Source organism: Streptomyces sp. NPDC002785 (genome assembly GCF_040295565.1).
Taxonomy (GTDB): Bacteria; Actinomycetota; Actinomycetes; order Streptomycetales; family Streptomycetaceae; genus Streptomyces.
Map to the genome: position 1 here is coordinate 1 of NZ_JBEOVN010000027.1, position 53,767 is coordinate 53,767.

Genomic DNA, 53,767 nt, shown 5'->3' on the forward strand with positions numbered 1-53,767 from the left:
TCCCGCTCCGCGGGATATGCCCCGGCAAGCCGGGGCATAGAGCGCCGAATTGCGCAAGCGCAATTCGCATTCCCGCGTAAACGCGGAAATGGATTCCGCAAGACGGAATCCTGAAAGGGAATCAATTCACGCAAGCGCGAATTGATGAGCAATCACGCAAGCGTGATTGCCGGGCTGGCAGCAAGGGGAGTGCATCACGCGCGGGCCTGTGTAGGGCCTGGGAATCCCAGCCACCACCGCCGCAAACGGGAGTGACGGACCGTCGGCCCGATCGAGTGCCGGCCTCACCGCAGTGACGGGTTCCGCTGCGCTCCACCCTGACCACTCCCCCACCCTCGAAATCGCTCCGTCGCTGCTCAACAACACCCCACCAACATACACGATGAATCGCCGCTACAGACAGGAATCGGCCAAGTATCAGCCGCGGGTGCGAACCTGCCGCGCGGGTGATGCATCACAGGCTCTGGCTGTGTAGCATCTGTTACAGACATCAGCACCCCCGGCCCCTCGCGTCGCGCCGGATTTCCTTTCTGATTGCGCGCCGAGTTCCGCGAAAAGGAGAACACGGGAATGGCCGTGAAACTGCGTGAACACCAGATTGAAGCCGTGGCCGCCATTGTGCGTGGTCTCGATATCCCGCCGGGCGGCATTCCCGTGAATGGCCTGCGCGGGCAGGTGCACGCCGCGTGCGGGACGGGAAAGACCGTCATTGCTGCGGCGTCGGCAAAGCGTATTGTGCCCAAGGGCCGCATTCTCGTTCTGGTGCCGACGCTGGACCTTCTGACGCAGACCGTGCAGGCGTGGCGCGCGGCCGGGCACACGGGGCCGGCGGTTGCCGTGTGCTCGCTCCAGGACGACCCGGAGCTGTGGAACCTGAAGGTGCGCTCCACCACGAACCCCGTGCAGCTAGCTCTGTGGCACGGCGAGGGGCCCGTCACCATCTTCGGGACGTACGCCAGCCTCGGTGTCCTGGCGGAGGCGTTCGAGGGCGTCTACGGGCAGCAGCTCGCCCCGCTGGACCTCGCCGTAGTGGATGAGGCCCACAGGACTTCCGGCTCGATGGGCAAGGCGTGGGCCGACATCCACAACCAGCACGTCATCCCGGCGCGCCGCCGGCTGTACCTGACCGCGACGCCGCGGATCTGGCAGGAGCGCCCGAACTGGGAGGTCGCGGAGGGGGTGCGGGAGGCGCTGCCGAAGGAGATGGCGGCCTCGATGGATGACGAGGCCGTGTTCGGGCCGGTGCTCTACAAGCTGTCGCTGGCGTCGGCGGTGTCCCGTGGCTTGCTCGCGCGCTATCAGATCATCGTCCTGGAGCTCCAGGACCCGGTGGTCACGCCGGAGCGGCTGATGGGCGAGGAGCGGCGCAGTGAGGAGGTGCGCGGGCAGCGGCTCGGGGCGCTCCAGGCGGCGCTCCTGCACACGATGGAGCAGCATCAGCTCCAGACATGCATCACCTTCCACCACCGGACGATAGAGGCCGCGGCGTACGCGGAGGGCCTGGAGCGGGTGGCGAAGCGGCTGCACGCGGACCAGCCCGAGAAGTACCCGGCCACGGTGTGGGCGGACTGGCTGTGTGGGGAGCACGTGCCCGAGCGCCGGCGCGACGTGCTGGGGCAGTTCGGGTCCACCGCCCGGCGCGCGGTGCTCTCGAACTGCCGTGTCCTGGGTGAGGGCGTCGACATCCGCGCGGTGGACTCGGTGGCTCTCTTGGATCCCAAGGGCGCCCCGCACGACATCGTCCAGGCCATCGGCCGGGCGCTGCGTCAAAAGCCGGGACAAGGGAAACTTGCCTCTCTGATCGTGCCAGTATTTCTCCAGCCCGATGAACAGCCGGAGGATATGTTCACCTCGGGATCGTACCGGCCTTTGGTGAAGGTTCTTGAGGGTCTTCGGGCGCACGACGAAGAGGCCGTGGAATTGCTCGCGATTCCGCAGGAGCCGCAGAAGGACGTCGCGCAGCCGTCCGAGTACATCGGTGCAGCGCCCGGTGATAACGAGGAAGAAACCCGGCTGCTGCTCCGTTTTGCCGCTCCGCGTGATCCGGTGATGGTCGCGGACTGGGTTTCCTTCAACGTGATCGACACCGAGCGCCAGGACTGGGCGCGCGGCTGGGAGAAGCTGAAGGCGTTCACCGAGCGTGAGCTTCACGCCCGAGTGCCGTACGAGCACCGGGAAGGCGCGTTCCCGCTCGGGACGTGGGTCGCGGAGCAGCGCCGCGCGTTCGGGGCCGGGCAGATGACCGGACGTCGGGCGCAGCGGCTGGAGAAGCTGGGCATGGTCTGGTCGGTCGCTGATGAGCGGTTCCAGGAGAACCTGGCGGCGGCCCGGGTGTACTACGAGGAGCACTGGACGCTGTGCGCGCCCCGGTCCGCGGCAGCGCTGGGCAAGCCGGTGGGGCAGTGGCTGTCCAACCTGCGCCGTCCTGGTGCACTGGCCGAACACCCGGAGTGGGAGGCCGCGTTGAAGGCCGTGGACGAGGACTGGAACCCGGCCTGGCCGGCGGAATGGCAGCGGCACTACGCGGTGGTGCGGGAGATGCTCGCCGAGGAAAGCATCCTCGCCTACGTCGAACCTGGAGTCACCGTGCACGGGATGGACATCGGGAAGTGGCTCGCCCGGCAGCGCAAGCCCGAGGTCTGGACGGCCCTGACCGACGGACAGCGCGAACGCCTGGAGGCCATCGGCATCGTGCCGCACGCCCCCGAGCCGGAAGCGCCCGCGAAGCCGTCCACAACGGGCGTGAGCGCCTTCGAGCGAGGCGTGGCGGCCCTGGCGCAGTACAAGGCGCGTACGGGCTCGGTGACGGTTCCCAGGGCCCATGTCGAGACCGTTGTGGTCGACGCCCAGGAGCACGCCGTGAAGCTGGGCGTGTTTCTGTCGAACAGCAAGTCCCGGCGCGGGAAGCTCACCGCCGACAAGCTCCAGGCGCTGGCCGGGCTCGGGTTGGAGTGGGCGGCAGCGTAGCCGCGTTGGAGGAGCTGGCCGAGCTGGGGGTGGACTGCGGTAGACGTGCGTTTTGGTCTGATGATCGCTCCCATGCCCTTTCGAGTCGCAGTGCAACTTTCAGTGTCACTTGCAGTGGCACTGAAAGTTGGTTACTGTGGTTCCCGTAACAATCGCCAGGGGGCACCCGGCGGACCCTGCCGAAAGGAAGCCCGAGCCACCATGCGGACGTACGTACAGGGAGCATTCGAGGTCATCGAGTCCGAGGACAAGCGCGCGCGGTTCACGCTGCACACGGTGCCGACTGAGGACGTCGATCCCAAGGTCGTTCAGGGGTACGCGCGCCTTAAGGCTGAGTTCGTGGCGGAGATCGAAAAGCGCGAGGCGCACGCTCCCAAGTGGCGCGCGGCCAAGACGTCCGCCTCCGCGCTGCGCCTGCCGAAGTCAGCGGACGCCCCCGGTTTCGTCGCCGACCTGTTCGCCGTCGGTGACTGGGTCGAATGGTTCGAGGGAGACACGCGCATCGTCGGTCAGGTGTGGTCGCACGCTCCGCGCGCGGGTTCGTTCTGGATCACGACCGACCGTTCCGGCGTATCCGGCCGCGCGCACGTCATGAACCGGAGCAAGGTCCCTGGAAGCGGTACCGGCAAGGCAGCGCGGTACACGTACCGTGTGGGCGGGTCGACTGTCCGCAGCATGGGAGCGGCGGGGACGGACGTCGACATGTCGGGACTGCCTGACTCTCTGGGCATTCGGTCGGAGGCGCCCGAGTCGTACGCGGACCACGCCCCGCGGAAGGGCTATCAGCCATATGCCCCGGTGCCGGTGCACGTGGGTGCGGTCGAGGTGCGGGGGGATCGGGTGTGGTTCCCCATGGTGATTGACGGTGTCCGGATGGACGCGGACGCGCGCGGCGGTGGCGAGTGGCTCGTGTCGGTGCCCGGTGCCGGCCGTGAGTCGCTCGCCGTCGCGTCCGCACCGGTCGTAAAGGGCATGGTGACGCTGCGCGCTATCGGGATGCTGCGGGAGCTGCGGGAACGTGCGAACGGCGTCCGCTACGGCGGTAACCGTAAGTATGTGGTCCGTGAGGTGGAAGCGTTCGCGCGCGACTGCCACAAGTGCCAGGAACCGCGGGAGCGCACGACCGGCAACGGGCGCATGTTCACGTACGAGAAGGGCCTTACCCGCACCATGTGCGCGACGCACATCGCGCGCGCTCTGTCGTACCGCACGCACGACGGACGCCATCACGAGGTGACCACGGCCGCGGTTGAGGCTATCGGCGACGCACAGAAGATCATGAGTATGCGCGACAGCCTCGCGGCGCGCGCCATGGTCGCGGTGATCACGGGCGAGATTGACGCCCCGGAAGTCGCAGAGTCGGCGGCGGAGGAAACGCGCGCGGACCAGTCGGCCGAGACGTGCGCCAAGGCTGCGGAGGCAGCGGCGGACCGCGCGGAGCGCGCGGCGGAGGCAGCGGCGGAGTCCAAGGGAACGACGGACGCCGACGGCGCATGGTCGGACGCCGAGGCGGCGGAGCGCGCGGCGCGAGACGTCGAAGTGCGCGCCGCGCAGATTCCGGCGGAACGTGAGGCGTACGCCGACCGGGCGCGGGACGCGGTCAACCGGGCGCAGGATGCGGCGGAGCGTGCACGGTGTGCGGCTGACGACCGGCAGGGCGCGGCGGACGATGAGCGGTGCGGCATGGCGGCGGCGGACGATGCCGAGGTGGCGGCGGAGGCAGCGCGCGACGCGGCGGCAGCGACGGAGCGCTGGGCCATGAGTTGCCCCCGGGTGAGGGACTTCCCCGCCCTGCTGGCCGGTTGGGTGCGGGACGCGCGCGCGGAGGCTGCGGAGGCCACGCAGGCGGCGGAGCGTGCGCGGGCCGCGGTGACGTCCCGTGAGGCGGAGCAGCGCCCGTGGGGCCGGATCGAGTGGTTCACGGTCGCGGGTTCGTGCGCGGACGATGCGCGGGACGCGGCGAAGCGCGCGCAGCAGTCGGCGAAGCTGGCCGCGCAGGCCCGGGGGCGCGCGGACCGGATGGCGGCGGAGGTTGCCCCGGATGTGCCGGCCGAGGAGTCGGCCCCGGTCGTAGCGGGGCCGGTACGGGCGGCGCAGCAACGGGCCGAGGAGGCGGAGCGCGCGGCCGAGGAGGCGCGGCTTCGCGCCGAGCGACTCCAGGAGGCGGCCTCGGGCCACTACGGGCGGTTTGCGGGTGGTCAGCCGATCCTGATGGGTCACCACTCCGCACGGGGTGCGCTGCGGGACCGGGCGAAGGGTGACGCGGCGACGCGGCGAGCGATCGAGGCGGCGGATGCGGCGAAGCGTGCGGAGGGTGTCGCCCGGGGCGCGCGGCAGGCGGCCGAGCTCGCCGCGACCGTGCACGGCCGTTCCCGCCCGTGGGAGCGGGGGGATTTCCAGCCGGGGGACGTGGTCGAGGTGCGCAAGCGCTACACAGCGACCTATTGGGTCGTGCGTGCGAACGCCAAAACCCTCACGCTCCGGAACGCGAACACCATCGACGACCTGAAGGCGCGCTATGACCAGGTGATTTCACGGACGCGCGACGGGCAGACCGTCACCGATCCGGAGCACGTCGACACCCTGCCTCCTGTGCCAGCCGCGGCGGCGGTCGAGGAGCCGCGCGAACCCGCGGCGCAGTGGGTACCGGTGCCGGATGGGGAGCGGTGGGACTTCGCGCGGGTGCGGCAGGTACTTGCCCGACGTGATCTTGCCGAAGGCGACCTCGGGGTGTGTAACGGATGGCAGGTTGGGCCGGACATGTGGGACGTCATGATCACCCGGGTACAGGCTGGGTCACCATTCCGACCGCGCGGAAAGGCCCGGGAAAAGTGGGACGCGGCTTTCCGCGCCTACGGCGAAGCGGTCGAGGCTGCAGGCATGGCAGTCGTCCGCCGTAACGCTCATTGCGTCGTAGTTCGAGTGCCCGTGCCTGCCGAGCTGCAGCCGATCGCGCGGGCACGACGGATTGGCTCACTGGATTCGTCCACTACCAGCGTTGCATTCGATGGGTTCGACACCATCGGGGAAACCGTACAACTCCGGTCCGCCGGAGCCGGCGCCGCTACGTACGAAGTGCGGGATCACACCGGGCGCGGCATCGACGCTGCGCAGAATGACCGTCAGTCGGCCACTGCATCACTCGCGCACTGGTACGGACTGCCCACCCCTGCCGAGTACATCGAAGACAGCCGAACACAGAATCCGGCGGAGGCGGCAGCCCCGGCGGAGGCGTACTGGGAGCGGGCACCGCCGGGGAGCAGGCCGGCGCCCGGCCCGGGGAGAGGGAGGGAAAGGAAAAGATGCTCTTCCCCCAAGGGGGAAGAGGTGTCGGCGGCTACGTCACGCTGACCCACCCCCCTGACCTGCAGAAAGGCGGTCCAGCAGATCCACCGTTGGCAACCCGTTGCGCAACCCGTTACGCAACCTGTTACGCAACCTGTTAGGCAACCTGCGGATCCGCAGGGACCTTTCGACTAGGTAGTAGCAATGACGGATCTGCCGCGCGGCGGAAGATCCAGCAGCATGGCGTGGAAGAGCGGCGCGTTCAGGAGGCGCGGGCGCAGGTCGCCCAGTGTCTGCATGATTCGTACAGTGCCCGGACCTTGGGGTGGTCCTGGAGGACCAGGAGTGTGGCGCGCTGCTCGGGCCGGGCCGCGAGCAGTTCGTTGTGGAGTCGGCGTGCGGAGCCGGTCTTGCGCCAGGGGGTGCGGACCATCAGTTCGCTGAGTGCGTAGGTGCGTGTGCCGGTCTCGGTGAGGGTGTCGGCTGGTACGCGGGTGAGCAGTCCGCCCCACCAGCGGGCGCCGGGGGGAAGCGGCGCTCCGTAGGCGTAGCCGACGGGCTTTTCGAGTCCGCTGATCTCTGCGGCGGTGAGGAAGTTGAGCCATCGCGGTGCGGGTTCGGAGGGGTTGATGCGGTCGTGTGCGGTCTGGGCGGCGAGCAGGGCGCGGGCGGCGGCCGGGTGGTCGCCGGCGCGGGCGTGGCCGATGGCCAGGCGGGATTGGAGCAGGGCCGCGTAGCGGGGGTCCTGGCGGGCTTCGCGGCTGTTCAGGGCGGTCTGGCTGATGCGCAGGGCTTCACGGTGGTGGCCGCCGCGGCGGGCGTGGACCGCGAGGTCGGACCAGGCACGGGCCTGGGCCCGGTGGTTGGCTCCGAGGATGGCTCTCTGCAGCGCGGTGGTGCGCCACAGGTGTGCCGCTTCCAGGTCCCCGGCGTCGTCGGCGGCCCATCCGGCGGAGCTGCACAGTGATGCGATGGCGGTGTGGAGTACCTGCTCGACGCGGGGCCCGTAGGTGCAGTGGTCGGCTGCGGTGGACAGGCGGTCGAGGTAGGCGGTTGCGACGGTCAGGAGGGGTTGGCCTCCGATGGCGCTGAAGTGGGCGTCGAGGCGGTCGATCCGCTCGCGGGCGCGTGCGACGTCGGTCATCGACAGTCGGCCGCTGACGGGGGTTTCGTCGATGTTGAGGGCAAGGGCGACCGCTGCGGCGGCGGGCGCGGTGATGAAGCGGCGGCGGCGCACGGGCGCCTCCTTCGTCGGTGCGGGAGACCGTGGCGGGGCGGGCAGATTCGCGCTGTGTTTCCCTCTCGGGATGAAGCCGAGCGCCTGCGCCGGACGGTGGAAGAGCTGTTCCAGGGCGTGAAGGTAGCGAGTCCAGGGCCATTGGACTTCGCCGCTGATCCAGCGCCTGACGTGGCGGTCGGTGCACTTGCGGGGGTGGGTCTCTCCGAAGATCTGTGCGGTGATCCGGTTGATCTCGTTGGCCAGGCTCTGGTGCGTGAAGCCGTACTTGGCCATCACGGCTTCGAGTTGAGTGTTTCGCTGTCTGTCCATCGGTTCCCCCGTAGGTGCCGGTCAAGGCACAGACGGTAGTCCTGCCGCTATTCTTCCGTTGGTAAAACTGTCCGGTCCCTGCTCGGTACTTGCCCGGAATCTGGCCTGAGCCCACCCGAACGTGTCGCGGTTGTCTGGGAGTACGCCGACAAACCGTCCCTGGGGAGGCCCCATGCCGAACTCGTCCGGCCACCGCCGCACTGCCCGGCCCTTACCGGCCAGGGTGCGCAGGAAGATCGCGGCTCTCCGGGCCCCGGCAGTGGCAGTGGGCGGGGCCCCCGTCGCGCCGGTGACCGCGGTGGCGCTGTATGCCGTGGTCCCGGTGCCGGCCATGGAGCACCTGGTGACGGCGCCCCTGGCTGCGCACGCGGAGGCGCAGGGCTGGGTCGTTCCGGCCGGCTGCGCGGTGACCGACAGCGGGCCGCTCGACCAGGACACGGAGCTGCGGCCGGGCTGAGCACGGGTCCGCGCAGCAGTGGACGGCGGCCGGGTCGCCGGGATCGTCGTCCCCGCATTCGCGCACATCGCCTACCGCTGGCACGACTGGAACGCACAGCGGTCCTGGCTGCTGGGCCGGGGGCTGTTCGTCATCGCCACCGATCCGACCGACTTGGTCACGGGCCTGGAACCGGAGGAGTCACAGTCATGAGCGCGGTGTTGCACGACCCCGAGGCGCTCCTGGACCAGGAGCTGCCGCTCGACCGCGCGCCCATTACAGCGCTGGTCGATGCGATGCTGGCACGGAAGGACGCGAGCGGTCTGCGGGCGGGCGACTGCGCGCAGATCGCTCTGCTCCTCACCGGGCACGCCCGAATCGTCGCCGCCGAAGTCCACCGGCACTTCGAGGCCCTGGCCAAGGACAGTGAGCTGCGGCCGGTGACCGACCAGGTCCTTCAGGAAGCGAAGCGCCGCCTGTCGGTGACCTCCCAGACCACCCTCGCGCACGCGCAGCAACGGGCCCGGCTGGTGAAGGCGCTGTACCGGGCGCTGGACCAACTCCTCAAGCCGCAGCCGGCTCCATCCCCCTGACGTCTGTAGCTCGCCCCTCATGAGCGCGAGCGGCCGTCAGTCCAGCCATCCGATGTCACGGACTTCCAGGCCGTCGGAGTGGGCCACGCAGGAGATCCAGCACCGGGTCCCGAACTCGTCGACGACTTCCTCGCCGCCGGGCGCTGGCCACCGGTCGGGATGCTTCGCGACTTCGACGAGCAGGTCCTGCACCGCAGCCCGCGCCGCGGCGGACGGCAGACCGGCCATGACGTCCGCAGCGAGCCACTCCAGCCGTACGTACCGCATCCTGCACCCCCGTTGATCGGCAGGGACAGCACGCTACGGCGGAGCGGTCTGGTCCTGCCGTGTCCTGTGGATAACCCGGTGGTACGCCTCGGTGTCATCGGACGGCGGCGATGACACCGAGGCATGCCACCAGGACCGCCGCGGCGCCCGTGGCGACCATCAACGGTGTGGCGAGGACCGGATGCCGGTGCACGACGTAGGCGAGGCCGCCCACGACCAGGAGCGCGACGAGGGCCAGGAGGAGCAGGACCAGCAGGCCGAGCGAGGACATGGAGACACCTTTCATCAGGCACACGGGTGCCGTGCGCAGAGTGGAGCGTGGAGTCCGCCCGCCCCTTGCGTCCCTGGGTGGACATCGGACAGCGCGTCACCGGGATCCGATGACGGCGAACAGCACGATGGAGGACTCGGGGGTTAGCGGCGCAAGTCCCGTCGGACGCTCTGCAGACTCCCCGACATAGGCGGCCCATTCAACAGATTCAGAGGCTGGCGCCAGCTCCCGCGAATCCTTGAATGAACCGCTCGTGACCGCTATAAGGTGCAGCCACTCTAGGGGCACATTCGGGTGACCACGATGCCCTTTGACCTGGGCTTTTATGGATTCCTCCGTTTCATCCACGGACAGGACCTGGAAACGGGCAGGTCGGTCCCCACCCGTCGGCCGAGCTCGTCCCCGAGCGAGCGCTGCCGACTGAAGCGTTCATTTCGGGCGCGGGGCGACGCTCGGCCTTGCCGCCCCGGAGAGCCCGGAGCGTTGGTGCCGGCTCTCAGCCCGGCCCTCGCCGCGGTTCAGCACGGCGTACAGCGTGGGTCGGCTTTTGGGCAACCTCCTGACCTGCGCATTCGGGGGTTTGGGTCAGCGATCGGGTCAGGGGCGCTGAGCAGAGTTCACGGCATCACCTGAACGGGGAGCTGTCGTGACTGGACCACGAATCTTTGAGTCGCTGGATGCCGAATGGGCGTTGGCCTGCGCCGAGTCCGGGCGCGCCGAAATGGTGCTCGGCTGGCTGCAGGAGGGCGGGGTCGTCCTCAGCAGCGAGCGCGCGGCAGGTCTTCAGGAAGCGCTGGCCGAACTGGAGCACCGGGACCGGGTGCAGGGGCGTGCGCACAGTGACCGGTGGATGCGAGTGCTCCTGGAGCGTGCGGCCGGCGAGGGCGCAGGGGCGCAGTTGGCGGCGCGGGTGGTGGTCCAGGCGATGCTGCCGGGTGCGGTGCGGATGACGCAGCGACTGCTGCGGGCCAGCCGGGATTTCGACGAGACAGGGCAGGTCGTCGTCGCGTGCCTGTATCAGGTGGTGCGGCGGTATCCGCTCGGCCGGAAGGGCGGGGTCGCGGCGAACCTTCTCCTGGAGACGCTGCATCTGGCGAGCCGTGAGCTGAAGGCGGACACGGAGACGGACGCGCTGCCGTGGCACCCTGTCCTCGAATCCGCGGCCGTACCCGGCGAGCCGGCGGCGGACGATCCGGCGGAGACCGCCTGGCAGACGGCCCTCGGCCAGCAGGCCGTCGAGGCCGGGCTCATCTCGGCCGGTGAGATTCCGGACGGCGCGCGGGGCGAGCTGGTCGAGCTGCTGGTGTGGGCCGTGGCCGCCGGACTGCTCGATGCAGTGCGGGCGCGGGTGATCGCGGACGAGTCCCGGGCCGGGGCGCGGGAGAGCGCGCAGCGGGCCGGTGTGTCCGCTATTGCGTGGCGGCAGCGTCGGAGCCGGACCGTGCGGCAGTTGCGGGCGGTCGCTGACCAGTGGGTGCAGGCCGCGTGATGACGATTTCTCAGATTTCTCGGCTGCGGCTGTCACGTCTGGGGCGTGGGGGCTCCTTGGTCCGGGTGTGTGGCGGAACGGCTGCCGCACCTGGGCTTGGAAGGGGTGAGCAGGACGTGGCGGATCCGGTGCTCGCGACAGGGGACGGTGCAGACTTCGCGCTGCTGATGCAGGCACGTCGGCGGTTGCGTGATCTGGTGGTGCAGCTGGAGATGGCGCCGTTCGCGGACCGGACTGCGGCGTCCATGCGCGCCTATCTCGATGAGGATGCGGGACCGGCGCAGGCGGCGTTCGCCCGCTGGGCGGCGTTGCCGAAGGCGGCGCGGGACACGTTGGCTGCCCGGATGCGGCAGGAGCAGCCATGAAGCGCCGCAAGGAGCGTACGGAGGATGCGCTGCCGGCCGAGGCGGGCGGTTGGTCGCTGGGTTCCCTGGGCGCTGCGGCGAACACGGTGACGGTGATCCGCCGTACGGCTTGGGTCCTGTTGGTGGCCGGGCCGGTGCTGGCGGGGTGGGCGCTGGCGTCCCGGCCCGCGGTCGCACCGGCTGCAGCCCCGGTCCGTCAGGAGCAGCCTGCGGCCGGGCAGTCGGCGGGGCCGGGCGGGTTCGCCGAGCTGTTCGTGAGCGCGTATCTCGCGGCCGGGGAGGGCACGGAGGAGTCCTTGGCGCCGTTCCTGCCGAATGCCCGTGATGTGAGTCTGACGGCGGATCCGGGTGTGCAGCGGGCGCAGGAGCTCGCGGCGGTGCGGGTGCGTCTCGTGTCCTCCGGCTACTGGTCGGTGACCGTGGCTGCCCGGGTGGCCCCGGTCGGTACCGCGGACGGGAAGAAGGAGCCGGGGCCGGGTGAGGTCAAGGCCGGGCCGGTGCTGCGGTATTTCCAGGTCCCGGTCAGGACCGGTGCGGGGGGTGCCCTGGCGGCTGCGGCTCTGCCGGCCGAAGTGGGCGCGCCGCTGTCCGGTGAGGCTCCGTCGCTGGCGTACGGGCAGTCGGTCCCGGTCCGCAGTACCGATCCGGCTGCGCAGACGCTCACGGGATTCTTCGCCGCCTATCTCGCCGGCAGCGGTGAGCTCGACCGCTATCTGTCCCCCGGTACGGCCCTGGCGGCGGTGTCGCCCGCGCCGTACACGCAGGTCGAGGTGGCCCGGCTCGCCGAGGTCGGCACGAACGACCCGGGCAGCGCCGGTCCGCAGTCGGACGGGGCGCGCAGGCAGCTCCTCGTCGACATCATCGCGTCCGATACCGGCGGTCAGAAGCGGCCGCTGGCGTACGCGATCACGATCACCGGGCGGGGCGGGCGCTGGGAGATCGCATCCGTGGAAGGCGCCCCCGTGTTGAGCAACGAGCCGGCCGGGGCCGAGAAGAAGGAGACCGCGCAGTGATGGACATGACGGTACTGGCCGGGGCAATCGACGACGTCGACCAGCTCACCCAGAAGATCACAACTCTGCTGGTCGGATCGGTGATGGGGCTCATGGTGGCCGCGTCAGTGGCAGCCGCCTGGGCCAAGACGAAGTCGGTGCTGGCCGGCGGTGTGGCGTTGATCGGTGCAGTGGCGCTGTGGTTCGCGGTGATGAATGCCACGGTGTTCCGCGACAGCGTGGGTGAGGACATCGCGCCGGGCGGCTCCGCCAAGAGCGCGGGCGCCAATCACGCAGTGGTCCAGGTCATCGAGCCGGCGGACGGTGAGCGGCGATGACCGGCATTCTCGCCGTTGTTCTGATGGCGGTTCTGGTGTTCTTCTCGGTGTCGTATGTATGGGCCAAGATCCGTTCGCTGTTTTCTTCGGTCGCAGTGGTCATCGGCGCAGCGCTGTTCCTGTACGTGATCTTGTCCGCCGTGTTCCACGACGGCGTCGGTATCGAGGTCGGCTTCGGTGGTTCCGCGAAGAGCGCGGGCACGGTTCACGTGGCGGTCCAGGGGATCGACCCGCCGGCAGGTGTGCGGTGGTGAGTGGTGCTGCGGCGTCGTCGCCGGAGGTGCTGGTCGGCCGGTGTTACACCCGGGCGCGCCGTCACCCTTTGATGATCGGGAAGTGGCCTGGTGGGCGGGGACGGATCTGGGGTGGTCCGTACACGGTGCCGCAGATCGTGGTCCTGGCCGTCTCGCTCGCGGGCCTGGTACTGACGCGGGAGGTGTGGGCGCATTTCGGGCTGTTCAACTACGTGATCGCGCTCGGTGGGCCCTACGGGCTGTCGCTGCTGGTGCGTCACGTTCAAGTCGACGGCCGTAATCCGCTGGCGGTGGCCGCGAGTTCCGTCTCGCTGGTGACGCGGCCGTCCGGAGGGCGGCTGGGCGGTCGTCCGCTCAAGGCGCTGGGCAGTCACCGGCCGCTGATCGGGGTGTGCAGCGTCACCTGGGCCGCACCGCAACCCCGAGCGGAAAGCGGGAGCGCGGGCCATCCCGTACTCCGTCCGGTCCGGTCACAGGCTGCGGTGTCCCGTGCGATGGCCTCCGGCCGCAGCACCACGGCAAGCGCTTCTGTGCCCGAGAGCCCTGTGCCCGTCGGCCAGGAGGACGTCGGCGCAATCCGTGGAGCGGGTGGCCGACGGCCGGCGCCGGTCGCGGCGGCGTTGCTCGCCGCCCGGCGCCGCGATATCCGGTCCAGCGCAAGTGATGCGCCGGTGGCGCAGCGAGGGGAGTAATCCGCAATGCGGATGCCGATCCGGCATGTGGCCGGGAACGTGATGTGGACCGTGCACGGTCAGGTCTGGGCCGTCTACCGGGTGGCGGGGGCGGATGCCGCTCATACCTCGCGGCGGGCGAAGGAGCAGCGGCTGGGGCAGATGGAGGCGCTGGTCAAGGCGCTCAGGGGTGAGTCGATGCTGCTGAGTCTGTGCCCGGCCGTCGACCCGGCAAGCGTGGTCGCGAAGATGACCGAGGGGATCGACCTGGTGGCTTCTCCCCGGTACCGGCAGGCCACCGGTGTGCTGCGGGGGCAGCTGGAGCAGCTGGAGCTGACGGGGCGTACGGACTGGCTCGCGGTTCCGCTGCCCATGACGCGCGGGGAGTCGGCACGGGAGGTCTTCGCGGCGGCGCGGGCGGACGTTGCCCTGCAGCTGGGGCTGCTGCCGCGGCCGGTGTCGGCGCGCGAGGAAAACGAGCGCCTGGCCCAGGCGCAGCGTTTGTCGTCGGTGTGGCCGTCGGCCATTGCCCTGCGTCCGGCGACGACGGCTGAGGTTCTGTGGATCTACGGGCACAGTGCCCGTCGCGGCGTCCTCGAACCGGTCCTGCCGGACGGGGCGGCCCCTCGGATGCGGGGCCGGGGGCGGGGTGCGGCGGCGCTCGGCCAGGTGGTGCTCGCCGAGGGCGGCAACCTGCTCGACGAAGAACAGGTCTTGGGCAGCGGTGAAGTGTCCGGTTCCGGCCGGGCGGGGAAGCGCGCGGGGCGGCGGAAGGAGGGCCGCGGCAATCCGTTCGCGCGGCGCTGGCTGGAGGTGACCACCGAGTGGGGGCCCTCATATCAGGTGATGCTCGCCCTTTCCGAGATGCCCGAGCGGTTCGCGTTCCCCGGGTCCGAGTACCTGTCATCCCTGGACGCGTTCTCCTTCCCGGTGGACTGGGTGGTGCGCCTGCACGTCTCCTCCGGCACCGAGGCGGAGGCCAAGACGAGGCGTCAGGCGCGCGAGCTCGCCAACCAGTACAACGAGTACGAAGGTGAGACCGCGGGTGTCCCGGCCAGCGTCGACAAGGCGGTGGGAAGCCTGGACGAGTACCGCGAGCGGCTGACCGCCTCGCAGACGGAGGTCGAGGTCCGTGCCATGACCGCCCTGTGCGTATGGGGCGGCACCCCCGAGGAGGCCGAGCGTCGGGCCGGGGAGCTCACCGGGCACTTCGCCGGCAACGAGTACACCTTCACCCGCCCGCGCGGCGAGCAGGAGAACCTCTGGCACGGGATGCTGCCCGGTACCCGCACCCCACAGGTCATGGCCCAGTACGCGCAGTACCTGGTGGCGCGGGACTTCGCGATGGCCGGCCCGTTCACGGGCAGCGGACTCGGCGATGCCACGGGGCCCTTGTTCGGTCTGCATCTGGCCGGCGGCGGAGTCCGGCCGGTGCTGACGGACTGGACGCGCGGCCCACGGGAGAACACCTCGGCGACCGCAGCGTTCATCGGGGAGCTCGGTGCAGGCAAGACAACCGCGATGAAGTCGGCCGTGTACTCCGTGCTTGCCGCAGGGCGACGGATGCGGGGCGGCACACGGCGCGGCCGGGCCGTGATCGTGGACCGGACACCGCGGCAGGAATGGCTCCGCTACGCGCAGGCGTGCCCGGGTGAGACCGAGTGCATCACCATCGACGACCAGGCCGCCGTCTCCCTCGATCCGCTGCGCACGTTCACCGGGCGGGAAGCGCAGCGATTCACCGAGAGCTTCTTGACGCTGCTGCTGGGGCTGGCTCCGATGAGTGATGAGGGCATCGCTCTGTCCGAGGCGGTCGAGGTGGTGCTGGCCGAGCCCCATCCCTCGATGCGGGTCCTGGTCGAGGAGCTCACCAACCGCGGTGCGTCCGGTGATACGCATTCGGCGATGGCTGCCCGCCGACTGTCGGCGGTGAGGCGCAAGGACCTGGCCCGCGCGGTGTTCGACGAATCGCTGCCCGTGGTCCGCGGCTCCTCGGCCGACACCCTGGTCTTCTCGGTGTCCTCGCTCGCGCTGCCCACCAAGAGCGAACTGCGCGGCGGCGGGGACCGGCTGGACAAGATGGAGTTCGAGAAGATCTTCGGGCGTGCGGTGATGTACCTGATCGCCGCCCTGTCCCGGAAGGTCGCGTACGCGGACCTGGACGAGTTCGCACTCGTGGTGTGGGACGAGTGCTGGTGGCTGACTTCCAGCCCGGAGGGCCTGGCGCTGGCGCTTGAGCTGGTCAAGGACGGGCGCAAGCACAACGCGGGAGCGCTCTTCGGCGCCCACGACGCAGACGACATCGGCCCCGACAACGACGAGAACGGGCAGATCCTGCGCGGCCTGATCCCCCGCAAGTTCGTGTTCCGGCACACGGATATCAACCTCGCCCGCCGGGCCCTGCGCTTCCTCGGCTGCAACCCCGACGACGAAGACCTCCTCACCCTGGTCACTACCGGGCTGTCCCCCAACAGCCCCGAGCTCAGCGACGAGGAACGCGCGGCGCGGGCCGGCGAGTGCCTGCACCGCGATCTGACCGGGCGGATCGGCGCCATGCAGGTCACGCTGCCCGCCGACGAACAGGCCGTCGCCCACATCCACTCCCAGCCCATGCAGAGCGCAGCAGCATGACCAAGCGGGCCGCCGTACCGGCGGGAACACCGATACCGCGCACCCGGGCCCGGGGCATGCGCGTGCTGCGGGGGGTGAAGCGGTGGCTGCGTCCCGGGCGGTCCATGGCCGTGGGCCTGGCGCTGCTGGCACTGTCGTGCCTGACATCGCTGGTGCTGGCGACCGTGACGGCCAGCGCGGCCCCGGCACCGTCGCCGACGCCTTCGGTGGGCCCGACACTGCCCGGCCCGGACAACCCCCTCGACCCGACCCCGATGGTACCCGATCCGGGAACCTCGGGCAGGCCGGACGACTCCCCGCTGATCCGCAACGGGATCAAGGAGGCCGAGAAGAAGGAGAAGGCCGCCCGCGCCGAGTTCGACAAGCTCGTGGCGAAGTACAAGAAGGACCGGGCCGCGCAGGGCGGAGTGCTGTCCGCGTTCGAGGTGACCGACCGGGACGGGAATCCCGTCAGCTCGTACCGCGTCTACTCCGACACCGGGGACTGGAACGACTGGGACCTGAGCGTGGAGGGGTTCCTCGTCGAGATGATGTTCATGGGGAACAAGTGGATCGTCAGCTTCGCCTGCTTCCTCCTGACCTGGAGCCTGGCCTTCTCCCTGGCCGGGCTGATGCTCAAACCGGCGCTGCAGGTGTCGACGTCGCTGTACGGCGGGGTCGTCGTGCAGATGGGGCTGCCGGCGCTGTTCCTCACCTTCACGATGGTCGTCGCGTCGTGGCATCTGCTGTTCGGGAACCGGGTCCGGGGCTGGGGCGAGATGGCGGCGGCCCTGGTCATTTCCGCGCTCGCGCTCGGCGCCCTCGCCTCGCCCCCGCAGCTCCTGCTCAGCACCGACACCGGGGTGGTGGGCACGGTGCGGGCCCTGGCCGTCGAGACCGCCGCCCTGGTCCTGGACAAAGAGGCCATCGACACGAACCGGCCGACCACCGACAACGAGTGGGAGAAGAAGCCCTCCGGGTCGACCGTGGGTACGCAGGTCCGTTCCTCGCCGAGCGCGCTGGCCCGGCCCATCACCGATGCCCTCGTGGACGCGTTCGTCGCCCGGCCGGCCATGCTCCTGTCCTACGGGCGGACCTTCGACGGCAGTTGCGGGAAGAAGTTCCGCGATTCACGGATCCAGCAGGCCGTGTTCGACCAGCTCGTCGACTCCAAGATGGAGAAAGGCAAGTCCTTCCTCAAGGACCTGCCGGGCTTCGGGATCGCGCTGCCCGACAACGTCAAGAACTGGATCGTCGACACCGCTGTCGATGGCACCGCCTCCCAGATGCTGGAACAGGTCCACGCGGCCGGCCCCATCAAAGCGTTCGAGAAGGCATGCGTGCCGAACGCCGGCACGCTGAAGAAGGCGTCGATGGACAAGGTCGGCGGCGCGCTCTTCATGCTCCTGGCCGCATTCCTCACCTGCGCGTTCGTCATCGCCCTGGACTGTGCGTTCCTCTTCGCCCAGCTGCAGATCGCCATCGAGGCGATGATCGCGAAGGTGGCCCTTGCCGCGGGGATCCTGCCCGGCCCCGGCCGGGCCTGGCTGTGGGACCGGGCCGCGGCCATCGCCCGCGGTCTCGCCCTGATGCTCGCCTCCATCGCCGCCCTGTCCGTCTTCATCGTCGTCGTCAACGCCGTACTGAACACGCCGGAAAGCGACCTGCCGGGCGGTGTCACCGTCCGGTTCGTCCTCCTGGACTGCGTCTGCGTCGCCGCGTTCATCTACCGCAAGAAACTCGCCCGCTCCACCCGCGGAGCGGTGGCACGCGCCCGTCACCGCCTCGGCAACTCACCCCTGGGCGGTGCTTCCTCCCCCGCCCCCGCCAGCCCGCCGCGCCGCGGCGGGCTCGGCAAGGGCCTGCTGCTCGGCGGCCTCATGCTCGGCGCGGCCGTCGCCACCGGAGGAACCAGTGCCGCACTCGGCGGCGCCGGACGCATCGGCACCACCCGGCTCGCCACGCGCCTCGGCGGCCGGCTCGCCCACAGCAGCGGCCGCGCCGTGGCCGGGCTGACGAAACTCACCGGCCGCACCATCGAAGCGGGCGCCAAAGGCACCGCGAAGGCCGGGATGTTCGGCCTCAAGGCCACCGTCGGACTGCCGGTGTACGGGCCGCGCGCGGCCCGCAGGGTCGGTGCCGCCGCAACCGCTCTGCCTGGCCAGTCAGCCGGCAGAGTCAGCAGCGCCGTCCAGAACCTTCAGCAGGGCGCCCAGAGTTTCAATCGGAGTTACGTCCAGCCCGCCCAGCAGTTCGCCGGGGAGTACCGGCACAACGTGCGCTCCCTCGGCCGGATCGTCCGGGGCCGGCCCGGCCTCGGCCCGTACACCCCGCCGCCCAGGGCCACAGCGCCCGGTCCTCGCCGGGCACCGGCACCCCGCCCGGCCGGTCCGGCCCCTGCCCCCGCACCCCAGCCTGCCCCTGCACCGACGGTTCGGCGGCGCCTTGCTCCGCCGCGCGTCGCCCAACCGCCCTCCAGCGCAGCGCAGGCCATGCTCCAACAGCGCCTGCACCGCATGCGCCAGCAAAGGAACACCGGTAGCAGTGCCCCGGCGGCACCGGCACCCGCCCCCCTCACCCCTGCACGCAGGCCGCGGACCACGCCCCGCCCTGGCGGTCGCCCGTGAGCGGCCTGCGGAAAACGGCGCTGATCGCCTCCCCCGTGCTGGCCGCGGCCGTGGCCGTCGTCGGTGTCCTGGTGCTGTTCATCGCCGCCGTCGCGAACGGGGCGGCCGGACACGAGAAAGAGACCACAGCCCCGCCAGCTGTCCCCGGGGCGGCCCCGGGGACCGCGGCCGGCATCAGTCCGGTAATGCTGTCCGCCTACACCCATGCCGCCGCGACCGTCCGCACCCTGCGCCCGAAGTGCACGGGCATGCGGTGGTCCGTCATCGCCGGAATCGGCAAGATCGAGTCCAACCACGCCGCCGGGCGCAGCATCACGGCCAGCGGAGACATCAGCCCGCGCATCCTCGGTGTCCGGCTCAACGGCTCCGGAGCCGGAGGAAACACCAGCACCTTCTCCGACACCGACCACGGCCGGCTCGACGGCGACACCGCGTACGACCGGGCAGTGGGCCCCATGCAGTTCCTGCCCTCCACCTGGAACGGCCCCAGCGGCCAGGACGGAAACGGCGACGGCGTGAAGGACCCGCACAACGCGTTCGACGCGGCACTCGGGACCGCCGTCTACCTGTGCGGCACCGGGACCACGGACCTGTCCCGAACCGACCAGCTCCGCAAGGCGATCTACCGCTACAACCACTCCAACACGTACGTGGACGACGTCACCAGTCACATCGCCGAGTACGACCGCCTCCCCGCCACCGGAGACAGCACAGGTGGCTCGGCGACCGGCCGGGCCGGCGCCGTCGTCAACGCGGCACTGGCGCAGCGGGGCACCCCCTATGTGTGGGGTGGCGGCAGCACCACGGGCCCGACTAAGGGCGGTTACGACTGCTCGGGCCTGATGCTCTACGCCTTCTACCAAGGCGCCCGGATCACGCTTCCCCGCACCTCCCAGCAGATGCGGCACTCCGGCACCCGGGTTCCCCGATCGGAGATCCGGCCCGGCGACCTCATCGTCATCAATAACGACGGAAACTGGGGGCACGTCGGCCTCTACGCTGGCAACAACGCCATGATCCACGCGCCCCGGCCAGGGAAGACCGTCGAGACCACCTCAACGTCCGGGTACTGGGAGCGGTACGACTGGGACGTACGCCGCGTGCTCTGATACCGCCCCAACATCGCGCGGAAATCGCAGCTCAGCGCCTTGGCGATCACGACGGATCCGCCATATGCCCCCAGCTCACAAGGAATGCGTGATCCGCATACCGGCTCGGGTCCTGGCCGCCGGAATCAGGTCGTCCCGGTCCCGTTCCCCAGGGGGCGCCGACTCTTTCGTACGGCCGCAGTCTGGTCCTCGTCCGCCGGGAGATCACTCGGGGTGATCCGTTCCGCAGGCAACAGCCTGGGAGCACCAACGGCACGCAGGGGTGTCGCGGCGGCGGGACCAGTGCCAAGAGTTCGGCGCATCGTGCTCATCCCGACAGTCTGCACCGGAAATCAGGGACCTGATTCTCTTCCCGTTTGCCTGTCACGTTTTCGGTCTGCGAGTTCCTTGCGTAGGTAGGGACGGCACCGGGCCGTCCCCTGCGGGAGGCGCGTTGCGTATGGCACGGCACACTGCTGAGTTCCGGAGTGCAGCAGGGCGCAGTCGGCTGGATGCGGATGTCGAGGCGCTGATCAGCCTGTGCGGGTGGCTGGTCGCGGTGGTGTTCGTGGTCGGGTTCGTGCGCGGGTGGTGGTGGGGCGGGGATCTGCGCAACCTTCCCTGGGGACTGGGAGACCCGGCTGCGGAAGCCGTCGAGGAGCGGCGGGGATGGCCGCTGGTTCCGGTCCTGGCGGCGGTACTGGGAGCAGTGTGCGCGCGCTGGGTGTGGCTGGCGCTGGCCGATCTGGTGTGCGGGATAGATCCCCGGATCCGGCGCCGGGGGTGGCGGCTGTGACGGAGTGGCCCCCGGCCGTCAGCCGGTTCGATGCGAGTTGGTTGATCGGCACGTTCTGGGATGCCCGGTGGTGGGTGATGGGCGCCGCCGTTGCTGCGATGTGCGTCTGGCTGTGGGCACGGCGGTGGTGGCTGCGGCGTGCTCGGACCGTGTTGCGGGACCGGGCGGTGGTGGCCCTGGTACCGGCTGCGGACTTTGCCCCTTCGCTGGAGGAGATCGAGCGGCACGCGGCGCGGCTCGCGCGGGTGCCGGCGGTCGTGGGGTGGGCGCCGGAGCGGGCGTTGGGGGTGCGGATCCGGCTGTCCAGTGATGAGGGCCGGCTGTCGTACCGGTTGGAGGGTCCGGCTCGGGCGGCGGCGCTGCTGCGGTTGCGGTCCTTTCCCGATGTGGACGTCGTGGATCCCGGGGCCGGCAATGACGAGGTGCCCCGGATCCGGTTCGACGGCGTGCCCCCGCTCGAAACGGACGACCACGATGGAGATGAGGACGCGTGACGGTTCAGCTGGAGAAGGCGCTGGGCGACGAGAACATCGGCATGGATGTCCGTACGGACGGGGGCCGGTCGTATGTGGCGCGGGCGGAGTTGGTACTGGCCCGGCCCGATCACCGTCAGCTGACGGCCGCCGGTCTGGATCCGGATCCGCTGCAGCTGATGGCCGCCGCGTGCGCTCACGCGGACAGCGAGCGCGGTGAGCGGGTGGAGCTCGTGGTGGACCTGGTGCCGGTGGCCGGGCGGCGGGTGGCTCGGTGGCGGCGCCGGCTGGTGCGGCGTGCGCACCAGCGGGGCCCGTCGGCGTTCGGTGAGCAGCTGGGCGGGGAAAGGCAGGCGGGGGTGGGCAGGTCGCTGTGGTCTCAGGTTCTCGCGGGCCTGGACGGCGGCAGTTCCCGCAGTCGTCAGGGTCAGAGGGCGGGGCGGGTTCCCCGGTCGTCGGATCTGGCCGAAGGGGTGGGCAAGTTCCTGCCGGGCGTGGATACGCAGGTATTCGCGGTGCAGGTGATGGTGCGGACGGTTGCTGGTCACCCGGTGAAGGCGCAGGCGCTGCTGCATCAGGTGATGGCGGTGATGGATGCCTGGTCGGGGGAAAACTGGTGGCGCCCGGTCGGGCCGCGGACGGGTATGTGGCGGCCGTACAGCAGCGTCTGGTGGCGCCGCCGGAGCTTCGAGCGGCGCTTCGGGTCAGGTGAGTTCGCGCCTTCGCGTCGGCAGTGGGTGACCTCGCGGGAGATCGCCGCACTGCTCAAGCCGCCGTCGGTGCACTGCACGCCGACGAACGTGGTGCGGACCGGGGGTGTGGTGCCTCCGGCGCCGTCGCGGCTGCCGAAGTGGACCGGGCAGCGGGGTGTGGTGCCGCTGGGCATGGTGACCGGTGCGGACGGGCGGGTGCGTCTGGCGGCTGTCCCGCAGAAGGACGTGCTGTTCGGTGCGTCCTTCGGGCGGTCGGGCTTCGGGAAATCGGAGCTCGCTCTGCTCCAGGCGCTGACGCTGGCGTATGCGGGGTTCGGGGTGTGGTTCCTGGATCCGCACGGTGCGGCGGTCCAGAGGGCGCTGCCGTACCTGACGCATCCGGCGGTCGTCGATCGGGTGCAGCTGATCGATCTGAGCGTGAAGGATCCGGCGGCGCGGATCGCGTCGTGGAACCCGTTGTCGATGGAGGGGCGGGACGGGGCGCAGATCCAGGACGTGGTGGGTGCCGTCGTCGGTGGTCTCGCCTCGGCTCAGGGGTGGGGTGACCGGGCGCCGCGGGCGCGGGCGATCCTGTCCCACGCGGTACAGGTCCTGGCCCACTTGGCGTTGCTGATGTGTGAGCGGGGCCGGCCCGACCTGCAGCCGACGCTGTTCTCGATCACGCGGCTGCTGACGGACGAGCTGTGGCGGATGCAGGTGCTGGAGCAGCTGCCGCGGCGGCTGTCCCGGTTCTGGCGGCACACGTTTCCGAAGTACGAGGGGAATGCGGTGCCGGTCGTGACGCAGATGCTGGAACAGCTGGAGACGTCCGATTCGTTGCGGGCGTTCCTCGGCCAGCCCCGCTCCAGCTACAACGTCAGGGAGGCGATGGACGAGAACAAGGTCGTGCTGCTGCGATGCTCGGGCACCGGGGGCGGTGACCAGATCATCACGAGTCTGCTGCTGTTCGACCTGTTCCTGGCGGGGCTGTCGCGCGAGGGTGAGCCTCCCGAGGACCTGGAGACGATGTTCGCGTTCGCGGACGAGCTGACCGCGATCGACGGCGCTTCGCGCGGGTACGTGGCGGCGATCCTGGAGCAGCTGCGGAAGTACGAGGTGCGGCTGATGGGGCTCACGCAGATGGTGATGCGGCTGTCGGAGGAAACCCGGCAGGCCCTGATGCAGAACCAGTCCCTGCTGTCCGCGGCGGGGGCGGACAGCGACGAGGCCGCGTTCGTCTCCAGACGTCTGGCCGGGGTCGCGTCCACGGTGCTGGAGCAGCTCGCGAAGTACCAGTACGTCATGTCGACGATGCTGCACGGGGAACGCGTCAGCCCGTTCCGGGTACGGGGTGTCGCGGTGCACCAGGTGCTGGCCGACTACCACCGCCCCGACCTCCTGCCCGGCCTGGTCGCCGCGATCGACCGCAACCTCGGGCGCCGGCCGGTCGGCGAGATCCTCAAGGCACTGGACGGGGACGACGAGCGGCTCCCGGGCCTGGACGACATGCTGCTCACCCATCTCACCAGCCACACCCCGGCCGCCGGGACCGTCGAGGCCGCCGGCCAAAGCGAGGTGGGCTGATGCCCCTCACCACTGCTGGGCCCCAGGCCGCCGGCCTGTCCCGCCTCGGGCAGCAACTGCTGCCGATCCTGTACCAGCACCGCCTCGTCGCCACCAGCCAGCTTCACCGGCTCCTGACCCCGCACACGAAGCGCCCGGTGTATCTGCTGCGCCAGCTCGGGCACCTGCGCACGATGGGCCTCGCGGAGTCCGCCGGCCGGCGCGCCGGCCGGATGGGACGCTGCGAGCAGCTCTGGTACATCACTGCGCTGGGCTGCGAGATCGTCGAGGCCGCCGGAGAGGTCACTGCCCGCTCGTACCGCATCAGCCCGAAGGCCGCCGCCTCCCAGCTCCAGGAACACACCCTCGCCGTCGTCGACACCGGTATCGCGTTCACGCAATGGGCCGGCCGACTCGGCGACGAGTGCGGGCCGCTCGACTGGGAGCCGGAACTCGCCCACCGTGTCCGCGAGGGCGACAGCCGCCTCGGCGACGACGCCTTCTTCATCCCGGACGCGGTGCTGCGCTACACCCGCACAACTGGGGAGCGGCGTCAGCTGTTGACGCTCTTCCTGGAGATCGACCGCTCCACGATGCAGGTGGCCCGGCTGGGCCGGAAGCTCGACACCTACGCCCGCTACGCCTCCTACATCCCGCAGCCGCCGGGCCGCCGCCAGCAGGTGATCACCCGGGAAGCCTGGCGCGAGCGGTATCCCGTGTTCCCGCGGCTCCTGATCATCCTTTCGGGGGCATCTGAACGCGTGCTGCAGCGCCGTACCGAGGATCTACGGGCGCTGGCCTCCGCCAACCCCCGTATCGCGGAGGGAAACCTGCTCCGTGTGGGCGTCACCACGGCTGAACTCCTGGGCAGACATGGCCCTTTCGCTCCGATCGTGATGCCGGTACTCGGTGACGCAGAACGCACCGACGTGCTGCTGACGGCGCATTCCGAGCCCGGAATGATCACGTGATCCGGAATGCCGCACCAATGCCGATGAGTCGACAAAACCGGTTCCCGCATTCACGCCGTCCTGCGGCCCTGCTGCCATTCCAGGCGGATGCGGAACGCACAATCCCGCACGTCGGGATCCCGCCATGCGGGATTGTGCCGATTTACGGCGGATGCCATAGATCCGAACTGCAAGAACAGGCTGGGCTGTTGGTGACTCTTTGCGTACTCTGCGTACCAGACCGGCAGGTCTCTTTTCTTCGCCGGGTGCACGGCAGAGCCGCCAATCTGGCGGACTTGCGCAGATGGGAACGGGTTGTGGCATATGCGGTAGGGGGCAGCGCGGCATCGACGCCGCGTGCGGCCTGTCCCTCTCTTCGCAGAAGAAACGACCGCTGTTCAACGACTGCATTCATGGTCGCGGCAGTGTCCTTCTCCGCCCGTCAGTCTCCATCACGAGCAATCCACGGCCAGAACCGAGCATCTCGCACGTTGTGCCATCGCAACAGCAGTCATTCACCGCCCGGGTGACTGCAGGCGCAGATATAGACGAACGGCAGGGGGAATCTTGCTCACTCACTACACACGGGGAGGCGTAATGGCGCCGTCATCGAGTCATTGGCGTGGTGCACGGACAGTCGGCTACCGCGTTACCTGCTCGGCTCTCACGGGGCTCTCGTTGCTGGCGCTCGCGGCGTGCAGCAGCAACGGCAAGACGGCAGAAGCCAAGGACCCTGGGCACACGCCCAGCAGCTCGCCCTCCGCGCCTCCTTCTACGGAGCCGGCCGATCCCTCGGCGGCTTCGAAGACCGCTGTCCTCTCGGTGTACGGGCATTACTGGCAGGAGCAGGTGAAGGCGTACGCGAAGGCCGACACCAAGGGCACCGACTTGAGGAAGTACGCGACCAAAGACGCCCTGGGGCGTTCGATCGGCGATGCCCTGAGCCTGAAGCAGGCGGGCAACATCATGCGGGGTGCACCGAGCAACGACGCCGATGTCACGTCCATCGACCTGGACAAGAAGATCCCCAGCGCAGTGATCAAGGACTGCCTGGACGTCTCCGGCTGGGAGACCGTTGAGCGCAAGTCGGGGAAGGTGCTCCCCTTCGCCGATGACGCACTGACCCGCTACGAGACCATCGCGACGGCAGAGAAGTGGGGTGCGCAATGGCTGATCACGAAGGTCGAGCCGCAAGAGCGCGGCTGCTGACGGCGTTTGTCCCGCTCACCATAGGGGCAGCCCTCGCTTTCGCTGTTCCCGTCGCCGCTCATGCCGACGACGGTCGCGGCGGCTCGGTTGGCGACTGCGCCGGGAGGGTCGGATTCGTATGCCTCTCCGTGCACGACCGCACAACCACAAAGCCATCAGCCGGCAAGAAGCCGAGGCCGAAAGACAGAACCGGCACGAAGCCGGTCGAAGTGTGTGTGGTCGAGCGACTGCAACCTCAGCCGCCGGCCAGCGACCCGGTGTGGAACGGCCACTCACCGAAGGACGGGGCAATCTATCTCCGCATGTGCAACTGGCAGGCCGTCGGTGCGGCAGCTGTGGGTGCCGCATCAGCTGCTCCACAGATCTTCTGGGCTGCCGCTCCGCCTGCAGTAACGGTCGATCCGCTCCAGCTCGCTCATGAGGCGGTGGACAAGATGAAGCTCACTGGCCCGGACATCGCTAGTCCGAGGGCCGATGGCGTGTATGCGGTCGGCGTACCGATGTGGTTGTGGGCGGATCGGGCCCCCACCACGTACGGACCGAATTCGGCATCGGCCACAGCCGGCGGCGTCACGGTGACGGCCACCGCCAGAGTGACGAAGATCGTGTGGTCCATGGGGGACGGCAAAACCGTTACGTGCACGAGTGCTGGCACTCCGTACAAAGCGTCGCTGGGCAAGCGGCCATCTCCGGACTGCGGTCACGTCTACCGGAAGTCATCGAAGGACGAGAAGAACAACGCCTACCACGTTGCAGCGACGTCAACGTGGTCGGTGGACTGGCAGGTGACCGGTGCGGGCGGGGAGAACGGTCAGTTCACGGAGACGCGGTCCTCGCAGCTCGATGTCGTGATCGGTCAAGTAAAGGTTCTGAACTGATGGAAAGGCCGAACGTCCTGTGAGCACCCGCATTCCGCAGGTCCCCTCTCCTTCCCCCGCAGCAGGAGCGGCGGCTGGACCGGGTGCGCCGCTGCGGCCCGAAACGCCGCTCGGCGGCGCTCCTGCACCCCGCAGGCGCAGGCGTTCTCTTCTCGTGGTGGGCGCGCTGTGCGTTTTGACGGGCAGTCTGGCGTTCAGCTGGATGCTGCGCAGCGCAGGCGACCGTGTCGAGGTCCTGGCGCTGGCCCGTGATGTTCCGGTGGGACAGGAGCTGGTGGCCGAGGACCTCGCCGTGGCGGCGCTGCCTGCGGATCCGGCGTTGGATCCGATCCCGGCCGGTGACAGGGAGAAGCTGATCGGGCGGCGGGCCGGCACCGATCTGAAGCAGGGCAGCCTGCTGACGTCTTCCCAGCTCGCCACCGGCAGTCTTCTGCGCGAGAGCGAGAACCTGGTCGCGCTGGCAGTGGAGCGGGGGCACGCACCGATCGAAGCGCTCGCGCCTGGCGACGTGGTGAAGGTTGTCTCGACTCCTGGGGCCGACGGCGAGGAGTCGAAGGCTCCGCCGGCCGAGATCGAGGCCCGTGTGGTGAAGGTCGGGCGTGCCAATGCCTCGGGTGCCGTCGTCGTGCAGGTCGCCGTACCCAGCGCCGACAGCTCTCTGCTCGCCGCGCGCTCGGCAACCGGCCGGGTGGCGGTCGTTTTGATCTCCAAGGGACGGGGCTGAGACATGTCGATGGTCGCGGTTGTTTCGGCGCACTCCTGCGGGGCGACAGTGACCTCGCTCGCGCTGGCCCTGGCCGGGGATCGCCCCACACTCCTGGCGGAGTGCGGGGCCACGGTGGGCTCGGTCCGGACGGGCTACCGGGTGGGCGAGTGGGGCGGGGAGGTGGGGCTGTGGCATCTGGCGCAGGCCGACCGGCAGGGCCAACTCCCCGAAGCTTTCGAGGCACACCTGCGCCGCTTGGACCGGGACGGCAACCGGTTGTGGCTGCCGGGTCTGACTGACCCACTGCAAGCCGCGGCGCTCGCGCAGACCTGGGAGCCGCTCGGCACGCTCCTGCAGACGATGGACCAGCACGCCGGCTACGACGTGATCGCCGACTGCGGGAGGGTTGTACTGAAACCGGGCGGGGTGCACACGTCGCTGTTCCCGGCCCCGTTGCTGTGGCGGGCTGACCTTGTACTCCTGGTGGTGCGCGACACGATCACGTCGGTAGCGCAGACCAGCCCTGTGGTGCGTGCGCTCAAGGAGGCGCTGGAGCAGCACGGCACCGGCGTGGACGCCCTGCGGCTGCTCCTGGTGAAGGACCAGGCGGGGAACCTGTCGTCCAACGAAATCGGGGCCCGGCTGCAGGTGCCGGTGGTGGCGGCACTTCCCTGGGACGAGAAGGCCGCTCGGCTGTTCACCCATGGATCGGCCCGAGCGCCAAAGCTGTCGGCGCTGTCCCTCGTCAAGCAGGCGCGGGAGGAGTCACGGCGAATCGAGATCGATGTCCGCACACGGCGTGTGCGGCTGGGGATGGCGCTGGCAGGGATGTCCTCCTCCGTGGTAACCGGACTCGTTCAGCGCCTCGCCTCGCATCGGGGGCGGGTGTCGGTCGATGGCTGACCAGCAGATCAACGGGCACAGCCGGGCCGCCTCCCCGCTGCAGGGTGTGCTGCGTCACGCGCTTCGGCCCAAGGACGAACAGGCTCCCGGTAGCCCGCCCTCAAGCCATGTGCCGGGCGGGCACCGTTCGCCGCCCGGCAAAGAGCCGGGGCCGGAGTCGACCGTGTACGTGGCGACTGCCCCTGGTGCCCTGCCGGTTGCCTGGTCGGTGATCAAGGCTCTGCAGGACGCAGTGGCCACCGACATCGTGGAAGCGGACGAGAAGCACCCGCTGCCGACGGAAGCCGACCGTGAGGAGCGGGCGGTGTCGATGGTGGCGCAGCGGGTTTCGGCATGGGCGGTGGCGCATGCCCGGTCTGCTGCCCCGCTCACCACTGGGCAGCTGAACCAGGTCCGTCAGGCGGTCCTGGACTCCATGCTCAAGGCCGGCCCGTTGCAGGCTTTCCTGGATGATCCGGATGTGGAGAACGTCGTGGTTCACGGCGACCGGACCACGGTGGACTACTACAACCGGCCGACCGAGGAGGTCGGTTCGGTCGCGGCGACGCATGAAGATCTCATTGACCTGGTCAACCGTCTCGCGCAGCGTTCCGGGCACGGCGAACGTCTGCTGTCGCCGGCCACGCCGATGGTTCACTTCCGGCTGCCCGACCGGTCGCGGGCCGTGGCGACCACGCTTTCGGGGCCGCCGTTCCTGGGTATCCGGCGTCACCGGGTCATGGATGCGCGCCTGCATGACCTCGTAGATCTCGGCATGATCAGCCCTGCGCTCGGCGCGTTCATCCATGCGGTGGTCCTGGCCAAGAAGTCGCTGCTGATCTCCGGGAACATGGGGGCGGGTAAGACCACGTTGCTGCGGTCGGCAGCGCGGGAGATCCCGGCCGGTGAGCGAGTGATCACGCTGGAGACGGACCGGGAGCTCTACCTCGATGAGGATCCGCCCACCGGCGCCCACTTCGTGGCCATGGAAGCGCGGGAGTCCAACGGTGAGGTCGGCCGGGACGGCCGGCTCTCCGGTCAGGTCACGATCGCGGACATGTATCCGACCACTTTGCGGATGCTGGCCAGCCGCGTGATCGTCGGTGAGGTCCGTGGTGTGGAGGCCGTCTCCATGCTGGACGCCATGAGCTCCGGTGGCCGCGGCTCGATGTGCACCTTGCATGCCGACTCGCCGCGGCTGGTGCTGCCGCGGCTCACCCAGCTGTGCCGTCCTGCCGGCATGGGCCGCGAGGAGATCCATGAGCTGATCGCGAACTCGGTGGACTTCATCGTCTATGTACAGCAGATCGACGAGACGGCCCGGGGTGGCCGGCGGCACCGGTTCGTCTCGCACTTGTGGCAGATCACCCCTGGCGAGGCCGGATCACCGTCGTTCACCGAGGTCTTCGCGCCCGATCCGGAATCCGGCGAACCGCGGGCTGTGCCGCAGCTACCGCCCAGCGGGGAGTGCATGGAGCAGCTGGTGGACATCGGGTTCGACCGGCGATGGCTGGAGCCGGTCCACGGCCGCTGGCACAAAGAACTGAAAGTGGTGAAGCAGCGATGAGTCTTGGCCAGCTGTCCCTGCTGGGGTTCGCGTGCGGGGTGTTGCTGCTGGGCGGGTTCGCCCTGATCTGGCGTGGCTGGCGTCCGGGCGAGGAGAACCCGGCCCGTCGCCCGTCGGCCTTGCGTGCTCGGATGGAGCAGGTCCGTGCGTCAATGCCTGATGCATGGGCACGGCGCTACCGGTGGATCGCACTTGGTGCGGGTATCGCGACCGTGGTGGTGTGGGTGGCGACCGGGCGGCCGGTCCATGGTCTGATCGCCGGCGCGGTCGTGCTCGGGTTCCCCTGGATCTGGCATCCGGCGTCAACGTCGGACCGGCAGATCGAGCGGCTTGAAGGGCTCGCGGAGTGGCTGCAGCAGCTCGTCAGCGTGCATGAGGCCGGGACGTCCCTGGAACAGGCGATCCGTGCCTCGGCGGCGCGGGCTCCGCTGGCGGTACGGGAACCGGTCCGGCTCCTGTCCGCACGGCTGCGGACGGGGGTCTCTCCTGCCCAGGCGTATACCGCGTTCGGTGAGGAACTCCGCGACGGGGACAGCGACAACGTGGTGCTTCTCTTCCTCAGCCACATCAAGGACCGAGGTGACGGACTCGGGTTCGCGCTGAGCGAGATGTCCGAGCTGACCGGTGCGCGTGCCAGGGCATTGCGCACAGTGGATGCCGACCGCGCCAAGGTCCGTACACAGACCCGCTGGGTGGGGATCATCTCTCTGATCCTGGCATCGGTGTTTGTGTTCAACCCCGACTACGGGGCGCCGTTCTGGACGGCTGGGGGACAGCTGTTCCTGATCGTGTGCGCAGGTGTGTTCGTCGCGGCGCTGGTGCTGCTGAGGGTGATCGCATCGGCTCCGCCCACCCCGCGGCTGCTGGTGTCCAGGAAGGCGGAATCATGATGATGCTGTCGACGCCAGCATTGCTGTGCGGCGCCATGGTGGGCGGCGGACTCGTCCTGGTCGCCCGTCAGCTGCTGCCCGGCCGCCCCGATCTGGGCGCGGTGCTGGACCGGATGGAGACGACCGAGATCTCCTCACCCCTCGCGGCCCCGGGCACTGACAGTTCGGTCCGCTCCCGGAGCGACACCCTGACGCTGCAGGTGGGCGCCGCAGTGCTGGCCCGCAACTCCGTTCCCATGGCAATCCCCCGCCGGGACCTGGACCTTCTGGGAATCCCGGTTGCCAAACACGTGGGTGACAAAGTCGTCGGGGCGGCCGGGGGGCTGGTACTGCCGCAGCTCGGCGGGGCGCTGCTCGCCCTGGCAGGGACAGGGGTGTCGCTGGCCGTCCCGCTGTTCGTGTCACTGGCGCTGGCAGCGTTCATGTGGTTCAGCGCCGACACGAACGTCAAGGCGAAGGCCCGCCGGGCACGCCGAGAGTTCAGGTACGGGGTGGCGTCCTTCATGGAGCGGGCGCGGCTGGAGCGTGGAGCGAAAGCGGGGGCTGAGGCTGCACTGCACCGGGCGGCGGCCGTGGGCGACACCTGGGTCCTGTCCAGGATCAGGTCCACGCTCGATCACGCGAAGCTGGCCGGTATCCCGCCGTGGGAAGCTCTCAAGACCCTGTCCGAGCAGCTGGACGTTCCCGAACTGGCTGCCCCTGCCGAGACGTTCTCCATGGCCGGCGGCGAAGGGTCGTCCATTCAGACCGCCCTGGGGAAGCAGGCCACCGCGCTGCGTGGCCGTCTGCTGACCGACGAGCAGGCCGAAGCGAACTCGGCATCCGAACGGTCCGTCATCCCAGGAACGATCATGTTCGCGGTGGTCATGGCGATCATCGCGTTTCCAGCCGGCTACATCCTGCTCAGCACCTGATCCACCAGCGGGTCCGCCCGCTCAGCACACATCAGATCAACGGAGGGGACAGATGAACCAGCACAACGAGGACACCAACGCGGGCGGCACCATCCGCCGGCGGATCCGCAAGGCCCTCACGGAGCGCCGCCAGGCGATGTTCGGTCCGCTGGGTGATCTCGGCATGGAAACACTGGAGAAGATGATCCTGGCAACTGTGGTCATCGGCTGCGCCGTGGCATTCGTCGCCGTGTTCGGCACGAAGTTCCAGGAACTCCTCGCCTCCTTCCAGGCGGCGTTCTAGCCGATGAGGCACCAGCCATCATCCGGGCGCCGCCGTCGGCGGGCCCGGACACGTGCAGCCGGGAGGGACGACGGGATGAGCACCCTGGAGCTCCTCATCGTCGCCCCTCCCCTGGTCCTGGTGCTCGCCGCCCTGCTGCAGGTGGGCCTGTACTACCTCGCCGAGAACAACGCCCACACCGCTGCCCGCAAGGGTGCGACCGCGGCCAGCGCGTACGAAGCGTCGCTCGCGGACGGGACCGACCGGGCCCGCCAGTGGATTACGCAGGTCGGCGTCGTCAAATCGGCGACGGTCTCCACGGCGGGCTCAACCGCGGACCGGGTCCGCATCACCGTGCGCGGCAACGTCTTCTCGATGGTGCCCGGTATGCAGCTGACGGTGGCACAGAGCGCCGAGCAGCCCGTCGAGCGGGCCGACGTGACGCCATGACCACATCCACACGGTGCGTGGCACCACGGGGGAAGAGGACAGGATCCGTGAGCAGAACCACGGGCGATCGGGGCAGTTACACCCTGGAGTCCTTGCTGTGCCTGATGGTGCTGCTCCCGGTCCTGGGCCTGATGGCGGCGTGGGGGCTCGCCGGGGTGTTCGACAGCTCGGTCGACAACGCCGCCGCCGCGGCGTCTCGCGCCGCCTCCCAGGCTCCGGACGCTGACACTGCGTCTCAGCGCGGCCGGGCCGCGGCCGAGGCAGCGCTCACCCAGGACAAGCGGAACTGCACCGCACGCCACATCAGCATCGACACCTCCGGGTTCTCCCGGCCTGTCGGCGAGCCCGCATCGGTGACCGCGACTGTCACCTGCACAATCCCGCTTGACCAGCTCGCGGTGCCGGGCCTGCCCGGCACCAAGACCCTCAAGGCCAGTTCCACCAGCGCCCTGGACCAGTACGCCGACCGGACGGAATAGAGACGATGCCGCCCGCACACCAACCACCAGGCCGGGGACGAGGACGTCGCGGCCGACAGCTGCGCGGACAGGACGACGGGTCGGTCACCATGTTCTGGCTCGTCTGCTCAGTCGCACTGATCGGCATGCTGGCCCTGCTCGTCGACGGCGGGGGCATCCTGCGGGCCAAGGCCCACGCCGATGACCTCGCCGCAGAAGCAGCCAGGTCCGCAGGCCAGCAGATCAACCTTTCCCAGGCGATTCCCGGCACCGCGATCGTCATCGATCCGGACGCAGCCCAGCAGGCCGCAGAGGCGTTCCTGTCCCAGGCAGGGGTCCACGGCACCGTCACCGTCAGCGCGGACGGTACCCACATCACGGTCGACGTCACCGGCACTTACACCACCGTGATGGTTTCGGCCGTCGGCTACACCGATGTACCGATCACCGGCCACAGCAGCGCCGAGCTCGTACGCCAGATGGAAGGCTGACCGCCCATGCCGCCCACACGTCTCCCCCTGCTCTGGGCCCGCGCCCTCGCCAGTCTGGCCGCCCTGACCCTGCTGGTCGTCGGCGCACCGTGGCTGCTGTTGCGCGCGGGAACCCTTCCTTCGGGCATCCCGAGCGCCGGCACCATCGGCGATGCCCTGACCGCACCGGACGACGGGCACGTGCTGTTCACCGTGCTCACCCTCGCCTGCTGGGCGCTGTGGGCATGGTTCGTGGTCTCCCTGGTCCTCGAAGCCGTATCCGTCCTCGGCCGGGCACGGCTGCCCCGGATCCGGGGGTTCGGGTCCGGGCAACGGCTGGCCGGCGTGCTGCTCGGCGGACTGCTCATGCTCCCGTCGGCGAACGCGTTCGCGGCAACCCCGGCCGCAGCCGCAACCGCCCCCGCACACATGCCTCTCCAAACAGGGCAGAGCCCGGCCTCCGCGGCCACGCCCGCTTCTCAGACCACCGGCCCCATTCACACCGTCGGCGCCACAGGTGAGACGGTCTGGGATCTCGCGGAGCAGTATCTCGGTGACGGCCGACGCCACACCGACATCCGGGCCCTCAACCCGGACCTTCAGCACGCGTTCCTCACCGAAGGAACCCGCGTCAGGCTGCCCGCCGACGCCCTCCTTCGCTCGGCCGCCACGCACGCTGAAGCCTCCGGTTCCGCCGCTTCCGGCAAGACCACCAACCGCGAACAGGACAAGGCAAAGGACTCCGCTTCATATACCGTCCGGCCTGGCGACTACCTGTCAAAGATCGCCGACGAACAGCTCGGTGACGGGGACCGGTGGCCCGAGCTGTATGAGGCGAACAAGGGCGAGGAGCAGCCGAACGGGCAGGTCTTCGACGATCCTGACCGGATCTATCCGGGCCAGGAGATCGCGCTGCCCGGCCGCGGCTCCGATTCTGTGGACAAGCCGCCCGCCCGGGAGGAACACGAATCATCGAAGCCGGCCGAGAAGGACCCTGCACCGCCGCCGCAGCCGGCCCCGGATGCCGAGCCGTCGGCGCCCGCCACCCCTTCCCCCGACCAGAGCCGGACGGCGGATCCGTCTGCCACGGTGACGCCCTCCCCCGCCGCGAAGACGCCGGCGCCCGGCAAACCGGCGCCGGAAGCCACCGCCGCCGAGGGCGAACAGACGACCACTGGGATGCGGGCCGGCATGGTCGGCCTGGGAGCCACCGGAGTCCTGGCCGCCGGACTGGTGGGCACCCTGGCCACCCGGCGGATCCTGCAGCAGCGCCGCCGCCGCCGCGGCCGCCGCATCCCGATGCCCTCCGGCCAGTCCGCCCTCACGGAAATCGCGCTGCGCAGCGCGGACGCTGGCGAGGAGCTGACCATGCTGGACCGGGCGCTGCGTACGGCGGCGGCGGCCCTTGCCGAGGAGAACCGGCGGCTTCCCGCCCTGGCCGCGGTGCAGCTCGGCATCGAGGGGGCCCGGCTGCACCTGGACGCGCCCGCCCCGGCGGTCGCCCCGTTCACCACCGATCCGTTGCAGAGCGCGGTGTGGTGGTGCCCGGCGGACTCCGGTGAACTGCTGCCCCCGCAGGAAAGCCGGGAGGTGGATCCGCCCTATCCGGGGCTGGTAGCGCTGGGCGAGGACGACCAGGGCGCGATCGTGCTCGTCGACCTGGAGCACACCGGCGCGCTCCATCTCACCGGCCGGCTGCGCGGCGAGGTCCTGCGGACCCTCGCGCTGACGCTGGCGCTCTCACCGCTCGCCGAGCAGCTCGACATCGCGGTGGCCGGAGAGGACACCGCTCCCGGACTGGCGATGCTGGACAGCGACCGGGTCACCCCGTATCCGGACCTGACCGACGCGGTACAGGCTCTGCAGGCCCATCGCGCGGAGCAGCAGCAGGCCCTGGACGGGCTCGGTGACGGGGGCGACGGTGCGGACATGCCCGTGGCGGAGATGGGCGGGCTGTGGCCGCTGGTCGTCGTCGCGGATCTGGATTCCTGCCCGGCACCCGAGGGAACCCGGGATGTGCTGTGGGAGGTGCTGGGTCAGCAGCCTCGGTCGGCGGTGGCCGTGGTCACGAGCAGCACCGCCGTGCCGGAGGCAGCGGGCGAGGCGTGGTCGGTGGATACGGATCTGCCGTACGTCACCGTTCCGGGCACCTCGGTCAGCGTCGCACTGTCGGTGTGCTCCGATACCGAGTACGCCGGCATCCTGGATGTCGCGCTGACCGCGGACGCACCCGGCGATGTACCCGCCCCGGCGCAGGGGCCGGCCGCAGCCGCGGAGTCCGTGGAAAGTCAGCAGCTCTCCCCCGTTGTCCCTTCGGAGACCAAGGCACCTTCCGCACGTGAGGCCGCCGAGCCGGCCGGCAGGCCGGGGCTGATGGCCGCGTTCGCCGACCTTGAGGACGACGGCACCGACGAGGACGAGGAAAACCCTGCCGCCCCGCCCGCCGGCCCGGAGAGCGTGCCCGGACCGGAGCCGCTGCCCACCGCATCACCGTCCCCCGGAACTCCCGTCCTGCCGTCGCTGTCCAGCCCCGCCCCCCGGGTCAGCTCGCGGATTCCCGACCCCGTCGGCCCGGAAGAGGCCACGCCCGCCCGCGACGCGGTTGTCCCTCTTCCTGAGCAGCCCGACGGATCCGGCGCCGCTGGCGGCCCGGACCGCCCGCTGGTGCAGGTCCTCGGGACAGTCGATCTCCTCGGCGCCAACGGCACCGTCAAGTCCAACCGGCGCACCCTCGCGCTGGAGATGACGGCCTGGCTGGTCCTTCACCCCGGGGCGAACCACCACCAGCTCGACGAGGTCCTCGCACCCGGCGGAATCGTCACCCGCGACACACGCAACACCCGCCTCGGAGACGTCCGCAGGTGGCTGGGCGCCGACGCACAGGGCAACAAGCACCTCCCCCACGTGAGCACCCAGCCCGACAAGCTCTACCGGCTGGCCGATGTGGACTGCGACTGGAACCACTTCCAGCAGCTGGCTCACTCCGGCCGAACCGCCGACGGCCCGGTCGGAGAGCAGCTGCTGCGCCAGGCGCTGGAACTCGTCCACGGCCGGCCGTTCTCCGGCATCCCGTCCCGCCGTTACGCGTGGGCGGAATCCCTGGCCCAGGAAATGATCTCCGGGATCGTGGACGCGGCCGACGACCTCGCGGAGCGGTACCTCGCCCGCGGGGACGCACGCGACGCCCTGTGGGCAGCCACCCGCGGCCTGACCGTCGCGCGGGAAATGGAATGTCTGTGGCGCCACAAGTTCCGGGCGCTGTCACTGCTCGGTGAAGAAGCCGCACTCGAATCGTCGGTCCGGCAGCTCGACGAACTTCTCCTGGAGCTGGGCTCGTCCATGGACGAGCAGACGGAGCAGGTGCTCCGCATGCTGTAGCAGGCCGGGCCGTCAGCTCCCTCTGCGCGAGGAACGACGGCCGAGGAGCGCCTCACCCGAGGCTGCGCGGGGTGCCGGTGAACGGCGCAGGCCCTGCACTTCCGAGCGAAGTGCAGGGCCTGCGCCGTATCGGCCAGTTACAGGAAAAGCGCACTGACCCAAATGCTGACCCAGCTGGAAAATTGCAGCTCAGCGCGTGCTGGCATACGGCTGTGCGCACCAGGGGTCGAGGTGTCCGGACGCGGCAGCGCACATGTCACGTCACGCCGATTCCTTCCGCTTGGACTTGGCGGCCTGACGCTCCTCGGACGCTTTGGCGAGCCATCCGGGGTCGGCTTTGTTGATGAGGTCACGAAGATGCTGGACGTTGATGCCTGACTCTCGGGCAACGGCGGAGACGTGGCCGTACTGCGTCGATTTCATGGCTTCGGTGACGGCAGCTTCGTACAGCTCGGTCCTGTAGCCGTCGGCAACCTTCTCTGCCTTCTCGACCCGTTTCCGCAGTGCTGCAAAGTCCGGTTTACTCATGGGAGCGAGAGTGACACACCAACCACCACACTTCAAGTTTCACTGAAAGTTTGGCCGCTGCTACGGCCTCCCTCGCTGATGTCCGAGTTCGCCGCTTCGACCACCACCCGGCAGGCCGGCGACTCCGCGCGCGACACGCGTGGGATGTGCAACTCCGTCATCGACGCGCGAATCAGTTCCATCACTGGCTGGTGAGAAAGCGTCATGGCCCCATGCTGCCCCCGGCAGCCCAGCCAGGAGCCCTGAACGGGAGAACGAGTGCGTGATTCGTGCCCGACCGCCGCACCGGCCTGTTCCGCCCCGGCCTGCGCGTCAAGGGCGTCCGACGCGCCCGGCGTCTTCGAACTCACCTGGGACGAAACGGCCGGGCCACCTGGCAGTACAGGCCGGAGATAGTCCGCGGCGCGCAGCACGTCGTCTGGCGCCGCATCAGCGGACACGACATCTTCACCGGCCCCTGACGGGCGGTGGCGGCGTTCCAATTGGAACGCGAGGGAGCGTTCGAGTCTCGGGTGGCGCGCGTGGTCAAGGAGATTCGAGTGCACTGCATCGTCGGTGCGCGGAGTGCGGCGTCTGCTTAAGGTCGGTGAGGGGCGGGACGGTTGTGGTGGCGCCGGTACGGGAGGCCTGGAGGGCTGCGTGGGCGGCGAGGACTGCGTGCAGGCCGTCGTGGAGGGTGGCGGTGCGGTGGCTGTGGCCGACGAGGATCAGGTCGCGGAAGGCTTCGTGTTCGGCGGCGAGGGGTTCTTGTTTGGGGATCGCATAACGGGTGACGTCGCCTTCGGTGACGCCGCGGAATGCGGCGAGCGCTTCCCATTGGGTGCGGGTGGAGCCGTTGGCCCAGTAGGAGAGGTCGGCGGTGAGGGTGTCGGCGACGAGGATGCCGTGGTCGCCGGTAACGACGGTGGTCCGTTCCTTGAGCGGGGAGACCCAGGTGACCTGATGGTGGGTGATGGTGCCGTCGGTCAGCTGCCCGAGGGCTGCGAGGAGATCTTCGTGGGGCCGCCCGCTGCGGTGGGCGGTGCGGGCGGCGATCGAGGTGTAGCGGGTGCCGGTGATCCACGCGGTCAGGTCGAGGTCGTGGGTGGCCAGGTCGTGGATGACACCGACGTCGGTGATCCGTACCGGGTAGGGGCCGGTGCGGCGGGTGGCGATGGAGAAGACGTCTCCGAGCTGGCCGGCTTCCAGCCGCTGGCGCAGCGCGATCAGTGCGGGGTTGAAGCGCTCGATGTATCCGACTGCGGCCGGGACTCCGGCGGTGTGGAATGCCTGGGCGAGCCGACGGGCTGAGTCGGGGTCACCGGCCAGCGGTTTCTCGATGAGGGTGGGGATGCCGGCGGCGGCGAGGGCGGTGCCCAGCGGTTCGTGCAGCAGCGTGGGGCAGGCCAGGACCGCGTAGTCGAGGCCGATCCGCAGCAGCGCATCCAGATCCCCCACCACGGGGATGCCGTCGGCGGCGCGGTAGCGGTCGCCGTGCGGATCGAGCGTGCCGACCAGCTCGACGCCGTCCAGGGTCTGCAGGACACGAGCGTGGTGGCGGCCCATCCGGCCCAGTCCGATCAGGCCAGACCGCAGCGCAGGGGCGCTCATGCGGCACGCTCCGTGGCATGGGCCAGTGCGATCACGGCGTGAGCGACGTCGTCGATCTGCGTGCCGGTCAGATCGGGGTGGACCGGAAGCGAGAGCACCTGCTGAGCGGCGGCTTCGGTGTGCGGGAGGTCGGCGGCAGTGGTGTAGGCGGGTGAGCGGTGGAGCGGGATGGGGTAGTGGATGCTGGTGCCGATCCCTGCCTGGTTCAGGTTCTGGGCGAACGTGTCGCGGTGGCCCAGGCCGGGGCCAATGCGGACGGTGTACTGGTGCCAGACGTGGCCGACTCCCTCTGCTGCGGTGGGCAGGGTCAGACCCGGCAGGCCGGTGAGGCGTTCGCCGAGCCGGGTCGCGTTCGCGCGGCGGCGTTCGGTCAGGGCCGGGAGTCGGCGGAGCTGGCTGCGGGCGATGGCGGCGTTCACGTCGTTCATCCGGGCGTTGGTGCCGACGATCTGGTGGTGGTAGCGCCGTTCCATGCCCTGGTTGCGCAGCAGCCGCAGCGTACGGGCCAGGGCCGGGTCGGCGGTGGTAATCAGGCCGCCCTCGATCGACTGCATGTTCTTGGTCGGGTAGAAGCTGAAGCATCCCGCGGTCCCGAAGGTGCTGGCCGGTCGGCCGGCGAGGGTCGCGCCGTGGGCCTGGGCGGCGTCCTCCACCAGAGCAAGATGGTGCCGCTGGGCAACGGCGGTGAGTTCGTCCATCGCGGCGGGGTGTCCGAAGAGGTGGACGGGGATCACCGCGGTGGTGCGTGGGGTGATCGCGGCCCGGACGGCGTCGGGGTCCAGGCAGAAGGTGTCCGGGGTGATGTCGGCGAAGACCGGGACGGCGCCAGCGAGGCGGACGGCGGCTGCTGTGGCGGCGAAGGTGAAGGAGGGCACGATCACCTCGTTGCCGGGGCCGATGCCCAGTGCGAGGAGGGTCAGCCACAGGGCGGAGGTCCCGGAGTTGACCGCGACGCACTGGCGGCCGTCGACCAGGTCCGCGAACTCGTTCTCGAAGGCAGCGACCTCGGGGCCCTGGACGAGGTGGCCGGATTCGAGGACGCGAACTGCGGCGGCGATGTCGGTCGCGTCCAGGCGCGGCGCGGCAGCCGGGATCGGTGGTGTGTGCACGACGGTGTTCCTTCCGGCAGACGCCTGTACGCCGACCGGAAGGGTGGCGGGGCGTCAAGTCTGGTGTGGGGTGGTGTCGAATCCGTGGTGCAGGTAGACGGTGGTGCCCTGGGTCAGGGCGCGGGAGCAGGCGTGCAGGCGGCGGGCCATGTGCGGGGCGAGGAGGGTGTCCCACTGTTCGGGGGTGGCCAGCCGCCATGCGGTGAGCTCGTCGGTGTCGAGGTGAATGCGTGTCTGGGCTTCGCGCTCGGTGATCGGGCCGCCGTCGAACAGGTAGTTGGCCAGCGGGGGGCGGCCGTCGCTCTGCTCGGGTACCCAGTCGACGGCCAGCAGACGGCCCGGCGTGAGGTCGATGCCGAGCTCTTCCTTGGCCTCGCGCTGAACTGTCTGCAGCGGGTCTTCTCCCGTGTCGAGTCCGCCGCCGGGGATCTCCCAGGTGTCGGTACGGTAGGACGGCTGGACCAGGAGAATGCGTCCGGCGGCGTCGTGGATGATGGCTCCGGCTCCGGAGATGTGCTTGGGCAGGGAGGCGTAGTACTCGGCGGGAGGAAGATGCGCGGTGCTCATGAGGCGGGACGCTAACCGCACCACCCGCACGGTCCGGGGCGCATCCCCGCTCTGGCACAGAATAGTGACAAACCGGTGTGATTCTCACTCCAGCGGCACGGCCTGGCTCTCAGCGGCCAGTTCGTCGCCGTCACGCCGGTAGGCACGCCAGCACGTGGTGCAGCGCAGCGATGGGTCCAGGGTGTGGCCACACCGGCACACCCAGCCCACCTGACGGGCCGGGTTCCCGATGACCAGGCCGTACGCGGGGACGTCCCGGAGCACGACTGCGCCCAGCGCGACCAGGGCGTGCGCGCCGACGGTGACTCCGGGGGCAATCACGGCCCCGGCGCCGATCGTCGCCCCGGTGTTGATGGTGACGGGGCGCCGGGTCCAGTCGTCGGGGCCCTTGCGCTGGCCGTCGGGGGTGGTGGCCCGCGGGGCCGGGTCCTCCAGGAGGAGAACGCCGGGGCAGATCATCGCCTCGTCGGCCACGCTCGCGCCGAACACGCCTGCGTAGTTGCCGATCTTCACGTGGTCGCCGATTGTGCTGCCGCTACCGACGAAAGAACCCTTGCCCAGGGTGCAGCTGGCGCCGACAACCGCGCCGTCAGCGATCTGAGCCTGATGCCACAGCCGTGTCCCCTCCCCGGCCCTCGCGCCGTCGTCGATCCACCCGAGTTCCGGTGAGGGTGAACGAGAGGGGAATTCCTGATCCATGGGGGTGCTCCGTTCGATGATGGCGGGCAAGCGGCGGGCCAGATCGGCAGGGGTGGCGGCGTCGGATAGGGCCCGGTCGGGGACGGGTATGCCGGTGGCCTGTTCGACGGCCACCACCAGGGCGAGGCGGTCCAGCGAGTCCAGCCCCAGGTCGCGGAAGTCAGTGTCCGGTCCCGGATCGGTGTGTTCGGGACGGATCTGCCGGACGGCGCGCAGAACCTTCTCCAGAAGGTCTGTGTCGAAGGCTGCGGTCATCGCAGAGCCTCAAGGCGGCGGGCGAGCGCGAACAGCGCGGGTACGGCCTCGATGACCGGGGCCCGCTCCCACAAGCGCCGCACCGCTGCCCCCGCCTTCGAGTCCTCGTCCAGCAGGGCGCGCAGCGCTAGGCCGGTGAAGGCGGCGAACTCGGCCTGCTGGGCGGGCGCAAGGTGCCCGCCCCCTTGCTGCAGGTGCTCCAGCAGTCCCTGGGCCGCGCCCTGGGCCAGGACGTCGTCGATGCGCGGGGCCACCATCGGCCGCAGCGCCCGGTATGGGTGGGCGTCCAGGCTGCCCGGTGCGGTGATCTCGTCGGCGACCAGTTCCGCCAGGCGCGGGGCCAGTAGCACCCCGCACCGGTAGGTGGCTGTCGCCACCAGGACCGACGATTCACCGGTGCGGCCGATCAGCGGCAGGTGGTCCAGGGTGTAGGGGCGAAGCCCCGTACGGGTGTCCAGAAGAGAGGCTGCTCCCAGACGCGGGTCCATGAGCGAGGCTGCGTCGGTGGCGAGCACGGCGACCTCGTCCAGGGCCGGGGGCTGTTCGGGGTCGGCGTCCAGAGTCAGCCGGTTCGTGCCGCCGAGATACAGGGCGCCGTCTGTGCGGGGGACCAGGTGGATGCCGCAGGCGAACGCGGCGTTCGGGGTCCGTACCACCTGCTCCGCCTCCACCGCAGGGGCGTTCAGACGTGCGCTCACCCCGCGGCCGGCCAGGATCGGTGGCACACCCAGCGGGCGGCCGCGCTCCGGCAGCAGCGCCGGGATGCCGCACCCCGCGGCCAGTACAACCTCCCGCGCCCGGACTGTTGCCCCGTCCGTACAGGCCACGGTGCCCACGCCGACCGCCGTGGCCGACTCGGAGATCCAGGTGGCACGGGGGTGCTGGTCGACGGCACGGGACAGGGCTTCCATCAGAGCCGCGCTGTCGACGCGGGCCTCGGTGGGCAGCCACAGAGCGCCCGCCGAGGAAGCGGGGGCGCACAGTGCGGGGATGCTCGACGCGTCGTGCTCCTCGACGTGGTGCCCGGCCGCCCGGGCGGCCGCCGCGATCGGGGCCAGGCTGAGGCGGCGGCCGGCCGGGGCGAGGACCCAGGTTCCGGCCGGGGCCTGGACGGTGCCGCCGCCCATGCCCTCGATCCGCTCCAGCCAGGCCGGGTAGGCATGGTGGGCGGCCAGCCGCTCGGCCGTCTCCAGCCCGGCCCGCTGCGCGTCCTGGTGCGGCTCCAGCTCGGAAAAGGTGGAGAGCATCGCACCGGCCGCGCGGGTGCCCTGCCCCCGGTGGGCGCCGGCACGCGGCCCCACCACGGTCACGTGCACGCCGCAGTGCAGCAGTTCGACGGCCACCGCGAGACCGACGACTCCGGTCCCCACCACGGCCACGTCCACCGGCTCACGCATTGCCCCGCCTCCCCACCGCGTTCAGGGTCTGGTGGGCGGGGGCGGCAGGGTCGAACGTCGCCTTGGCCTGCGTGATCCAGCGGCGGGTACCGTCCGCGAGGCCCTGCTGGTATCCGAGCGCGGTACGGCCGTGGGCGATACGCCGCTGGTCGACGACCAGCAGCTGCCCGCGCCCCAGAGTGACCGCGACGGTGGTTTCCGCCAGCGCCGCAGCAAAGCGCTCCAGCACCGCGGTGCGGCCGGCATTGCGCGGGTCGCGGAGCATCTTTCCCGCCCAGCGAACCCAGACCGGCTGTCCCTCCTCGTCCTCCAGCACGGGGAACGGCATTCGCCGCGCACCGACACCGCGCAGGTCCTCGGCCTGCCCCTCGAAGAACACCGGTTCCCTCAGCGCTTCGCGGTCGGCCTCATCCAGCCGGGCCATCGCGGCCCGGAGGTCCCCCAGCAGAGAGGCACCACCACCGGCCGGGTCGGCCCGGAGAACCAGCAGACTCGTGTACTCCGGAACGCACTCCACGTTCGGGGCGTCGATGTGCAGGGCCTGCGCGCCCGTGCCGCCGAACGACGCCGCGTCCTTTGCCGCGCTGGTCTCCTCCCCGATCCACAGCCAGCCATCGCCCTGCCGGATCGAGAAGAACGGGCAGCCGACCACGGCCAGCACACCGGCGGCAGCCACCTGCAGTTCCCCATCTTCCAGCGCGGCGGGCAGCGCCAGTAAGGCCCATCCCGGCGAGGACGGACGGCTACGGTCCAGCCGCTCGGCAAGCGCCCCCAGCAACACCTCCGCGCCACCACCGGTGAGTACCCTGCGGGCGGCCGCCACGTTCCCCGCACTCCACCGGTGCTCTTCCATCTGCGTCGTGCAGGCCGCGGCCAGCGCGACCGCGAGCGTCCTCGGCAACACCAGCCGGACCGGATCCTCAACCGGGACCGACTGCGCCTGCGCCACGGTCGCCGGGGCGACAGCGCTGGGCTCGGTGATCTGGGACATGAAAACCTCCCGTAAATGACGGATGCTGCTGCTTCCCCCGGCGGAGGGCCGCCGGGACATCCCTAGAACACACGCACGAAGCGGTGGCCGGAACCCGGTGAAGACCGGTACATAGCGGCGGCCACCGGCACTGTTCCCGGCGCGCTGCGGCAGGGCGACCGGCGGAAATCCGGTGCACGGCCCGTCGAATTCCGGTGAAGAACACGGGCCCATACCGTCGAATGCCCCGCGCACCTAATCTGAGAGGTTCGGAATCGAATGCGCGGAGGCACCTATGGGCCGGCCCCGGCTCGATCAGCGAGAACCCAATGAGCAACTGGTCCAGTGGCAGACCCGGGTGGGCATGACCAACGCAGCACTCGCCCGAGCCGTCACCAAACAGGCCAGGACTCAAGGGCACAGCGATATCAACCCCGACGAGTCAAGCGTGCGCAGATGGCGCAACGGCGAGGAACCCAGACACCCCGTACCCCAGCTCATCGCCGACGTGATCAGCGAACGAGCAGGCATATCCCTGTCCCCCGCCGACCTCGGCTTACCGGATCTCTCACCGGTGCCACAGGGGACCGGCCTTCCATGGCAGCCCGGCACCTCCATCCAGGCTCTACTCCACCTCACCCGGAGCGAAGTGATGCGTACGCACACACGCAACAGCGGCAGCGCCGCGCACGTACACAAGGGGAGCGCTCTCCTGGACCCGCTCCAGCAGTGGGCCACCGCCCCGGCATCCCCGATGACCGTGCCCGCCGGCCGCACGGGTGGACAGATCGGTGCAGCCGACGTCGAAGGCATCCGGGCCGTCACCGCGATGTACCGCGATGTCGACAACCGGCACGGCGGAGCCCTCTCCCGCAGGGCCGTCGTCGCACAGCTCAACGACGCCGTCTCCCTGCTCCACACCTGCACCTACACCGAAGCAACCGGCCGCGAACTGCTCTCAGCCGTCGCCGACCTCGGATCGGTGGCCGGCTGGATGAGCTTCGACGCAGACCACCACAGCAGCGCTCAAAAACTCTTCATCACCTCACTGCACGCCGCCGCCGAAGCCGGCGACAAGGCACTCGGCGCCCACATCCTGCAGTGCATGGCCCGCCAGATGTCACACCTCGAACGGTACGAAGACGCACTCGCCTTGGTCGACCTGGCCCAGTACGGAGCGCGCCGCCGCCTGTCACCGGCCACCTCTTCCATGCTGGCCAGCCTCGAAGCCCGCTTCCAGGCCATCCTGGGCAACCTCACCGACAGTGAAACAGCGGCTGGCCGGGCCGAGGACGCCTTCACCGGCATCGTCCCCGGCAACGAACCGACCCACATGACGTTCTTCGACACCGCTGAACTGTCCGCCACCATCGGCGTGGCCCATCAGATCGCCGCACGGCACAGCGAAGGCCCAGACCGTGCCCGCCGTGCGAAAGCCGGGGTTCACCTTATCCAGCATGCCCTCGAATCCCGCCCAAACCACCGCGTACGGAGCAAAGCATTCGATCACCTCGCTCTGGCCCGGACACATCTGACAGTCGGAGAACTCGAAGGCGCCCACCAGGAAACGATCCATGCCCTTGACCTGTTCGGAACGATCAACTCACACAGAGTCGGGGACCGGCTCACCGAACTGCACGACGAAGCACTGCCGTACGCCAAGAGCGCTCCGGCTATCGACCTCCGCGAACGGATCGCCCACGCCGTCAGGTGAGCACTGAACTCGTCTTGCTGGGGGTGGTGAGCCAGCCGCTGAGCGGATCGTCGTCGAGGATCCAGAAGCGATCCAGGAGACGGTCAGCCGGGTGTGCCAATTGGCACACCTTGCCCGAGAACTCGCCGGGTGGTGCGCTCCACCTCGGCACAGTCACGCGGAAGGGCCGGACTCCGAATTTTGGGAATCCGGCCCTTCCGATCACGCCGCAGCGTTTCCAGTGGAAACGTCAGGCCGCCAGGTCGACGAATCCAAGCTGCGTCATGATCTCGCTCGCGGTAGTCCACAGAGGGGGCGCAGTTCGGCAAGAGGATCGGCAGGGGGGCACTCGTCCTCGTACAGCTTCTTCGCGTCTGCCGAGTACCGGACGTACGGGAGCAACACAGAGCCATATTTGGCTTCGGCAAGCTCGGCAGCACGGCGGGCGGCTGCTTCCTTGTAGGTCGGGGCCGGCGTTCCGGTGAGGAGCATGTGGTTGAGGGGTGGGGCGTCCCGGCACGGAGCGATCGCGCCGACCGCGGATCCGGAGCAGTCGGCGACCATCGCCCGCGCCATCATCAGCTACATCGTCAGCATCAGCGACGCCCCCGGACGACGTCCTGCCGCTGCTCAACGCAGGGCATTGATCTCGGCGGATAACGGAAGGACCCGGCCACCCAGAAGGTGGTCGGGCCCGCACGCCGTTTCCATTGGAAACGCCGGTCAGGTCCGGTCGGGGAATCCGATGCTGGTCATCAGCTTCCGGTAGTCGACGGCCGGCACTGAGTTGGGCAGCAGGATGGGCAGAGGGCAGCAGTCGTCGTAAAGCTTCTTGGCGTCGGCGGAGTACCGGATGTAGGGCGCCAGGATTTCGCCGTACAGGGCTTCTGCGAGCGCCGTTGCCTTCCTGGCCGATGCTTCGGCGTAGCTGGCGGTCGGGGTTCCGGTGAGGATCAGGTGGTTGACCGTCGGGCGACCGGGCACCGACCGCCTGAGGCGGTTCTTCTCCCGGACGCGGTCCAGTTCCTCGAACAGCGGGACCAGTAGCTTGACGTCCTTCGGATCGGCCCGGACCGACGGGATGACCGAGTCGTCCTCGTCGAGCATGCGGATCACGGAGTAGACCATCTTCCCGTAGCTGGCGGGAAAGTCGAGCCAGAAGACGTCGTCTTCGTCGCCCTCGTAGCCGAGCAGGATCTCAGCGAACCAGTCCTGCCTGTCCGCGTCCTCGGCAATAGCCGTGTCCGCGGTGGACATCTCCTTGCAGCTGGGCACGACACGCAGGCCCGGGATGTAGGCGAAGGCGTCGTCGTCGTATCCGTCACCGATGCGGTAGCGGGCCGGCAGCGCCACCTCGTCCAGGGTCGCGGTTCCGTGAATGAGGTCGAGGACGGTCTTCCGCCCCTTCATCGCCTCTTCGTCGTAGCCGAGGATCGTCGTCGTAGACCGGTTGGCGTCGAAGTCGAAGATGGTGCCCTGGTATCCACGGAGCGCTGCTTCGGTCGACATGGACGTGGCGCTGGTGGTCTTGGTGGAACCGCCGCACTCAAGGATGAATGCGTAGATCTTGGGCCAGCGCCGCCCCCTGGGGCGAAAACGGGGTTCGACTGTGCGCGTCACTCGGTCTCTCCTGTGGTGTCCAAGCCAAGTTCCTTCTTCTCCCACGCGGTCTCCGGGGCGTACTGCGCGTGGTCCTGGAGGAGGCGGAGGTAGCCGGTCTCCCGGCTGCCCCACGAGTGCCGACGGGCTGCGGTGCGGAGCTCGGAGGCGGCGAGGGCACTCGCGAAGGCGGCGAGCCGCTGAAGTTCGCCGTTACCGGATTCCTGGACGGCGTTGAAGTACGAGCCGGCGTTCTGGTCGTCGATGCTGTGGCGTTCGGCTCGGCGGAGCCAGACCAGGGCGCGCTGCTGCGCGGCGGACTGCTGCGCCGGGGCCAGCAGGGCGCCGGTCATGGCCTTGAGGAGAAGATCGCTGTCGGCGGCGACGCCGGTGTCGACGGTCTCGACGAGGAGTTGACAGGCGGCGTCCCGGGCAGCGGCTGCGGTGCTGCGGTCTCGTTCGTACTGGTCAGCGGATGGTTTGGGCTGTTCCTTCTTCGGTGCTGTCCGGATCTTGGGGGCAGCATTTCCGGTGGAAACGGCCGTCGACGTGGGGGCCGGGCCGTTTCCATTGGAAACGGCGTCATCACTCCCGGTCGCGTCTGAGTCGGGCGTGTCCTCGGCCCGCCGCTGCCGTGCGAGGATCTGCGCCTGCGCCTCCAGCGGACGCATGCCGGCTTGGACCAGGGCCACGGCCTCCCGCTGGTCTTCTGCGCTCAGCTTCTGGAGCTTCTCCGCGTTACTGACGGCCAGGGTGCCATCCCGAAGCGCGTCCTGGACTTCCGGCTCCATCGCGAGGAGCTGCACGCGCTTCCAGACGGTGCCCTTGGAGATGGCTCCCTTGGCGGTCTCTCCGACCTTCTGCGCGATCTGCTCGTACGACAGTCCGCTGCTCCGCAGGGCCTCGTAGTGCTCCGCTTCTTCCAGCGGGCTGAGCTGTGCGCGGCGGAGGTTCTCGATGAGGGTGATGAGCCGGGCGTCCGCGACCTTGTCGTCCATCAGGACGCTGGGGATTTTCTCCCAGCCCAGGGACTGGACCGCGCGCCAGCGGTGCTCGCCGAAGAGAATGACGTTTGCAGCGGTGATCTTCTCCGCTGTCTCCGGGTAGTGCGTGAGCCAGATATCCACGGGAATGTGGGCGATGTTCTGAAGGAGGCCGACTTCCTCGATCGTGGCCGCGAGCTCCGCGACGCCCGACATGGCCCGCCGGTTGAACGGGTTGGGGCAGAGGTCCTTGGGGTGAAGCTCGACGGTGTCCCCGCTGCGGTCCTTGCCGCCCCGGTAGAACGCCTCTTCCTTGGACGGAGCCTCGGGGGCCCGCTTGGTGCTCGTTCGCTTGGGCCTTGGAAGGGTGGCAGCCATAGATTCTCCAGGACGACATGAAGGTACGGCCAGAGACTAGCCGTTTCCAATGGAAACGCTGGCCCCTCGCGCAGCCCGAGCAAGGGCAGTCAGGGGCCTGCCACGCACCGGTCTGCCGTTTCCAATGGAAACGGCGGGCCCCGTCTGAGGTCTGACGGAGGGCCACGGGCGCAACGCTTACGCCAACCTGCTGCCGTTTCCATTGGAAACGGCAGCAGACAGAACCTTAGAAACCTACCAAAACAGAAAAAGCCCTGCCCCCGGCGCGTGCCGGGGACAGGGCTTCGGTGGCGGAGAGCTGTGGGTCAGGGAGCCCAGGTTGCAGGACGTCAACTCGATGTACGGAAGCGGCATGACGGCCCATCTCCTTCCTGTTGCTGGTCGTGGCGGAACACCGCGACCGCCCCGGCCCGTGCTCTGCACGACCTTCGGCACACGGCCGCGAAGCGGATGGCCCGCGATCCGGAGCTGAAGTTGCACGAAGTACAGACGATCTTGCGCCACGCGCATATCAGCACCACCGAGCTCTACACGGCCGTCGGTCTGGACGATCTGCTGGACAAGCTCGGGGCCTACTACGCCCGGCCGGTTCAGCCGGTGTCGTGGCCGACGCAGTACGCCGCAGACGACATCGAGGCGGTGTTCGGTGCCGGGCAGTAAGGTCGGAAACAGCATGCGGCTCAAGGGCCCGACGACGAATCGGGTCCGCCGCCACGAGGCCGAGGCGCCTGTCCTGGACGGCATCTACACGCCGACCGCGATCCTTCCGGCTCCGCCTCCGTCGCCCTCCAGACCGCCACGCTCGCTGGGCGACTTCAGCACCGCGCCGGTGGAGGACATCGCCAACGTCGCGGCGGATCACTTCTCTCAGTCCGAGGCCCTGAAGTGGAAGCAGCGAGGCTCCATGCGGGCCTTCCTTGGTCACCTCGCCACCTTCCCCGGAGACACGTGGCAGGAGCGGTGGGAGGCTTCCGGCCACGACGAGGGACGGCCCGTCGGGGACGCCGCTGGTGACAACAGGCCCCTGCGCATGAAGCTGAACTGCGCGGCCGGCCAGGCGTTCGCCCTGCGGCTGGTGCGTCCCACCCTGTTGGGCTTCCGCTGCAACCGCTTCTCCCACTACTCGCCCTGGTTCCGTGACGTCGCCCAAGACCCCTTGCTGGAGGAGTTCTGCCGACGGGCCGACCTTCTGCCCATGAGCCAGGCCCGCCGGACCCGGACCAAGTTCGACGTCTGCTGCGCGTTGACCGTCTTCGGCATCGACCTGAAGGACCTGACCCCCGAGGCCCTGCTGCACTACGCCGTCGAGTCCCGCAAGCACGAGCTGGCCGGGGAGAAGACCAGCTTCGCCGGCACCCTGGCCTGGCCGATCCTGCACGAGATGGGCCACTTCCCGGCGTCCGCACCCCGCAGCCTGCGCGGTGCCGTCACCCGTGGGCAGGTTCCTGTTGAGGAAGCCGTCGACCGCCACCAGCTCCACAGCGGCGAGATGAGAGACCTGCTGGTCGAGTACATCCGCCGCCGTTCGGCAGGCCTGGACTACTCGACCCTGCGGCAGCTGACGAACCTCCTGGTCAGGACCTTCTGGAAGCAGATCGAGAAGATCAACCCCGGCCAGAAGGACCTGAAGCTGTCGGAGGAGACGTTCACCCAGTGGAAGGAATGGCTGATGGTCCTGCCCGACGGCAAGCCACGGCTTGACGTCGACGGGCCGCTGATGGCCGTCCGCGCGCTCTATCTCGACCTGCAAAGCTGGGCCGCCGCCGAGCCGGAACGCTGGGCGAAGTGGGTCGCTCCCTGCCCGATCCGCGACGCCGACCTGCGATGGTTCCAGGTCCGTCGACGCCGGCTGCAAGAACGCATGGCGAACCGCACCCGCGACCGCCAGCCCCTCCTGCCGACCCTCTCCCAGTACGTCAACGACAGGTGGCACCGCCTGCGGACCCTGCTGGACGCGGCCCTCAAGGTCGAGAACGGCGAGGAGTTCACCGCCGAGGGTGTCACCTGGCTCCGCGTCTCCACCAAGGACCAGCGGCACAACCGCCCGCCGGTCCGCGCGGTTAACCGCGCCACCGGTGAACTGGTACACCTCTCCCGGGATGAGGGCTATGCCTTCTGGCAGTGGGCCATCGTCGAGACCCTGCGCCTGGCGGGCCTGCGGGCCGAGGAACTGATCGAGCTGACACATCTCAGCGTCCGGCAATACCAGCGGCCCAATGGCGAAGTCGTGGCTCTGCTCGTCGTCACCCCATCCAAGAGCGACCGCGAACGGATCATCCCCATGTCCGCCGAGCTCTTCCACGTCGTCGCTCAGGTCATCCGCCGTCACCGCACCGAGCACGGCACCGTCCCGATCTGCGTCCGCTACGACAGCCACGAGAGGACCTGGAGCGACCCGCTGCCCTACCTGTTCCAGAACTTCCACGGCGGCACCCAGCGAGGCATGTCCGGCACGACCGTCTGGCGCCTGATCGGCAGGGCCTGCGACGACCTCGCGCTGACCCACCCGCAGTTCAAGGACATCAGGTTTGCGCCCCACGACTTCCGCAGGCTCTTCGCCACCGAGCTGGTCAACAACGGCCTGCCGATCCACATCGGCGCGGCTCTGCTCGGCCATCTCGACATCCGAACCACCCGCGGCTACGTCGCGGTCTTCGACGAGGACGTGATCAGCAACTACCACCAGTTCCTCGCCCGGCGCCGAGCCGAACGGCCGAAGGAGGAGTACCGGGACCCCACCCCTGAGGAGTGGACCGACTTCCAGGAGCACTTCGACAAGCGCCGCATCGAACTGGGTTCTTGCGGCCGGCCCTACGGAACTTCCTGCGCGCATGAACACGCCTGCATCCGCTGCCCGATGCTCAGCGTCAACCCCAAGATGCTGCCTCGCTTGGACGAGATCGAGGAGGACCTCCTGGCCCGCCGCAAGCGGGCCGTCGCTGAGGACTGGCAGGGCGAGATCGAAGGAATCGACCTGACGCTCAACTTCCTCCGCAGCAAGCGCGAGCAGGCCCGCCGCTTCGAGCGAAGCGGCCCGGTCTCCCTCGGGCTTCCCGTGGTTCCCCATCAGACCCCCAGTCAGCCATAACGAGCCAGGACCCTGGCGATTCCCGGCACTCCCGCCACGGTTACTCGACGGTCTTCAAGGGCATTTCAGATAGATGACAGCACCATGGGGGATCGGCATCAGAAGGGTGGGGGATGCCCGGTGAGTGAGGCAATGCAGGCCGAAGAGAGACTCAAGCTTGCACAATGGCACCTCAGCCGGTCGGATCAATTACGCCTGGGCCTCATAAGCCGGGCTAGCACTCTCTTGAGCGCGAATGCGCTTGTAATAACCGGCGTAGCCTTCGTTTCCAGCTCAACCACCGCGCGCACAGAAGTAGTTGTTGGGGCATCTGCACTGATCGCCTTAGCAGTGAGTGCATACTCGGTCATACAGTTAACTGGAGTTCTCACGGGATCTCGAACGCTCTCGACGCTGTCACGACCGCCAGATTCTCCAGCTCCGATCGCGTTCAGCTACGGCGATACCATAAATGAATATAGCTCCCTGAGCGAATTTGAGGAGAAGTTCCTGGCGCAGAGTGCCGAAGAGGCCGCAAACGCTGCAATTCTCGAACTATGGCGTTGCATAAACCTTCACCAGCTGAGAACGATCAAGCTGCAGCGCGCAACCCGCTGCCTGCTCGCAAGTGCAATAATCCTCGTTGTGATAACTGCCGAAAAGATGCTCTTGGGGCTCTTTTGAGATGCTGCAGTATTGCCGGGACGGGCACCTCTCGCCCGGTGGGGTTGGCTCCAGCGGAAGGGGAGCGAGTACGCGCTACGACGTCACGGCTCCACCCATAGCAAGCAGCGTTTGGGTGCCGGTGAATGGTGTGGCGGGCAAGTTCGGTCCGTGCACCTCATCGGTTGAGAGAACTATCGAACTTCCTGAGGACAGAACGGGCGGACCGGGCGGACTGGGAGACGTCGTATGTCTGTCGGATCACCCGGTGAGCCGCGCCGTCCACCAGGCCCAGGGAAAGGTCATGGGAATTCGGGCGCACACGGCCGAGCACCAGGGTCGCGGAAGTGGTTCCCGCGGGTAGAACGGTGGTGTGGAACTCGCCTGCGGGCAGCGAGTAGATTTCCCCTCTGACGCTGGCCTGCTCAGGACCGTTCTCACTTCGCACAAGGCGCGCGGTCGGCCGAATCTCGTCCTCGCCGCAGGGGCGGCTCGTGACCTGGTACACGCGATGCGTGGGCCGTTCTCGCTCGTCGAGCGCGCGGATGGGGAGATTGATGACACGCCCGTACAGCACGCAGCTGATCAGGTCCCAACTGTGCGCGTGGGCGGGCGAGGTATGAAGTGGCGCCGATACCGTCCCGTCCAGGCTGCCGAAGGCGTGCACGCAGACCCCCAAGTTGCCCTCGCGCTGGACGGGGAAGCACATGAAGCCGAGCGGGTGCCGGATGGCGCGCAGCTTTCGCCGCCCCGTAGCGATTTCGTCGAGGGCGAGAACGGCGGCGCCCAGCAGTTCCGTGGAACCCCGGCCGCTGGTCGCGGCCCGTTCGAGTAATCGGTAGTCCACCGTTTCGGCCACCCTTCACCTCCGGTACCGGTTCCCCGCGTGCAGTGCCTTCTCTAAGATTTCGCTCACATCGCGGTTGGTGAAGGCGCGGCTCACAACAGGCTAACGGCGACGGCCTGTTCCGGGTCGGCGGAACCATCGTCCTGCTCTACTCGCAACCGCTCAGCCGCCTCGTCCAGCTCACCATCGACGGCCGGGGTATCCCCAACGTCGCCGACCGCACCGCAGCCATCTGGCAGCACGTCTGGGAGATGCCCATGCCCGTCGTCGCGAAGGCCCTGGCCCTGACGCTGTGCACCTTCCGATTTGGTGCAGAGAACGTCCAGTTCGATCCAGGCGGTTCCGGGCCCGTTCGCCTCCTTGCTGACGGTGCCCTCGTCATCGACGCGGACGGCCTGGCAATGGTCGATGTAGCCGCGCTTGCGGGTCCTGTCGGCCAGCCACAGAAAGGCGGCACCCCGGTCGATGACCGCGTGGGTCACGCCGTTGATGACGGCCCCGGCCAGCAGGGCGGAGGCGGGGACGCGGTAGCCAAAGGAGCGCGTGATGGCTGCGGCGGCGCCGACCTGGACGGCGGTGTAGGAGGCGACATGGGAGGCGACGGCCCGCCGCCCGCGCTGGCTGGCGGTCATGGTCGGGGCGCCGGGCCGCTCCACCTCCGTGGCTGCGGTGCCGTCGCTCACGTAGACCAGGTGGTCCCCGTAGAGGCGCTTGCACTTCGCCGTGGTCGACCCCTGTGCCCAGTGATCGCAGAAAGGATGGATCTCACCGAAGGCGGCCAGCAGGCCACCGAACAGCGCGAGTCGCTCGATGGATCGGTTCACCGGGTCACCTCCGCACCCGCGACACGGGCGGAGGCGGACACGGCGAATGCCGCGTTAAACCAGTGGTCACAGGCGGGGTGGAGTTCGCCGAAGGTCGCCAGCAGGGTGCCGAAGAGGGCCAGGCGCTCGGTGGTGAGGGACAGACGGGGCATGCTGGGGTTCTCCTGATCTCGAATTCGGGTGAGGGAGGAGCAGGTCGACCGGCCTCTTTGCCGATGCTGCGGTCGCCTTGCACGACACCGCCCCGGCCTGTGTGGC

51 protein-coding genes are annotated in these 53,767 nt (G+C 69.4%); 35 read left to right on the plus strand and 16 right to left on the minus strand.

Translation table 11 applies throughout. The annotated features are described in order from the left end of the window. Positions 1–570 precede the first annotated feature (570 nt). Positions 571–2,967: a DEAD/DEAH box helicase gene (locus ABTZ94_RS10005; RefSeq protein ID WP_351199331.1), complete on the plus strand. Its 2,397-nt coding sequence runs from the start codon at positions 571–573 to the stop codon at positions 2,965–2,967. A gap of 201 nt (positions 2,968–3,168) precedes the next feature. Beyond that, positions 3,169–6,318, plus strand: a complete 3,150-nt coding sequence (locus ABTZ94_RS10010; RefSeq protein WP_351199333.1) for a DUF3560 domain-containing protein — start codon at positions 3,169–3,171, stop codon at positions 6,316–6,318. Between the two features lie 196 nt (positions 6,319–6,514). Here the strand turns inward: ABTZ94_RS10010 and ABTZ94_RS10015 are convergent, their stop codons facing one another. After that, complete coding sequence (locus ABTZ94_RS10015; protein WP_351199335.1) at positions 6,515–7,801, minus strand: NsdA family TPR-like regulatory protein; 1,287 nt, start codon at positions 7,799–7,801, stop codon at positions 6,515–6,517. A gap of 172 nt (positions 7,802–7,973) precedes the next feature. Here ABTZ94_RS10015 and ABTZ94_RS10020 point away from each other — a divergent pair, with 172 nt between their 5' ends. Genes ABTZ94_RS10020 through ABTZ94_RS10030 form a run of 3 tightly spaced genes read left to right on the plus strand, consistent with a single transcriptional unit; the run spans position 7,974 to position 8,830 of the window. Further along, positions 7,974–8,258, plus strand: coding sequence for a hypothetical protein (locus tag ABTZ94_RS10020; RefSeq protein WP_351199337.1), 285 nt, complete (start codon positions 7,974–7,976; stop codon positions 8,256–8,258). An 18-nt stretch (positions 8,259–8,276) separates the two neighbouring features. Beyond that, entirely contained in the window at positions 8,277–8,450 is a 174-nt protein-coding gene (locus tag ABTZ94_RS10025) for a hypothetical protein (RefSeq protein ID WP_351199339.1), read from the plus strand. After that, entirely contained in the window at positions 8,447–8,830 is a 384-nt protein-coding gene (locus tag ABTZ94_RS10030) for a DUF6415 family natural product biosynthesis protein (RefSeq protein WP_351199341.1), read from the plus strand. The genes ABTZ94_RS10025 and ABTZ94_RS10030 overlap by 4 nt, the downstream gene beginning before the upstream one ends. Positions 8,831–8,866: 36 nt before the next feature. On the opposite strand, the gene ABTZ94_RS10035 is transcribed toward ABTZ94_RS10030, so the two are convergent. Continuing rightward, the gene (locus tag ABTZ94_RS10035; RefSeq protein WP_331736136.1) at positions 8,867–9,097 is read right to left on the minus strand and encodes a hypothetical protein; all 231 of its coding nucleotides are present in this window, start codon (positions 9,095–9,097) and stop codon (positions 8,867–8,869) included. A 94-nt stretch (positions 9,098–9,191) separates the two neighbouring features. Then, a complete protein-coding gene (locus ABTZ94_RS10040; protein WP_351199343.1) occupies positions 9,192–9,368 on the minus strand; it encodes a hypothetical protein in 177 nt (58 codons plus the stop codon). A 646-nt stretch (positions 9,369–10,014) separates the two neighbouring features. Between ABTZ94_RS10040 and ABTZ94_RS10045 the strand changes: the two genes are divergently transcribed. The 25 genes from ABTZ94_RS10045 to ABTZ94_RS10165 all read left to right on the plus strand — a co-directional run bounded on the left by ABTZ94_RS10045 (position 10,015) and on the right by ABTZ94_RS10165 (position 36,340). Then, the gene (locus ABTZ94_RS10045) at positions 10,015–10,857 is read left to right on the plus strand and encodes a hypothetical protein (RefSeq protein WP_351199345.1); all 843 of its coding nucleotides are present in this window, start codon (positions 10,015–10,017) and stop codon (positions 10,855–10,857) included. 116 nt (positions 10,858–10,973) lie between these two features. Next, positions 10,974–11,222, plus strand: coding sequence for a hypothetical protein (locus ABTZ94_RS10050; protein WP_189282085.1), 249 nt, complete (start codon positions 10,974–10,976; stop codon positions 11,220–11,222). Beyond that, positions 11,219–12,235: a conjugal transfer protein gene (locus ABTZ94_RS10055; protein ID WP_351199347.1), complete on the plus strand. Its 1,017-nt coding sequence runs from the start codon at positions 11,219–11,221 to the stop codon at positions 12,233–12,235. The genes ABTZ94_RS10050 and ABTZ94_RS10055 overlap by 4 nt, the downstream gene beginning before the upstream one ends. Further along, entirely contained in the window at positions 12,235–12,552 is a 318-nt protein-coding gene (locus ABTZ94_RS10060; RefSeq protein WP_351199349.1) for a hypothetical protein, read from the plus strand. Before ABTZ94_RS10055 ends, ABTZ94_RS10060 begins: the two co-directional genes overlap by 1 nt. Continuing rightward, on the plus strand, positions 12,549–12,806 hold the full coding sequence (locus ABTZ94_RS10065) for a hypothetical protein (protein WP_351199351.1): 258 nt from the start codon (positions 12,549–12,551) through the stop codon (positions 12,804–12,806). Before ABTZ94_RS10060 ends, ABTZ94_RS10065 begins: the two co-directional genes overlap by 4 nt. A gap of 125 nt (positions 12,807–12,931) precedes the next feature. After that, positions 12,932–13,498: a hypothetical protein gene (locus ABTZ94_RS10070; RefSeq protein ID WP_351199353.1), complete on the plus strand. Its 567-nt coding sequence runs from the start codon at positions 12,932–12,934 to the stop codon at positions 13,496–13,498. Between the two features lie 6 nt (positions 13,499–13,504). Then, positions 13,505–16,108, plus strand: coding sequence for an ATP-binding protein (locus ABTZ94_RS10075; RefSeq protein WP_351199355.1), 2,604 nt, complete (start codon positions 13,505–13,507; stop codon positions 16,106–16,108). Next, positions 16,105–18,714, plus strand: a complete 2,610-nt coding sequence (locus ABTZ94_RS10080; protein WP_351199357.1) for a hypothetical protein — start codon at positions 16,105–16,107, stop codon at positions 18,712–18,714. The genes ABTZ94_RS10075 and ABTZ94_RS10080 overlap by 4 nt, the downstream gene beginning before the upstream one ends. After that, entirely contained in the window at positions 18,711–19,823 is a 1,113-nt protein-coding gene (locus ABTZ94_RS10085; RefSeq protein WP_351199359.1) for a C40 family peptidase, read from the plus strand. Before ABTZ94_RS10080 ends, ABTZ94_RS10085 begins: the two co-directional genes overlap by 4 nt. A gap of 439 nt (positions 19,824–20,262) precedes the next feature. Then, on the plus strand, positions 20,263–20,598 hold the full coding sequence (locus ABTZ94_RS10090; RefSeq protein ID WP_351199361.1) for a hypothetical protein: 336 nt from the start codon (positions 20,263–20,265) through the stop codon (positions 20,596–20,598). Further along, positions 20,595–21,092 carry a hypothetical protein gene (locus ABTZ94_RS10095; RefSeq protein WP_351199363.1) on the plus strand — a complete coding sequence of 166 codons (498 nt, stop codon included), beginning with the start codon at positions 20,595–20,597 and terminating at the stop codon, positions 21,090–21,092. Before ABTZ94_RS10090 ends, ABTZ94_RS10095 begins: the two co-directional genes overlap by 4 nt. Then, a complete protein-coding gene (locus ABTZ94_RS10100; protein WP_351199365.1) occupies positions 21,089–23,347 on the plus strand; it encodes a type IV secretory system conjugative DNA transfer family protein in 2,259 nt (752 codons plus the stop codon). Before ABTZ94_RS10095 ends, ABTZ94_RS10100 begins: the two co-directional genes overlap by 4 nt. Further along, positions 23,347–24,297 carry a replication-relaxation family protein gene (locus ABTZ94_RS10105; RefSeq protein ID WP_351199367.1) on the plus strand — a complete coding sequence of 317 codons (951 nt, stop codon included), beginning with the start codon at positions 23,347–23,349 and terminating at the stop codon, positions 24,295–24,297. The genes ABTZ94_RS10100 and ABTZ94_RS10105 overlap by 1 nt, the downstream gene beginning before the upstream one ends. A 657-nt stretch (positions 24,298–24,954) precedes the next feature. Then, a complete protein-coding gene (locus tag ABTZ94_RS10110; RefSeq protein ID WP_351199369.1) occupies positions 24,955–25,485 on the plus strand; it encodes a hypothetical protein in 531 nt (176 codons plus the stop codon). Then, on the plus strand, positions 25,443–26,363 hold the full coding sequence (locus ABTZ94_RS10115; protein ID WP_351199371.1) for an ATP/GTP-binding protein: 921 nt from the start codon (positions 25,443–25,445) through the stop codon (positions 26,361–26,363). The genes ABTZ94_RS10110 and ABTZ94_RS10115 overlap by 43 nt, the downstream gene beginning before the upstream one ends. A 154-nt stretch (positions 26,364–26,517) precedes the next feature. Continuing rightward, positions 26,518–27,087: an SAF domain-containing protein gene (locus ABTZ94_RS10120; RefSeq protein WP_351199373.1), complete on the plus strand. Its 570-nt coding sequence runs from the start codon at positions 26,518–26,520 to the stop codon at positions 27,085–27,087. A gap of 3 nt (positions 27,088–27,090) precedes the next feature. Then, positions 27,091–27,972 (plus strand): CpaE/TadZ family protein, encoded by an 882-nt coding sequence (locus tag ABTZ94_RS10125; RefSeq protein WP_351199376.1) that lies wholly within the window; start codon positions 27,091–27,093, stop codon positions 27,970–27,972. Beyond that, complete coding sequence (locus ABTZ94_RS10130) at positions 27,965–29,518, plus strand: TadA family conjugal transfer-associated ATPase (protein WP_351199378.1); 1,554 nt, start codon at positions 27,965–27,967, stop codon at positions 29,516–29,518. Before ABTZ94_RS10125 ends, ABTZ94_RS10130 begins: the two co-directional genes overlap by 8 nt. Beyond that, the gene (locus ABTZ94_RS10135; RefSeq protein ID WP_351199380.1) at positions 29,515–30,408 is read left to right on the plus strand and encodes a type II secretion system F family protein; all 894 of its coding nucleotides are present in this window, start codon (positions 29,515–29,517) and stop codon (positions 30,406–30,408) included. Before ABTZ94_RS10130 ends, ABTZ94_RS10135 begins: the two co-directional genes overlap by 4 nt. Continuing rightward, positions 30,405–31,322, plus strand: a complete 918-nt coding sequence (locus ABTZ94_RS10140; protein WP_351199382.1) for a hypothetical protein — start codon at positions 30,405–30,407, stop codon at positions 31,320–31,322. Before ABTZ94_RS10135 ends, ABTZ94_RS10140 begins: the two co-directional genes overlap by 4 nt. Before the next feature lie 52 nt (positions 31,323–31,374). Beyond that, positions 31,375–31,605: a hypothetical protein gene (locus ABTZ94_RS10145; protein WP_351199384.1), complete on the plus strand. Its 231-nt coding sequence runs from the start codon at positions 31,375–31,377 to the stop codon at positions 31,603–31,605. A 75-nt stretch (positions 31,606–31,680) separates the two neighbouring features. Next, on the plus strand, positions 31,681–32,034 hold the full coding sequence (locus tag ABTZ94_RS10150) for a TadE/TadG family type IV pilus assembly protein (protein ID WP_351199386.1): 354 nt from the start codon (positions 31,681–31,683) through the stop codon (positions 32,032–32,034). Positions 32,035–32,081: 47 nt separating this feature from the next. Further along, positions 32,082–32,513 carry a hypothetical protein gene (locus ABTZ94_RS10155; RefSeq protein ID WP_351199388.1) on the plus strand — a complete coding sequence of 144 codons (432 nt, stop codon included), beginning with the start codon at positions 32,082–32,084 and terminating at the stop codon, positions 32,511–32,513. An 89-nt stretch (positions 32,514–32,602) separates the two neighbouring features. Further along, positions 32,603–32,983, plus strand: coding sequence for a pilus assembly protein TadG-related protein (locus ABTZ94_RS10160; protein WP_351199390.1), 381 nt, complete (start codon positions 32,603–32,605; stop codon positions 32,981–32,983). 6 nt (positions 32,984–32,989) lie between these two features. Beyond that, entirely contained in the window at positions 32,990–36,340 is a 3,351-nt protein-coding gene (locus ABTZ94_RS10165; RefSeq protein ID WP_351199392.1) for a LysM peptidoglycan-binding domain-containing protein, read from the plus strand. A 261-nt stretch (positions 36,341–36,601) separates the two neighbouring features. Here ABTZ94_RS10165 and ABTZ94_RS10170 read toward each other — a convergent pair whose 3' ends face one another. Further along, a complete protein-coding gene (locus ABTZ94_RS10170) occupies positions 36,602–36,868 on the minus strand; it encodes a hypothetical protein (RefSeq protein WP_351199394.1) in 267 nt (88 codons plus the stop codon). 32 nt (positions 36,869–36,900) lie between these two features. Then, entirely contained in the window at positions 36,901–37,074 is a 174-nt protein-coding gene (locus tag ABTZ94_RS10175; RefSeq protein ID WP_351199396.1) for a hypothetical protein, read from the minus strand. A 63-nt stretch (positions 37,075–37,137) separates the two neighbouring features. Between ABTZ94_RS10175 and ABTZ94_RS10180 the strand changes: the two genes are divergently transcribed. Next, positions 37,138–37,329, plus strand: coding sequence for a hypothetical protein (locus ABTZ94_RS10180; RefSeq protein ID WP_351199398.1), 192 nt, complete (start codon positions 37,138–37,140; stop codon positions 37,327–37,329). Between the two features lie 64 nt (positions 37,330–37,393). Here ABTZ94_RS10180 and ABTZ94_RS10185 read toward each other — a convergent pair whose 3' ends face one another. The 6 genes from ABTZ94_RS10185 to ABTZ94_RS10210 all read right to left on the minus strand — a co-directional run bounded on the left by ABTZ94_RS10185 (position 37,394) and on the right by ABTZ94_RS10210 (position 43,476). Then, positions 37,394–38,458, minus strand: a complete 1,065-nt coding sequence (locus tag ABTZ94_RS10185) for a Gfo/Idh/MocA family protein (RefSeq protein WP_351199400.1) — start codon at positions 38,456–38,458, stop codon at positions 37,394–37,396. Next, positions 38,455–39,567, minus strand: coding sequence for a DegT/DnrJ/EryC1/StrS family aminotransferase (locus tag ABTZ94_RS10190; RefSeq protein ID WP_351199402.1), 1,113 nt, complete (start codon positions 39,565–39,567; stop codon positions 38,455–38,457). Before ABTZ94_RS10190 ends, ABTZ94_RS10185 begins: the two co-directional genes overlap by 4 nt. Before the next feature lie 54 nt (positions 39,568–39,621). Then, positions 39,622–40,134, minus strand: coding sequence for an NUDIX domain-containing protein (locus ABTZ94_RS10195; protein WP_351199404.1), 513 nt, complete (start codon positions 40,132–40,134; stop codon positions 39,622–39,624). An 84-nt stretch (positions 40,135–40,218) separates the two neighbouring features. Continuing rightward, on the minus strand, positions 40,219–41,088 hold the full coding sequence (locus ABTZ94_RS10200) for a phosphopantetheine-binding protein (protein ID WP_351199406.1): 870 nt from the start codon (positions 41,086–41,088) through the stop codon (positions 40,219–40,221). After that, positions 41,085–42,485 (minus strand): NAD(P)/FAD-dependent oxidoreductase, encoded by a 1,401-nt coding sequence (locus ABTZ94_RS10205; RefSeq protein ID WP_351199408.1) that lies wholly within the window; start codon positions 42,483–42,485, stop codon positions 41,085–41,087. The genes ABTZ94_RS10200 and ABTZ94_RS10205 overlap by 4 nt, the downstream gene beginning before the upstream one ends. After that, positions 42,478–43,476 (minus strand): TauD/TfdA family dioxygenase, encoded by a 999-nt coding sequence (locus tag ABTZ94_RS10210; RefSeq protein ID WP_351199410.1) that lies wholly within the window; start codon positions 43,474–43,476, stop codon positions 42,478–42,480. Before ABTZ94_RS10210 ends, ABTZ94_RS10205 begins: the two co-directional genes overlap by 8 nt. A 274-nt stretch (positions 43,477–43,750) precedes the next feature. On the opposite strand from ABTZ94_RS10210, the gene ABTZ94_RS10215 reads away from it, so the two are divergent. Beyond that, positions 43,751–45,169, plus strand: coding sequence for an NsdA family TPR-like regulatory protein (locus ABTZ94_RS10215; RefSeq protein WP_502967214.1), 1,419 nt, complete (start codon positions 43,751–43,753; stop codon positions 45,167–45,169). A 702-nt stretch (positions 45,170–45,871) separates the two neighbouring features. Here ABTZ94_RS10215 and ABTZ94_RS10220 read toward each other — a convergent pair. Both ABTZ94_RS10220 and ABTZ94_RS10225 read right to left on the minus strand, forming a co-directional pair. Beyond that, positions 45,872–46,768 carry a ParA family protein gene (locus ABTZ94_RS10220; RefSeq protein ID WP_351199414.1) on the minus strand — a complete coding sequence of 299 codons (897 nt, stop codon included), beginning with the start codon at positions 46,766–46,768 and terminating at the stop codon, positions 45,872–45,874. Beyond that, positions 46,765–48,108 carry a ParB/RepB/Spo0J family partition protein gene (locus ABTZ94_RS10225; protein WP_351199415.1) on the minus strand — a complete coding sequence of 448 codons (1,344 nt, stop codon included), beginning with the start codon at positions 48,106–48,108 and terminating at the stop codon, positions 46,765–46,767. The genes ABTZ94_RS10220 and ABTZ94_RS10225 overlap by 4 nt, the downstream gene beginning before the upstream one ends. A gap of 495 nt (positions 48,109–48,603) precedes the next feature. Between ABTZ94_RS10225 and ABTZ94_RS37795 the strand changes: the two genes are divergently transcribed. From ABTZ94_RS37795 to ABTZ94_RS10240, 3 genes are all read left to right on the plus strand, one after another. Further along, positions 48,604–48,768, plus strand: a complete 165-nt coding sequence (locus tag ABTZ94_RS37795; protein WP_502967215.1) for a hypothetical protein — start codon at positions 48,604–48,606, stop codon at positions 48,766–48,768. Between the two features lie 13 nt (positions 48,769–48,781). Further along, on the plus strand, positions 48,782–51,196 hold the full coding sequence (locus ABTZ94_RS10235; RefSeq protein ID WP_351199419.1) for a tyrosine-type recombinase/integrase: 2,415 nt from the start codon (positions 48,782–48,784) through the stop codon (positions 51,194–51,196). Positions 51,197–51,316: 120 nt separating this feature from the next. Beyond that, positions 51,317–51,859, plus strand: coding sequence for a Pycsar system effector family protein (locus tag ABTZ94_RS10240; protein ID WP_351199421.1), 543 nt, complete (start codon positions 51,317–51,319; stop codon positions 51,857–51,859). Positions 51,860–52,016: 157 nt separating this feature from the next. Here ABTZ94_RS10240 and ABTZ94_RS10245 read toward each other — a convergent pair whose 3' ends face one another. The 3 genes from ABTZ94_RS10245 to ABTZ94_RS10255 all read right to left on the minus strand — a co-directional run bounded on the left by ABTZ94_RS10245 (position 52,017) and on the right by ABTZ94_RS10255 (position 53,661). Further along, positions 52,017–52,697 (minus strand): hypothetical protein, encoded by a 681-nt coding sequence (locus tag ABTZ94_RS10245; RefSeq protein WP_351199423.1) that lies wholly within the window; start codon positions 52,695–52,697, stop codon positions 52,017–52,019. 80 nt (positions 52,698–52,777) lie between these two features. Continuing rightward, entirely contained in the window at positions 52,778–53,509 is a 732-nt protein-coding gene (locus ABTZ94_RS10250) for a hypothetical protein (RefSeq protein WP_351199425.1), read from the minus strand. Beyond that, positions 53,506–53,661: a hypothetical protein gene (locus ABTZ94_RS10255; protein ID WP_351199427.1), complete on the minus strand. Its 156-nt coding sequence runs from the start codon at positions 53,659–53,661 to the stop codon at positions 53,506–53,508. Before ABTZ94_RS10255 ends, ABTZ94_RS10250 begins: the two co-directional genes overlap by 4 nt. Positions 53,662–53,767 lie beyond the last annotated feature (106 nt).

Excerpts from the sequence above, each read along its gene's own strand:
- ABTZ94_RS10195 (WP_351199404.1), bottom strand. The coding sequence starts at position 40,134 with ATGAGCACCGCGCATCTTCCTCCCGCCGAGTACTACGCCTCCCTGCCC.
- ABTZ94_RS10115 (WP_351199371.1), top strand. The coding sequence starts at position 25,443 with ATGGCTGATCACGAAGGTCGAGCCGCAAGAGCGCGGCTGCTGACGGCG.
- ABTZ94_RS10075 (WP_351199355.1), top strand. The coding sequence starts at position 13,505 with ATGCGGATGCCGATCCGGCATGTGGCCGGGAACGTGATGTGGACCGTG.
- ABTZ94_RS10060 (WP_351199349.1), top strand. The coding sequence starts at position 12,235 with ATGGACATGACGGTACTGGCCGGGGCAATCGACGACGTCGACCAGCTC.
- ABTZ94_RS10215 (WP_502967214.1), top strand. The coding sequence starts at position 43,751 with ATGGGCCGGCCCCGGCTCGATCAGCGAGAACCCAATGAGCAACTGGTC.
- ABTZ94_RS10145 (WP_351199384.1), top strand. The coding sequence starts at position 31,375 with ATGAACCAGCACAACGAGGACACCAACGCGGGCGGCACCATCCGCCGG.
- ABTZ94_RS10175 (WP_351199396.1), bottom strand. The coding sequence starts at position 37,074 with ATGACGCTTTCTCACCAGCCAGTGATGGAACTGATTCGCGCGTCGATG.
- ABTZ94_RS10205 (WP_351199408.1), bottom strand. The coding sequence starts at position 42,485 with ATGCGTGAGCCGGTGGACGTGGCCGTGGTGGGGACCGGAGTCGTCGGT.
- ABTZ94_RS10020 (WP_351199337.1), top strand. The coding sequence starts at position 7,974 with ATGCCGAACTCGTCCGGCCACCGCCGCACTGCCCGGCCCTTACCGGCC.
- ABTZ94_RS10055 (WP_351199347.1), top strand. The coding sequence starts at position 11,219 with ATGAAGCGCCGCAAGGAGCGTACGGAGGATGCGCTGCCGGCCGAGGCG.
- ABTZ94_RS10225 (WP_351199415.1), bottom strand. The coding sequence starts at position 48,108 with ATGGCTGCCACCCTTCCAAGGCCCAAGCGAACGAGCACCAAGCGGGCC.
- ABTZ94_RS10135 (WP_351199380.1), top strand. The coding sequence starts at position 29,515 with ATGAGTCTTGGCCAGCTGTCCCTGCTGGGGTTCGCGTGCGGGGTGTTG.
- ABTZ94_RS10235 (WP_351199419.1), top strand. The coding sequence starts at position 48,782 with ATGCGGCTCAAGGGCCCGACGACGAATCGGGTCCGCCGCCACGAGGCC.
- ABTZ94_RS10030 (WP_351199341.1), top strand. The coding sequence starts at position 8,447 with ATGAGCGCGGTGTTGCACGACCCCGAGGCGCTCCTGGACCAGGAGCTG.
- ABTZ94_RS10200 (WP_351199406.1), bottom strand. The coding sequence starts at position 41,088 with ATGACCGCAGCCTTCGACACAGACCTTCTGGAGAAGGTTCTGCGCGCC.
- ABTZ94_RS10150 (WP_351199386.1), top strand. The coding sequence starts at position 31,681 with ATGAGCACCCTGGAGCTCCTCATCGTCGCCCCTCCCCTGGTCCTGGTG.
- ABTZ94_RS10040 (WP_351199343.1), bottom strand. The coding sequence starts at position 9,368 with ATGTCCTCGCTCGGCCTGCTGGTCCTGCTCCTCCTGGCCCTCGTCGCG.
- ABTZ94_RS10130 (WP_351199378.1), top strand. The coding sequence starts at position 27,965 with ATGGCTGACCAGCAGATCAACGGGCACAGCCGGGCCGCCTCCCCGCTG.
- ABTZ94_RS10090 (WP_351199361.1), top strand. The coding sequence starts at position 20,263 with ATGGCACGGCACACTGCTGAGTTCCGGAGTGCAGCAGGGCGCAGTCGG.
- ABTZ94_RS10015 (WP_351199335.1), bottom strand. The coding sequence starts at position 7,801 with ATGGACAGACAGCGAAACACTCAACTCGAAGCCGTGATGGCCAAGTAC.
- ABTZ94_RS10005 (WP_351199331.1), top strand. The coding sequence starts at position 571 with ATGGCCGTGAAACTGCGTGAACACCAGATTGAAGCCGTGGCCGCCATT.
- ABTZ94_RS10210 (WP_351199410.1), bottom strand. The coding sequence starts at position 43,476 with ATGTCCCAGATCACCGAGCCCAGCGCTGTCGCCCCGGCGACCGTGGCG.
- ABTZ94_RS10080 (WP_351199357.1), top strand. The coding sequence starts at position 16,105 with ATGACCAAGCGGGCCGCCGTACCGGCGGGAACACCGATACCGCGCACC.
- ABTZ94_RS10165 (WP_351199392.1), top strand. The coding sequence starts at position 32,990 with ATGCCGCCCACACGTCTCCCCCTGCTCTGGGCCCGCGCCCTCGCCAGT.
- ABTZ94_RS10035 (WP_331736136.1), bottom strand. The coding sequence starts at position 9,097 with ATGCGGTACGTACGGCTGGAGTGGCTCGCTGCGGACGTCATGGCCGGT.
- ABTZ94_RS10105 (WP_351199367.1), top strand. The coding sequence starts at position 23,347 with ATGCCCCTCACCACTGCTGGGCCCCAGGCCGCCGGCCTGTCCCGCCTC.
- ABTZ94_RS10065 (WP_351199351.1), top strand. The coding sequence starts at position 12,549 with ATGACCGGCATTCTCGCCGTTGTTCTGATGGCGGTTCTGGTGTTCTTC.
- ABTZ94_RS10170 (WP_351199394.1), bottom strand. The coding sequence starts at position 36,868 with ATGAGTAAACCGGACTTTGCAGCACTGCGGAAACGGGTCGAGAAGGCA.
- ABTZ94_RS10160 (WP_351199390.1), top strand. The coding sequence starts at position 32,603 with ATGTTCTGGCTCGTCTGCTCAGTCGCACTGATCGGCATGCTGGCCCTG.
- ABTZ94_RS10010 (WP_351199333.1), top strand. The coding sequence starts at position 3,169 with ATGCGGACGTACGTACAGGGAGCATTCGAGGTCATCGAGTCCGAGGAC.
- ABTZ94_RS10140 (WP_351199382.1), top strand. The coding sequence starts at position 30,405 with ATGATGATGCTGTCGACGCCAGCATTGCTGTGCGGCGCCATGGTGGGC.
- ABTZ94_RS10125 (WP_351199376.1), top strand. The coding sequence starts at position 27,091 with ATGTCGATGGTCGCGGTTGTTTCGGCGCACTCCTGCGGGGCGACAGTG.
- ABTZ94_RS10255 (WP_351199427.1), bottom strand. The coding sequence starts at position 53,661 with ATGCCCCGTCTGTCCCTCACCACCGAGCGCCTGGCCCTCTTCGGCACC.
- ABTZ94_RS10185 (WP_351199400.1), bottom strand. The coding sequence starts at position 38,458 with ATGAGCGCCCCTGCGCTGCGGTCTGGCCTGATCGGACTGGGCCGGATG.